Source organism: Lachnospiraceae bacterium oral taxon 500 (genome assembly GCA_002999035.1).
Taxonomy (GTDB): Bacteria; Bacillota; Clostridia; order Lachnospirales; family Vallitaleaceae; genus W11650.
In genome coordinates, this window is record CP027241.1 from 3,085,564 (window position 1) to 3,143,234 (window position 57,671).

Annotated in this window: 54 protein-coding genes and 3 pseudogenes (1 of these 57 running past the window's edge); 11 read left to right on the top strand and 46 right to left on the bottom strand. The window is 46.0% G+C overall.

Features of this window, described 5'->3' with window-relative positions; translation table 11 throughout:
* The 19 genes from dnaJ to C3V36_14155 form a co-directional block, all read right to left on the bottom strand.
* Positions 1-838 carry the 5' portion of a molecular chaperone DnaJ gene (dnaJ, locus tag C3V36_14065; protein AVM70275.1) on the bottom strand. 365 nt of this gene lie to the left of the window's left edge, so the window shows 838 of its 1,203 coding nt (coding positions 1-838); the start codon lies at positions 836-838; its stop codon lies off the left edge, out of view.
* Between the two features lie 40 nt (positions 839-878).
* Positions 879-1,079: a hypothetical protein gene (locus tag C3V36_14070; protein AVM70276.1), complete on the bottom strand. Its 201-nt coding sequence runs from the start codon at positions 1,077-1,079 to the stop codon at positions 879-881.
* Positions 1,080-1,096: 17 nt separating this feature from the next.
* Positions 1,097-2,956 carry a molecular chaperone DnaK gene (locus tag C3V36_14075; protein ID AVM70277.1) on the bottom strand — a complete coding sequence of 620 codons (1,860 nt, stop codon included), beginning with the start codon at positions 2,954-2,956 and terminating at the stop codon, positions 1,097-1,099.
* A gap of 166 nt (positions 2,957-3,122) precedes the next feature.
* Positions 3,123-3,713 (bottom strand): nucleotide exchange factor GrpE, encoded by a 591-nt coding sequence (gene grpE, locus C3V36_14080; protein AVM70278.1) that lies wholly within the window; start codon positions 3,711-3,713, stop codon positions 3,123-3,125.
* A gap of 131 nt (positions 3,714-3,844) precedes the next feature.
* Positions 3,845-4,885, bottom strand: coding sequence for a heat-inducible transcription repressor HrcA (gene hrcA / locus C3V36_14085; protein ID AVM70279.1), 1,041 nt, complete (start codon positions 4,883-4,885; stop codon positions 3,845-3,847).
* 420 nt (positions 4,886-5,305) lie between these two features.
* Positions 5,306-6,400, bottom strand: coding sequence for a hypothetical protein (locus C3V36_14090; protein ID AVM70280.1), 1,095 nt, complete (start codon positions 6,398-6,400; stop codon positions 5,306-5,308).
* Positions 6,401-6,512: 112 nt separating this feature from the next.
* Entirely contained in the window at positions 6,513-7,649 is a 1,137-nt protein-coding gene (locus C3V36_14095; protein AVM70281.1) for a coproporphyrinogen III oxidase, read from the bottom strand.
* Entirely contained in the window at positions 7,650-8,453 is an 804-nt protein-coding gene (locus tag C3V36_14100) for a gluconate 5-dehydrogenase (GenBank protein ID AVM70282.1), read from the bottom strand.
* A 63-nt stretch (positions 8,454-8,516) separates the two neighbouring features.
* A complete protein-coding gene (locus C3V36_14105; protein ID AVM70573.1) occupies positions 8,517-9,152 on the bottom strand; it encodes a hypothetical protein in 636 nt (211 codons plus the stop codon).
* Positions 9,153-9,441: 289 nt separating this feature from the next.
* A complete protein-coding gene (locus tag C3V36_14110) occupies positions 9,442-10,302 on the bottom strand; it encodes a rhamnulose-1-phosphate aldolase (protein ID AVM70283.1) in 861 nt (286 codons plus the stop codon).
* A 25-nt stretch (positions 10,303-10,327) separates the two neighbouring features.
* On the bottom strand, positions 10,328-11,584 hold the full coding sequence (locus tag C3V36_14115) for an L-rhamnose isomerase (protein ID AVM70284.1): 1,257 nt from the start codon (positions 11,582-11,584) through the stop codon (positions 10,328-10,330).
* A 175-nt stretch (positions 11,585-11,759) separates the two neighbouring features.
* Positions 11,760-13,109, bottom strand: a complete 1,350-nt coding sequence (locus C3V36_14120; GenBank protein ID AVM70285.1) for a rhamnulokinase — start codon at positions 13,107-13,109, stop codon at positions 11,760-11,762.
* 344 nt (positions 13,110-13,453) lie between these two features.
* Entirely contained in the window at positions 13,454-14,422 is a 969-nt protein-coding gene (locus tag C3V36_14125) for an AraC family transcriptional regulator (protein ID AVM70286.1), read from the bottom strand.
* Positions 14,423-14,581: 159 nt separating this feature from the next.
* Positions 14,582-15,289 carry a 50S ribosomal protein L1 gene (locus C3V36_14130; GenBank protein ID AVM70287.1) on the bottom strand — a complete coding sequence of 236 codons (708 nt, stop codon included), beginning with the start codon at positions 15,287-15,289 and terminating at the stop codon, positions 14,582-14,584.
* 68 nt (positions 15,290-15,357) lie between these two features.
* A complete protein-coding gene (gene rplK / locus C3V36_14135; protein AVM70288.1) occupies positions 15,358-15,783 on the bottom strand; it encodes a 50S ribosomal protein L11 in 426 nt (141 codons plus the stop codon).
* Between the two features lie 108 nt (positions 15,784-15,891).
* Positions 15,892-16,410 (bottom strand): transcription termination/antitermination factor NusG, encoded by a 519-nt coding sequence (gene nusG, locus C3V36_14140; GenBank protein ID AVM70289.1) that lies wholly within the window; start codon positions 16,408-16,410, stop codon positions 15,892-15,894.
* 9 nt (positions 16,411-16,419) lie between these two features.
* Entirely contained in the window at positions 16,420-16,638 is a 219-nt protein-coding gene (secE, locus tag C3V36_14145) for a preprotein translocase subunit SecE (protein AVM70290.1), read from the bottom strand.
* A gap of 5 nt (positions 16,639-16,643) precedes the next feature.
* A complete protein-coding gene (gene rpmG / locus C3V36_14150) occupies positions 16,644-16,793 on the bottom strand; it encodes a 50S ribosomal protein L33 (protein AVM70574.1) in 150 nt (49 codons plus the stop codon).
* A gap of 146 nt (positions 16,794-16,939) precedes the next feature.
* Positions 16,940-17,134, bottom strand: coding sequence for a hypothetical protein (locus tag C3V36_14155; GenBank protein AVM70291.1), 195 nt, complete (start codon positions 17,132-17,134; stop codon positions 16,940-16,942).
* A 148-nt stretch (positions 17,135-17,282) separates the two neighbouring features.
* Between C3V36_14155 and C3V36_14160 the strand changes: the two are divergent.
* Both C3V36_14160 and C3V36_14165 read left to right on the top strand, forming a co-directional pair.
* Positions 17,283-17,658: pseudogene (locus tag C3V36_14160) on the top strand (hypothetical protein).
* Between the two features lie 475 nt (positions 17,659-18,133).
* A pseudogene (locus tag C3V36_14165) lies at positions 18,134-18,265 on the top strand (transposase).
* Positions 18,266-18,808: 543 nt separating this feature from the next.
* On the opposite strand, the gene C3V36_14170 reads toward C3V36_14165, so the two are convergent.
* The 3 genes from C3V36_14170 to C3V36_14180 are packed head-to-tail and all read right to left on the bottom strand — an operon-like array spanning position 18,809 to position 21,536.
* Positions 18,809-20,260: an ABC transporter gene (locus C3V36_14170; GenBank protein AVM70292.1), complete on the bottom strand. Its 1,452-nt coding sequence runs from the start codon at positions 20,258-20,260 to the stop codon at positions 18,809-18,811.
* Positions 20,239-20,931 carry an ABC transporter permease gene (locus C3V36_14175; protein ID AVM70293.1) on the bottom strand — a complete coding sequence of 231 codons (693 nt, stop codon included), beginning with the start codon at positions 20,929-20,931 and terminating at the stop codon, positions 20,239-20,241. Before C3V36_14175 ends, C3V36_14170 begins: the two co-directional genes overlap by 22 nt.
* A complete protein-coding gene (locus C3V36_14180; protein AVM70294.1) occupies positions 20,931-21,536 on the bottom strand; it encodes a hypothetical protein in 606 nt (201 codons plus the stop codon). The genes C3V36_14175 and C3V36_14180 overlap by 1 nt, the downstream gene beginning before the upstream one ends.
* 147 nt (positions 21,537-21,683) lie before the next feature.
* On the opposite strand from C3V36_14180, the gene C3V36_14185 reads away from it, so the two are divergent.
* Positions 21,684-23,228 (top strand): hypothetical protein, encoded by a 1,545-nt coding sequence (locus C3V36_14185; protein AVM70295.1) that lies wholly within the window; start codon positions 21,684-21,686, stop codon positions 23,226-23,228.
* A 69-nt stretch (positions 23,229-23,297) separates the two neighbouring features.
* On the opposite strand, the gene C3V36_14190 is transcribed toward C3V36_14185, so the two are convergent.
* From C3V36_14190 to C3V36_14210, 5 genes and pseudogenes are all read right to left on the bottom strand, one after another.
* Positions 23,298-24,680: an MATE family efflux transporter gene (locus C3V36_14190; GenBank protein ID AVM70296.1), complete on the bottom strand. Its 1,383-nt coding sequence runs from the start codon at positions 24,678-24,680 to the stop codon at positions 23,298-23,300.
* Positions 24,664-27,152: pseudogene (locus C3V36_14195) on the bottom strand (phosphoenolpyruvate synthase). Before C3V36_14195 ends, C3V36_14190 begins: the two are co-directional and overlap by 17 nt.
* A 24-nt stretch (positions 27,153-27,176) precedes the next feature.
* A complete protein-coding gene (locus tag C3V36_14200) occupies positions 27,177-27,773 on the bottom strand; it encodes a TetR/AcrR family transcriptional regulator (protein ID AVM70297.1) in 597 nt (198 codons plus the stop codon).
* Positions 27,774-28,052: 279 nt separating this feature from the next.
* The gene (locus C3V36_14205; protein ID AVM70298.1) at positions 28,053-28,265 is read right to left on the bottom strand and encodes a hypothetical protein; all 213 of its coding nucleotides are present in this window, start codon (positions 28,263-28,265) and stop codon (positions 28,053-28,055) included.
* Positions 28,262-29,167 (bottom strand): hypothetical protein, encoded by a 906-nt coding sequence (locus tag C3V36_14210; GenBank protein AVM70299.1) that lies wholly within the window; start codon positions 29,165-29,167, stop codon positions 28,262-28,264. Before C3V36_14210 ends, C3V36_14205 begins: the two co-directional genes overlap by 4 nt.
* A 234-nt stretch (positions 29,168-29,401) precedes the next feature.
* On the opposite strand from C3V36_14210, the gene C3V36_14215 reads away from it, so the two are divergent.
* The 3 genes from C3V36_14215 to C3V36_14225 are packed head-to-tail and all read left to right on the top strand — an operon-like array spanning position 29,402 to position 32,023.
* Positions 29,402-30,238: a modification methylase gene (locus C3V36_14215; GenBank protein AVM70300.1), complete on the top strand. Its 837-nt coding sequence runs from the start codon at positions 29,402-29,404 to the stop codon at positions 30,236-30,238.
* A 37-nt stretch (positions 30,239-30,275) separates the two neighbouring features.
* The gene (locus tag C3V36_14220) at positions 30,276-31,526 is read left to right on the top strand and encodes a transcriptional regulator (GenBank protein ID AVM70576.1); all 1,251 of its coding nucleotides are present in this window, start codon (positions 30,276-30,278) and stop codon (positions 31,524-31,526) included.
* Positions 31,511-32,023 (top strand): hypothetical protein, encoded by a 513-nt coding sequence (locus C3V36_14225; protein AVM70575.1) that lies wholly within the window; start codon positions 31,511-31,513, stop codon positions 32,021-32,023. Before C3V36_14220 ends, C3V36_14225 begins: the two co-directional genes overlap by 16 nt.
* Before the next feature lie 464 nt (positions 32,024-32,487).
* On the opposite strand, the gene C3V36_14230 is transcribed toward C3V36_14225, so the two are convergent.
* A complete protein-coding gene (locus C3V36_14230) occupies positions 32,488-33,204 on the bottom strand; it encodes a hypothetical protein (protein ID AVM70301.1) in 717 nt (238 codons plus the stop codon).
* 688 nt (positions 33,205-33,892) lie between these two features.
* Here C3V36_14230 and C3V36_14235 point away from each other — a divergent pair.
* The 4 genes from C3V36_14235 to C3V36_14250 all read left to right on the top strand — a co-directional run bounded on the left by C3V36_14235 (position 33,893) and on the right by C3V36_14250 (position 38,117).
* Positions 33,893-34,846 carry a transposase gene (locus tag C3V36_14235; protein AVM70577.1) on the top strand — a complete coding sequence of 318 codons (954 nt, stop codon included), beginning with the start codon at positions 33,893-33,895 and terminating at the stop codon, positions 34,844-34,846.
* Between the two features lie 389 nt (positions 34,847-35,235).
* Positions 35,236-35,439, top strand: coding sequence for a hypothetical protein (locus C3V36_14240; GenBank protein AVM70302.1), 204 nt, complete (start codon positions 35,236-35,238; stop codon positions 35,437-35,439).
* A 106-nt stretch (positions 35,440-35,545) separates the two neighbouring features.
* Positions 35,546-36,100, top strand: a complete 555-nt coding sequence (locus C3V36_14245) for a hypothetical protein (GenBank protein AVM70303.1) — start codon at positions 35,546-35,548, stop codon at positions 36,098-36,100.
* Between the two features lie 199 nt (positions 36,101-36,299).
* On the top strand, positions 36,300-38,117 hold the full coding sequence (locus tag C3V36_14250; protein ID AVM70304.1) for a hypothetical protein: 1,818 nt from the start codon (positions 36,300-36,302) through the stop codon (positions 38,115-38,117).
* Positions 38,118-38,194: 77 nt separating this feature from the next.
* Here the strand turns inward: C3V36_14250 and C3V36_14255 are convergent, their stop codons facing one another.
* The 6 genes from C3V36_14255 to C3V36_14280 form a co-directional block, all read right to left on the bottom strand.
* Entirely contained in the window at positions 38,195-38,944 is a 750-nt protein-coding gene (locus C3V36_14255) for a TIGR02206 family membrane protein (GenBank protein ID AVM70305.1), read from the bottom strand.
* On the bottom strand, positions 38,941-40,083 hold the full coding sequence (locus tag C3V36_14260; protein AVM70306.1) for an anaerobic sulfatase maturase: 1,143 nt from the start codon (positions 40,081-40,083) through the stop codon (positions 38,941-38,943). The genes C3V36_14255 and C3V36_14260 overlap by 4 nt, the downstream gene beginning before the upstream one ends.
* Positions 40,070-40,570 (bottom strand): DNA mismatch repair protein MutT, encoded by a 501-nt coding sequence (locus tag C3V36_14265; protein ID AVM70307.1) that lies wholly within the window; start codon positions 40,568-40,570, stop codon positions 40,070-40,072. Before C3V36_14265 ends, C3V36_14260 begins: the two co-directional genes overlap by 14 nt.
* Before the next feature lie 33 nt (positions 40,571-40,603).
* The gene (locus tag C3V36_14270) at positions 40,604-41,224 is read right to left on the bottom strand and encodes an ECF transporter S component (GenBank protein AVM70308.1); all 621 of its coding nucleotides are present in this window, start codon (positions 41,222-41,224) and stop codon (positions 40,604-40,606) included.
* Between the two features lie 309 nt (positions 41,225-41,533).
* Positions 41,534-41,878, bottom strand: coding sequence for a hypothetical protein (locus tag C3V36_14275; GenBank protein AVM70578.1), 345 nt, complete (start codon positions 41,876-41,878; stop codon positions 41,534-41,536).
* 175 nt (positions 41,879-42,053) lie between these two features.
* Positions 42,054-43,718 (bottom strand): hypothetical protein, encoded by a 1,665-nt coding sequence (locus C3V36_14280; GenBank protein ID AVM70309.1) that lies wholly within the window; start codon positions 43,716-43,718, stop codon positions 42,054-42,056.
* 189 nt (positions 43,719-43,907) lie between these two features.
* Between C3V36_14280 and C3V36_14285 the strand changes: the two genes are divergently transcribed.
* Positions 43,908-44,795, top strand: coding sequence for a hypothetical protein (locus C3V36_14285; protein AVM70310.1), 888 nt, complete (start codon positions 43,908-43,910; stop codon positions 44,793-44,795).
* 194 nt (positions 44,796-44,989) lie between these two features.
* Here C3V36_14285 and C3V36_14290 read toward each other — a convergent pair whose 3' ends face one another.
* From C3V36_14290 to C3V36_14345, 12 genes are all read right to left on the bottom strand, one after another.
* The gene (locus C3V36_14290) at positions 44,990-45,952 is read right to left on the bottom strand and encodes a glucokinase (protein AVM70311.1); all 963 of its coding nucleotides are present in this window, start codon (positions 45,950-45,952) and stop codon (positions 44,990-44,992) included.
* 66 nt (positions 45,953-46,018) lie between these two features.
* Positions 46,019-46,978, bottom strand: coding sequence for an HPr(Ser) kinase/phosphatase (locus C3V36_14295; GenBank protein ID AVM70579.1), 960 nt, complete (start codon positions 46,976-46,978; stop codon positions 46,019-46,021).
* 202 nt (positions 46,979-47,180) lie between these two features.
* The gene (locus C3V36_14300) at positions 47,181-49,091 is read right to left on the bottom strand and encodes an excinuclease ABC subunit C (protein ID AVM70312.1); all 1,911 of its coding nucleotides are present in this window, start codon (positions 49,089-49,091) and stop codon (positions 47,181-47,183) included.
* The gene (gene trxB / locus C3V36_14305) at positions 49,084-49,995 is read right to left on the bottom strand and encodes a thioredoxin-disulfide reductase (protein ID AVM70313.1); all 912 of its coding nucleotides are present in this window, start codon (positions 49,993-49,995) and stop codon (positions 49,084-49,086) included. The genes C3V36_14300 and trxB overlap by 8 nt, the downstream gene beginning before the upstream one ends.
* A gap of 327 nt (positions 49,996-50,322) precedes the next feature.
* A complete protein-coding gene (locus tag C3V36_14310) occupies positions 50,323-51,177 on the bottom strand; it encodes a hypothetical protein (GenBank protein ID AVM70314.1) in 855 nt (284 codons plus the stop codon).
* A gap of 173 nt (positions 51,178-51,350) precedes the next feature.
* Positions 51,351-52,223, bottom strand: coding sequence for a 16S rRNA (cytidine(1402)-2'-O)-methyltransferase (rsmI, locus tag C3V36_14315; protein AVM70315.1), 873 nt, complete (start codon positions 52,221-52,223; stop codon positions 51,351-51,353).
* 120 nt (positions 52,224-52,343) lie between these two features.
* Positions 52,344-53,075, bottom strand: coding sequence for an SAM-dependent methyltransferase (locus C3V36_14320; protein AVM70316.1), 732 nt, complete (start codon positions 53,073-53,075; stop codon positions 52,344-52,346).
* On the bottom strand, positions 53,072-54,010 hold the full coding sequence (locus C3V36_14325) for a stage 0 sporulation protein (GenBank protein AVM70317.1): 939 nt from the start codon (positions 54,008-54,010) through the stop codon (positions 53,072-53,074). Before C3V36_14325 ends, C3V36_14320 begins: the two co-directional genes overlap by 4 nt.
* Positions 54,007-54,948, bottom strand: a complete 942-nt coding sequence (holB, locus tag C3V36_14330; GenBank protein AVM70318.1) for a DNA polymerase III subunit delta' — start codon at positions 54,946-54,948, stop codon at positions 54,007-54,009. The genes C3V36_14325 and holB overlap by 4 nt, the downstream gene beginning before the upstream one ends.
* Before the next feature lie 172 nt (positions 54,949-55,120).
* Positions 55,121-55,558, bottom strand: coding sequence for a DUF327 domain-containing protein (locus C3V36_14335; GenBank protein ID AVM70319.1), 438 nt, complete (start codon positions 55,556-55,558; stop codon positions 55,121-55,123).
* Positions 55,555-56,178 (bottom strand): dTMP kinase, encoded by a 624-nt coding sequence (locus tag C3V36_14340; protein AVM70320.1) that lies wholly within the window; start codon positions 56,176-56,178, stop codon positions 55,555-55,557. Before C3V36_14340 ends, C3V36_14335 begins: the two co-directional genes overlap by 4 nt.
* A gap of 20 nt (positions 56,179-56,198) precedes the next feature.
* Positions 56,199-57,440 (bottom strand): hypothetical protein, encoded by a 1,242-nt coding sequence (locus C3V36_14345; protein AVM70321.1) that lies wholly within the window; start codon positions 57,438-57,440, stop codon positions 56,199-56,201.
* Positions 57,441-57,671: the final 231 nt, after the last annotated feature.

A 57,671-nucleotide genomic window follows, 5' to 3' on the forward strand; every position in this document is an offset into this window, starting at 1 on the left:
TAAAGCTGATCGGCATGGTGTAATAAATATCATTGCCAACCCGCTCAAACTGGGGTGACGGCTTGACATAAAGAGTCAGCAGAATATCGCCGCGCGGCCCGCCGTTCAGCCCCGGCTCGCCCTTGCCCCGCAGGCGGATGGTCTGTCCGTCTTCAATTCCGGCCGGAATGGTAACGCTGATCCGTTTTTTGGTCTTGACATAACCACCGCCGCCGCAGGTAGGACACTTTTCTTTGATAATCTTGCCGCTGCCGCTGCAGGCTGAACATGGCCGGACGCTGGATACCGCTCCGAACATCGTTTGCTGATTATAGCGAACCTGACCCGAACCGCCGCAGGTCGAACAGGTTTCCGGCTTGGTGCCGGGTTTGGCGCCCGATCCGCCGCAATGCGTACATTCTTCCGATACGGTCACATTCAAATCTTTTTCCACGCCAAAAACAGCTTCTTTAAACTCCAACTCCAAGCTGGCCCGTAAAGAAGCTCCCTGCCGGGGGGCATTGGGATTGGAACGCCGGCCGCCGCCAAAAAAATCGCCGAAGATATCACCGAAAATATCACCCATATCCATACCGCCAAAGCCGCCGTATCCTCCGGCTCCGCCTGTCTGCGAAAATGCAGCGTGACCGAATTGATCGTATTGCTTGCGCTTTTCCGGGTCATTCAGCACTTCGTATGCTTCGGTCGCTTCCCGGAACTTTTCTTCCGCCACCTTATCATTTTGATTGGTATCGGGATGATATTGCTTAGCCAGTTTCCGGTATGCCTTTTTTAATTCTTTTTCATCTGCTGTTTTACTTACACCCAGCACTTCATAATAATCTCTTTTATCTGCCATGATATCCTCTATTTCTACGAACACGAAGAGGGCTGCCGGTTTACTTTCCTGTTTCTGCTCCGCCTGTTATGCCAAGCCCGTTTAACCCAACAGTCCTTTTGTGTTTTTCGCTTATCTGTACTTCTTCCTCCGGCGTCTGCCTTTCTGCTGCCGAAGCCTTTTTCCTGCCGCGCCACACGGTTTTTAATCCCTGTTTTGCCTTGTGCGTCCGCCTGGCTTTCACCTGCGGACGCACATTCATACGATAAGTCTTATTCTTTATTTTTCTTTAAAATCTACGTCAACCACATTATCGTCATCGGAACCGCCTGCCTGCTGACCGGCGTCATTTCCCTCCGGCGCTGCTCCGGCTGCCTGTGCCTGCGAATAAAGCTTGGTCGCCGCCTGCTGCATGGTAGCCGCCAGCTTATCCTTAGCCGCTTTCATGCGCGATACTTCTTCTTCCGTCATGCTTTCTGCTTTGGTCTTATCCAGAATTTCCTTCAGCTCCTTCAATTCCGCCTCCAGCTGTGCTTTATCCGAAGCTTCCAGCTTATCGCCCAGCTCGCCGAGCTGCTTTTCGATCTGGAAGGCAATCGAGTCCGCCTCATTGCGGGCATCAATATTTTCCTTCCGCTTCTTATCCTGCGCTTCAAAAGCCTTGGCTTCTTCTACTGCCTTTTCAATCTCGGCGTCGGATAAATTACTGCTGGCCGTAATAGTGATATTCTGTTCCTTGCCGGTGCCTAAATCCTTGGCACTGACTTTAACAATACCGTTAGCATCAATATCAAAGGTGACTTCGATTTGCGGGATGCCTCTCGGTGCCGCCGGAATTCCATCTAAACGGAACCGGCCGAGCGTCTTGTTATCCGCGGCAAACTCTCTTTCGCCCTGAACAATATGAATATCAACAGCCGACTGGTTATTTTCCGCGGTGGAGAAAACCTGACTCTTCTTGGTCGGAATCGTTGTATTTCTCTCAATCAGCTTGGTGGCTACGCCGCCCAAAGTTTCCAGTCCCAGAGACAACGGCGTAACATCTAACAGCAGGATATCGCCCGCACCGGCGTCGCCTGCCAGCTTACCGCCCTGAATAGCCGCGCCGATCGCCACACATTCATCCGGATTGATGCCCTTAAACGGTTCCTTGCCGATCAGCTTATAAACCGCGTCCTGCACGGCCGGGATCCGGGTCGAACCGCCGACTAAAAGCACCTTATCAATGTCACCGGCCTTTAAATCAGCGTCCTTTAAGGCCTGATTAACCGGGCCCATCGTCTTTTCGACCAAATCGCTGGTTAATTTATCAAACTCCGCCCGGGTCAGGGTCACGTCCAAATGCTTCGGGCCTTCCTGAGTAGCGGTGATAAACGGCAGATTGATATTGGTCGTAGTCGAGGAGGACAGCTCCTTCTTGGCTTTCTCGGCCGCTTCCTTTAATCTCTGCATAGCCATCTTATCGCTTGACAGGTCAATCCCTTCCTTGCCCTTAAAGTCCTGAACCAAATGATCAATGATTCTCTGGTCAAAGTCATCGCCGCCCAGATGGTTGTTGCCGTTGGTGGCCAATACTTCCAGCACGCCGTCGCCGATCTCGATCAGCGAAACGTCAAAGGTACCGCCGCCTAAGTCATAGACCATAATGGTCTGCTCTTTTTCGTTATCCAAGCCATAGGCCAACGCTGCCGCCGTCGGTTCGTTGATGATCCGTTTCACTTCCAGACCGGCAATCTTGCCGGCGTCCTTGGTTGCCTGCCTTTGGCTGTCAGAGAAGTAAGCCGGTACCGTGATAACCGCTTCGGTTACACTCTCGCCCAAATAGCTTTCGGCGTCCGCCTTCATCTTTTGCAGAATCATCGCCGAAATTTCCTGCGGCGAGTAATTTTTGCCGTCGATATTTACTTTTCTGTCCGTACCCATATCTCTTTTAATCGATGCAATCGTTTTATCCGGATTGGTCACGGCCTGTCTTTTGGCCGGTTCGCCGACGATCCGCTCGCCGTCCTTTTTAAAAGCAACCACCGACGGAGTGGTTCTGGCTCCCTCGGAATTGGCGATAACCACCGGTTTTCCGCCTTCCATCACTGCTACGCACGAATTTGTCGTTCCCAAGTCAATTCCAATAATTTTTCCCATTTTTATTTCCTCCTAAGTTTTAAAATCATTTTCATTCTGCTCCTGCGGAGCAATCTATCGGATCCGTCCGGCCCTTTTGGGAGTCGGAGAGTCTGACTGCAAATATATCAGATTTTTCAAAGATAATCCTTACCCATACCGCCGCCGAAAAAAATCGTTCAGCGGTCTAATTGGCTACTTTGACCACACTGTGACGGACTACCTTGTCCTTATACAAATAACCCTTTTGATAAACCTCGGAAATAATATTTTCTCCGAACTCCGGGTTTTCCTCATGACTGATGGCACTGTGCAGGTCGTGGTTAAACTCCTGACCCAGGGCTTCAATTTCTTTAACCCCAAGATTTGCCAGCACATCCAGCAATTTTTTATACACCATTTCCATGCCGGTGATAACACCGTCCTTTTGCTCCGGTAAATGAGCAAACGCCCGGTCAAAGTCATCCAGAATCGGCAAAAGCGCTTCAATAACCGCTGCTTCGCCCTTTTCCTGCATCATCGCTTTTTCTTTCAGCGAACGTTTGCGGTAATTATCAAACTCCGCCAGCATTCGGCGATAGGCGTCTTCCTTTTCGCTGTTCTCCTGCATCAGTCTGGCAATTTCAGCCTTGGCCAGTTCTTCGGCTGTCGGTTCTGACTGCTCTGCCGCCGCCGTGCTTTCTGCGGCTTCCGCTTCTGTCGCTTCCGCCGCTGTTTTTTCCTCTGTTTCCGCCGCTTTTATTTCTTCGTTAAGTTCCTGAAATTCCTGCTTTTCCATTCTTACCCGCTCTCGCTTTCCTTTCTTGCCGCTTTCTCACACCCGGATTTTTGAGTTCGCCCCGCCTCGTTTTCCTTCAAGGCACGACCTTTTCCCCGGTCAAAACCCTGCCGCCAAACCATCCTCCACTGCTACCGCCGGGAAAGATGCGTCAGCAACTCGTCAATGTCTTTAATCAGCACCCGCAGATTGGAAATCGTGTTTTCATAATCCATCCGCTTCGGCCCGATAATCGCTATTGCTCCCGCTTTTTCCCCGTTGATATGGTAGCTGGTAGTGATCAAACTCAGGTCTTTTAAGTCCTGAATATTATTTTCTTCGCCGATGACAATCTTAACATTGCCGTCGTCGCTTTCAAAGGTCGTATTGATGATATCCTCTAAAATTTCCTCCTGTTCCAGCGCCCGCATGATCGATGATGCCTTACTGACATCCTGAAACTCCGGCAGCTTCATCATATTCGATGCCCCGTAGGTAAAAATATCCGCTTCGTCCATCTGCTGAATAGCCCGGAAGATAACATCAAGTACTTCCGACATAATTCTTTGCTCCTGACTGTCATTGCCTTTAATCCGATGGATACAGTTTAAATCAATATCCTCCAGACTCATGCCTCGCAGTTCCTGATTAATGCAAACTGACAACCGGGTCAAAAGTTCTTGGTTAACCGGCTGCTCCAAATGAATCAAGTGATCCTTGACCTGATTTCTTTCCGCCACCACAATGACCAGCAAATCCTGACTGCTGACCTCGACCAGCTGAATGTTGCGGATTCGGGTTTTCTTATATTGCGGTGTACTGACCAGAGTAGCGTAATTGGTTTCCTCAGCCAGCCTTTTGGCAATGGATTTGAGCAAATCTTCAATCCGACCGGCACTGGCCTTTAATTCTTCCAGATACACCAATTTCCGATACTCGGATTTTTGCAGCTGCATCACCATGTCAACATACAACCGGTAGCCCTTATCCGAGGGAATCCGCCCGGCCGAAGCATGCGGCTGAATAATAAAACCAAGCTCTTCCAAATCGCTCATTTCATTGCGAATCGTCGCCGGCGAAACACCTAAATTATACTGTTTTGAAATCGTCCTCGAGCCGACCGGCAAAGCAGTTTCAAAGTAATTATTAATAATGGCTTTCAGTATTTCCTGCTTACGCTCATCCAGCTTCATTTTCGATTCCCCCTTTCCGGTTTTGTTAGCACTCGATTAACCAGAGTGCTAACATAGTCATATAATATATAAAAAAAAGAGCTTTGTCAAGCCCTTTTCCAAGATTTTATACTTTGTTAACAGTTCAGGCAAGCGGATAGTTATATATGATACTGCCGGGGAAAGCTTGCTTTCACAAGCAGTATCATATATAACTATCCATTTGCGGAACGCACACACCGATAATTCGCTGCAAGCGAATTATCGGTGGCTTGCCTGAACAAACTTTGCCTATAGCAGAAAGTTATGCTTGATATACCGAGGAGAGCTCACTCTCCAGAGGTATATCAAGTGTAACTTTCTATTTGCGGAACATGCTGATAATTTGCTTACTGCGAATTATCAGCGGCTTGCCCGAACTACTCCGACAAGCCATTAAACTTACCGAATACCGGCTAAAAACTGCGCCCAATAATAACCGCTTCCGTCTTCCGCTTTCGTATAACCGATGCCGAGACTGTTTGCCTCCGGCGCTAAAATATTTTTCCGGTGCCCGTCTGAATTGAGCCAGGCTTCAAGCACTGCCTGCGGTGTAGCATAGCCGGAGGCAATATTCTCACCAACCCAAAAATAGCTGATACCGGCTTCTTTGACTGCACTGAATGATTTCTGACCGTTAGGCCGGGTATGCGAAAATTGCTGGACCAGTTCCTGACTCCTCAGTTGGGCCGCCCCTGTCAGTCCACTGTGAAGGGCAACCGGCGCCAATCCATATTTGGCCCGCTCGGCATTAACCAAACGCAGCATTTCCTCTTTAAAAGCCGCCTCATTCGGGTCGGCAAAAGCACCCTGCGGGATCAGGTCATCCCATATCTCCGGCATTTCTTCCCCGGCTTGCAGCTGCAGCAGCTTTTTCAGCTTATGATAAATAATCGTCGCTTCTGCTCGGGTTGCGTGCTTTTTACCGGCAAAGGTACCGCGGCTATCTATTCCGCTCAAAACTTTTAAGCCAAACAATACTTCCACGTTCTTTCTGAATTCGGCCGGTATCTGCTCATAGTCGGCAATTTTTGACCGCTGCCCGGCCAGTGTTGCCGCCGCCGGCCATTCAACCGGCAGACGCTTCAGCAAATTGCCGAGAATCATCGCCATCTCGTACCGGTTGAGAACTTGATCTGCCGCCTGTCCCGTTCCAAGCCCGGACAGTAACTGATACTTCGCGGTCAGGCGTTCCGCCGGCTCCTGCCAACGGACGGCTGTTTTTGTCCAGGCATCCATTTCATCCTTAAAAAAAGCCCGCCCCAAAATCGTTACAAACTGCTCCTGTGTCAGCACCAAATCCGGCGAAAAATATCTGGCACCGGATACCGGATCGGCGAACGAACCGCTGATCACACCATCCCGATATGCCCGGTCAATGGAGCGGTACGCCCAGTGGTTTGCCGGCACATCAATAAACAGAGGTACTGCCGCATTGCTGCTGACCGCACCCAAAATAATAAATACAAGCAAACAAAAAATAAATGTCCGTCTCATGATGTCCTTCCTTATTATCTTCCAAAAGTTTTTCTTACCGTCAGCTCTTCTTATCCCGCGCCATGCTTAAACCCGGCAGCCGCCGGTTTCGGTTTGCCGCCATTTCGGCTTTTCACTCCGTCCGGATCAATTCGGCAAATACCCGGTTACTGACATCGATTCCCCGCTTTGTCAGCCGCAGGAAGCCATTTTCAATGCAGAGCAAGCCTTGCTCCGTCCAGCTTTTCATTTCCTGGGCATAAAGCCTCTCCAGCGGCCGGTCAAAGCGCCGGTTTAATTCAGCCAGTTCAATCCCCGCCCGCTTGCGCAGACCTAAAAATAAATACTCTTCCAAATGCCTCTGCTCATTTCGTTCTTCGGTAATCTGCCGAATCTGCTGCGGACAGCTGTCCTTTAGATATGCCCCGATATCTTCGGTATTTTGGTAGCGCACGCCCTCCCAATACGAGGCCGCGCCTATCCCTAAGCCGATATAATCCTCATCTGACCAGTAAATCAGATTATGGCGGCATTCTCTGCCCGGCACAGCGTAATTGGAAATCTCATAAGCCCGATAACCATTTGCGGCCAAATACCTGTCCGCCAGCCAATACATTTCCCGCTCGGTTTCTTCATCCGGCAAATTTAGCGTGTCCTGTCGCTCATAAAAAGGCGTGCCTTCTTCCAGGATTAAACTGTAAACCGAAAGATGTTCCGGCCGCAGCGCAGTAACCCGCTCCAAGCTCCGGCACAGGCTCGCCTTGGTCTGACCGGGAATCGCCAACATCAAATCCACATTGATGTTGGCAAATCCGGCCTGTCTGGCTAAGCGGTAATTTTCCGCAAACTGCTCATAGCTGTGAATCCGCCCCAAAGCGCGAAGCTCCACGTTATCCGCTGACTGTAAGCCGATACTGAGCCGGTTGATGCCAGCCTGGCGGTAAGCGGTCAGCGTTTCCGGGCGCAAAACCCCGGGATTGACCTCCATCGAAATCTCGGCTTGCGGCTGAACAGTAAAGTTCGTCCGCAGCGCTTCCAGCAGCGTCCGCATTTGCTCCGCTGTAAGCACGGACGGTGTTCCGCCGCCGAAAAAAATGGTTTTCACCGTTCCTTTCGTTCTTTCCTCGGTCAAACAAATCTCTTTGGTCAGCGCCTGCACATAGCGCTCCCGCACCGCGGCCGGAGCCGGACCGGACAGGAAGTCGCAGTAATTGCACTTTCGCGCGCAAAACGGAATATGAACATAAACACCAAACTCTTTTTCTTTCATTTATTGCGGCTGCTTGCCGATATAAGCCAAGATACCGCCGTCAACATATAAAATATGACCGTTGACAAAATCCGAGGCATTCGATGCCAAAAAGACTGCCGGTCCCATCAAATCTTCCGGATTACCCCAGCGTCCAGCCGGTGTCTTGGACAAAATGAAATTGTCAAACGGATGCCGGGAACCATCCGGCTGCACTTCTCTGAGCGGCGCAGTCTGCGGTGTAGCAATATAGCCGGGTCCAATGCCGTTGCACTGAATGTTGTATGCACCGTATTCCGAGCAGATGTTGCGGGTCAGCATCTTCAAGCCGCCCTTAGCCGCCGCATAAGCCGACACCGTTTCCCGGCCAAGTTCGCTCATCATCGAACAAATATTAATGATTTTGCCGCTGCCTTTTTTAATCATGGCCGGCAAAACCGCCTTGGCCATAATGAACGGCCCGGTCAAATCAATGTCAATCACCTGCCGCCAATCAGCCGCACTCATTTCAGTCATCGGAATCCGCTTAATGATACCGGCATTATTCACCAAAATATCAATGACGCCAACTTCCTGCTCCACGGTTTGGATGAAACGGCCAACCGCTTCTTCGTCAGTAACGTTGCAGACATAGCCATGCGCTTTGATGCCCAGCTCCTGATAAGCCTTCAAACCTTTATCAACCAATTCCTGATTGATATCATTAAAAACAATAGTCGCCCCCGCTTCGGCATAAGCAGTGGCAATCGAAAAACCAATGCCGTAGGATGCGCCGGTAATCAGCGCAATTTTTCCTTCCAATGAAAAACTCTTTAAAATATCCATTTTTTCCTCCTAATCAGTAACTCAACTTTTCTATATTCATCAAAACCATCGTCGTCTGTTTTTTTAAGCCAGCACCGATTTTAAGAAAGCGACAATCTCCGCATCAGGGCAATTGGCAAAGAAAAATTCGGTAAAGGACGGACGATTAACTGCTCCTGTCAGCAATTCCCGGTCAATTCCCTTCAGCACTTCAATCAACGGCCGGTGGCTGACTTTTTTAACTTCATTTAAAATCCGAGCATTACGCTGTTCCGGAATCGCCCGCTCCTTCGGATAACCGCCGCCAAACTCTTCGGCAAACAACTTTTCAAAGGTATAGCGCAAGTTCAGCTCCGCTCCCCAGCCAAAGTTCTGAGCAAACGGCATAGCAATGGCATTGCCGCCGTTGACCTGACCAAATAAGTAAGCATCCAGCGCATCGGTCACATGACCGCAGACTACGCCGGGCATGGCATTACAGGCCAGCATCGCACCTTCGCCGGTGCCGCATCCGGTCACTACAAAGTCAACCGTTTTAGTATCTAAAAGCAGGCTGGCTAAGATTCCGTTCTGGACATAGGTAAGCTGAGCATCCTCGGCATTGAACATACCGATGTTAATGACTTCATGCCCAAGGGGCAAAGCCACCGCTTTTAATTCCTTCTCAATCAGCTCATTTTTTGCCGCCTGCGAGTTTTCATTAATTAATGCAATTTTCATAACGACCTCCTTTTGCCGCGTCTTTATTGGTGTTACTGTTCCGGCATCCCTGATACCGCCGGAAAGCTTGCTCTCACGGGAAGTATCAGGCTGATATCCGCTTAACGTCCGCATAAGCAACTCATCAAAACTCATGCCGGCGAATAGCCTGCCTGAACCGTACTTGTTAATATGGCGGATCGTCACCGGTCCGCCTCAATATCTTCATTATATCAGAGAAAGTCTTTTTGTCAAACAAAATTAAAGTCGGTTTTTCGTCAAACTCGGATTTTAAGCGGGTCTGCCGGTCTTAAATTCTCTGGTCAAAATTAACCGCCGTTCCCGTCTTGTCATACAAAACCTTTTCGTTCAGCACAATCTGAAAATCCCTGGCCAGTGCGCGGAAACCTTCTACCGGAATGGTTTGCCTTTTGCCGGGAAAACCGCTGTGTACTTTAATCCATATTTCGGCGCTCTTTTCAATCGTATGCATCAGGCCAAAGGTCGAATCAAAGTCCTGACCGCTGACAAACAATCCGTGATGCGCCCAGATAACCGCGTTGTAGGTTTCCATTTTCCGGCTGGTCGCAACCGCAATCTCACGTCCACCCGGCACCATCCACTCAACTACCCCTAAGCCCTCCGGGAAAATAACCGGACATTCCGTCATCATCTCCCACAACTCCCGGCTGAAAATCTCATCTTCTAAGGGCAGCAGAAAAGTCAGCGCAATCAAATTGGTGCAGTGAGCGTGATAAATCACTCGGTTCTGACCGCCGGTCCGGCGGCTTCTGACTTCCATATTCATCAAATGGGTCGGCAGCTCGCTGGTCGGCCGGCCGCCGCCGGCAAAGCCCCACACAATCCGATAATTTTCACCCTTATCATCCAGCCGGATAATACCGGTGCAGCCCTCGGGATCCTTGGCTAGATTATGCAGATATTTACCGGTTCCGGTCACTAAGAAATATTCACCCGCCAGATCCGGCACGGCTGTGCCAACAGGCCGCCACTCGCCAGCTTCGTTCCGTTCTGCGCTGACCTCGGCAGCCTCGGCGGCCGTCAGCCAATATGTCATATTGCCGCCGTTCCGTTCATGCCAGCCCATGGCATCGCCATGCAGCCCCATGGCAATATATTCCTGAAAAAATTGAGCATCTACTACTTTCATGGCTTCTCCTTTTTAGAAAATTCAGCTATTGCCGCTTTTGCAGCACTTCTGCTTCATATTGCTTAATTTGCTCATACCAATCAGCCTGCGCAACACCGTGCGTCTGGAGGAAATAATTCCAAACCAAACCAAACGGCATGGTCTTTTGCTCTTCCTGACAAGCCATTAATTCACCCATCCGTCCTTCGTCCTGAAGGGCTTTTAAGCGGCTGTGCGGAACCAGCAGCGCATAAAGCAGCGCCTTTTGGACATTGCGCAGACCCGTTACCCAAGCGCCGACCCGGTTAATGCTGGCATCAAAGAAATCGGTGGCCAGAAACACTCTGCCCAGCGCGTCATTGGCCACGATTTCCTTCAAAATCTCTCTGGTTTCATCATCAAACAGCACCACATGATCGCTGTCCCAGCGAACCGGCCGGGTAATATGCAGTGCCAGATTCTGATGAAACAGCAGCATGCTGCTGACCTTATCCGATACCCATTCGGTCGGATGATAATGACCGTTATCCATCAGCGGCGTAATCCCCGCGGCATTGACATAATTCAGGCAAAACTCAGCCGAACCGGCAGTATAAGACTCCAGCCCGATCCCAAAGACCTTGGACTCCAGCGTGACAAAAACCTTGGACTTATCATAGGGAATCGCCAAAATCTGATCCAGCGATTCTTTATAGCGCCGGCGCGGCCCCAGCCGGTCAGCCGGAACATCCTTTAAGCCGTCCGGAATCCAAATATTCATAACACAGGGCTGGCCGATCTCATTGGCAAAATATTCCGAAATCCGGATACAGGCCTGACAATGCCGAATCCAGAACTGACGGATCTCCTCATCGACCGAGGTTAAAGTGCCGTTGGCCTGTGCTTTGGGGTGTGAAAACAAAGTCGGGTTAAAATCCAGCCCCAGCCCTCTGGCTTTGGCAAACTCAACCCATTTGGCAAAATGCTTCGGTTCCAGCCGATCCCGGTCAACCCATTCGCCCTCGTTAAAAATCGCATAATTGGCATGCAGATTAAGCTTATGCTTACCCGGAATCAATGACAGAGCCTGATCCATATCCTGCATCAGTTCTTCCGGCGTCCGGGGTTTGCCGGGATAATTGCCGGTTGTTTGAATACCGCCGCTGAGCGCTCCCTTCCGATCAAAGCCGGCGACATCATCTCCCTGCCAGCAGTGCATACTGATCTTAACTTCCGCCAGCCGGCGCAATGCCTCGTCGGTATCTACTCCTATCTTCGCGTATTCTTCTTTGGCTCCTTGATAAAATTCCTTTATTCTGTCCATGTTTGCTCCTTTCCGGTTTTGATAGTTTCATTTGTTTCATTCCTGACCGCCGTTTTTCATACCACACTAACAAAAACTCTACGAAATAACCGCCTCTTTTTGTCTGCCAATAAAACTTCTACCGGCATCAGACCGGTTCCGCTTTTCCGCCCGCCTGCCGCCGCCAAACTCGTTCTCAGTTCTCCTCCTGCGCTTTGATCTGCAAAAGGATATTCCCGGCCACGGTCGCTTCGTCCGGCCCGGTAACAATCTCCTTACCGGTACACTGTGCCGTCAGCCGGTTCAGATATTCGTTGCGGCAGCCGCCGCCGACGATATTGATCGCCGCATATGTTTCGCCGGTAATGCTCTCTAACTCCCCGACTGCTTTTTTATAGGAAAAAGCGAGCGAGTGATAAACCGTGTTCGCTATCTCGGCTGCCGTCTCCGGTACTGTCTGCCCGCTTTCCCGGCAATACTGACGGATTGCTTCAATCATACTGTCCGGATGCAGAAAACGGTCATCATTGACATCCACCAGCGGCGGCTTTTGTTTGCATTGACCGGCCATTTCTGCCAGCTGTGCAAAGCTGTACCGGTTTTCATAGCCGCGCCGCACCTCCTGAATCATCCATAAGCCCATAATATTTTTCAAAAGGCGATAGCGGCCGCCGGGATAACCTTCGTTGGTAAAGTTGTATTTTTGCGCCATCTCGGTCACGACCGGCGTGTTGACAATTTTTCCCAAAAGGCTCCAGGTACCGCTTGATAAGATTAAACCCTCTTTCTTCCTCGCCCCGGCAAAAGCACTGGCCGTGTCATGCGTTGCTCCCTCAAGCACCAAAATATCCTGCCCCGGCTCCAGTCCGGCTGCTTTTTTCACTTCTTCGGTCAAACCGCCAATGACTTCGCCCACCGGCGTAAAGCCTTTAAAAATCCGGCGCGGCAGACCAAAGGCAGCCAGAATATCCTCGTCCCAGACCTGCCCGGCGGCATTGACCATTTGCGTTGTGGACGCATTGGTATATTCATTGGTAATCCGTCCGGTCAAGCGATAATGCAGATAATCCGGAATCATCAAAAAATGCGCGGCCGCTGCCAACTCCTCCGGCTGCATAGCCTGCAAGGCCAGCAGCTGGTACAGGGTATTAAACTTTTGAAATTGAATGCCGGTTTTTTGATAAACTTTTTCTTTGGCTAAAATTTGAAATGCTTTTTCCGGCATCCCGTCCACCCGGCTGTCCCGGTAACTGACACAGTCGCCCACGCGCCTCTCCTGTTCATCCAACAGCACAAAGTCACAGCCCCAGGTATCAATCGACAGGGAACACGGCAGCTTTTGCTGCCCGGCGCAGCGCCTGATACCCTCAACCACATGCGCAAACAGTGCTTCTATATCCCAGCAGTCCCGGCCGCCACGGTTTTGGATTTGATTGGGAAAACGGTAAACTTCCTCCATGACCAGTTCTCCATTTTCCTTATACCCCAAAACATGCCGGCCGCTGCTGGCCCCGATATCAATCCCCAAATAATATTTAACCGCCATCCCTTCCTCCTTTTTATCCGTTTTTGCAAGTTCTGACTCTTTCTCCGGTTCTGCCGTTTCTCCGCCAGCTGCTCCACCTAGCAGCTCTGTTTAATAATTCAGATTATATTTTTCCCCAATTTCATTATAACAAACTTTTGGGGGGCTTTAAATAACAGATTTCAATTTATTTTTTATCCTTTTTTGCATATTTCGGCCCAAAATATGCCGGATACTCCATCGGAGAAGTGTCTCTCCCAAGGCGTATCCGGCATTCATCCTTTATTTAATCAATCGCAAGCATCTATGTATTGCAGAAATATTGCGTATCCTTCGCATTTCCCAACTTAGCCAAGCAGACCTGCCTACTTTATCCGATTCTGGCGATAGGCTCTTGGCGTTTGCTGATATTTTTCCTTAAACAGCTTGTAAAAAAAAGTGATATTTTCATAGCCGACCTGCTGCATAATTTCGGCGATTGTTAAATCGGTATGGCGCAAAAGCTCCGCCGCCTGATTCAGCCGGCTTTGCTGCACTAACTGCAAAAAGGTATGCCCCGTATATTTTTTAACAATTCGGCTGATCCGGTAATCCGGCTGGTTCAACTGTCGGCTGACCGCCGCCAAACTTCCGTCCTTATAATGGGCAGCAATGTATTTGAGCACTTCGACGCTTAATTTTTTTTCATAATTATCAGCCGAATAAACCTCAATGTTCTCGGAATGCCGAATCAGCTTAATCAGCAGGAGTCCGACCAAAAACTGAAGGGATATGCCACTGGCGATATCCGGTTGATAAAGCTCGGTAATGATTTTATCCATATCCGTTTTCACCGCGCCCTGACCGGAAACTTTGTAGTACAGATATTCTCCCCTGGCTCCGCCGGTATACATGGCATTCATGATAAAGCGAAAGATGGCGTTGTCTTCCATTTCCGCCAAAGAGAAAAGATAGCGGAAAAACTCCGGCCGGATAATAAAATTGATAACGATATCCTCTTCACCCGCCGCCTTGATTTCATGGGAAATGGCCTGATCCAGTACCATCAGTTCGCCTTCCTTCATGGTAATTTCCCGGCCGGCAATCACCTGTGTCATGCTGCCGTGGTAAACATAAAGGAGCTCAACATAATTATGAGTATGCAGCGGAAAATCAATAAAGCGGGTGTGCTTGCGGACACTGATCAGCTGCCCGGGCAGCAAAAACTTATCCAGGTCAATCACAAAAGCCGCATCATCGGTATAAAGCCGCCGGTCAATGACTGTCCGCCCCTGCAGGATTTCGGTTTCTTCTTCGGTGTGAGCATATATTTTTTTTAAGATTTCTTTTTTCATAAAAAACTCCTACTCTGATAGAAAGAGTATAACATCTTTGAGCAGTGAGGGCAATTGGGATTTGCACAAGGAAATTTGACAATCAAAAAGCGCCGCCGAAAACCGATTCCCGGTCTCCGGCGGCGCTTTTGCGCACGTTTTATTTCCTATTTAATACAATCATTTCTTGCTTTGCGCATCAAACTTGTCCGGGTTTACCCTGACGCCGGGGCCCATCGTCGAAGCGACGGTGACGGACCGCAGGTATTTTCCTTTGGCTGCCGCCGGTTTTGCCTTAATAATGGCCTGCACTAAAGCGCGGAAGTTGTCTTCCAGTTTTTCCGGGCCAAACGAAGCTTTGCCCATCGGAACATGAATAATATTGGTTTTATCCAAGCGATATTCAATCTTACCAGCTTTGATTTCTTCAATTGCTCTAACAACATCATTGGTAACCGTACCGGCCTTCGGATTCGGCATGAGACCCTTCGGGCCAAGCACCCGGCCAAGACGGCCAACTACCGCCATCATATCGGGAGTAGCCACGACGATATCAAAATCCAACCAGCCCTCTTTTTCAATCTTCGGCACTAATTCCTCTGCGCCGACATGATCGGCTCCGGCCTCCTCTGCCTTTTTGGCATTATCGCCCTTGGCAAAGACCAGAACACGAACCGTTTTACCGGTTCCGTGCGGCAGAACAACCGCACCGCGCACCTGCTGATCGGCGTGACGACCGTCAACACCCAGTTTAATATGGGCTTCGACTGTTTCATCGAACTTTGCGCTGGCTGTTTCGGTTACTAACTTTACAGCTTCAAATGGATCATACAGATTGGCTCTATCAACTTTTTTCAACGCCTCTGCATATCTTTTTCCTTGTTTCATTTAATTCCTCCTTGTGGTCAATGGGATTTCTCCCGGTCGGAGCAAGCTCCTCCCACATGTGTAAGCGATTAGTCTTCTACAACAATTCCCATACTGCGAGCGGTTCCGGCAATCATGCTGGCTGCCGATTCAACCGTTGCCGCATTCAGGTCAGGCATCTTGAGTTCGGCAATCTTTTGCACTTCCGCTCTCTTGATCTTAGCGACCTTGTCTTTCTGCGGAACTGCCGAACCGGATTCGATCTTACATGCTTTCTTCAATAATACTGCAGCCGGCGGGGTTTTGGTGATAAAGCTGAAGCTTCTGTCGCCATAGACCGTGATGACAACCGGAATAATCATTCCGGCCTGGTCTGCCGTTTTCGCATTAAATTCTTTTGTGAATTGCATAATGTTTACACCATGTTGACCAAGTGCCGGGCCAACTGGCGGTGCCGGGGTTGCTTTACCGGCTGGGATCTGCAATTTAATCATACCCGTAACTTTTTTTGCCATTTTCTGTTTCCTCCATTTAAATCTCTGCACTCTTCCTGTTTCTGCGTAACAGCTCCCGCTGTTTCTCAGTTTTTCTTCCCGAATTAATTCTGCGCAGAAAAAGGATTGTTAGATAATATTGATTTTTTCGTATTCCAATTCAACCGGTGTTTCTCTACCAAAAATGGATAAATTGACAATAACCGTATGCTTATGCTCGTTAATCTCGCTAACTACGCCGACATAACCCTCAAACGGCCCGGCTGCCACGGAAATCGTGTCACCGGCTTTGACATTCCATTCCACCACGGTCAAATCAATGCCCATCGCGTGAATTTCTTTTTCCGTCAGCGGAACCGGCTTGCTGCCCGGCCCGACAAAGCCCGTTACTCCACGGGTATTGCGGATAATATACCAGGTTTCATCGTTCATGAACATTTTAACAAGGACATATCCCGGAAAAAGTTTTTTTTCAACATCTTTCTTAATTCCGTTCTTTGACTCCAAAACATGATGCATCGGCACGATTACTTCCTGAATTTGATCATTCAGCTTACGATTTTCGATCATCTTTTCAATATTGGCCTTGACCTTGTTTTCATATCCCGAATACGTATGAATAACATACCACTTTGCCTCTTCAACCATTGATACCACCTATTTTCCTAAAAGTAAATTTAAAATCAGATATTGGAATCCTGCGTCCAGCCCCGCCAAAATAGCGCCCAAAATGGCCGTCACGCCCAAAACCGTCAATACGCTTTTAACCGTGGTTTGCCGGCTTGGCCAAACTATCTTGCCGAACTCGCCTTTCATCTCTTTGAAAAAACCGATTTTTGGTGTTTCTGACATCTCTTGTCCTCCTGCCCATCCCATACCAATTATTTTGTTTCTTTGTGCATGGTGTGCTTCCGGCAAAATCTGCAATACTTCTTCGTTTCCATCCGCTCAGGATGTTCTTTTTTGTCCTTGGTCATGTTGTAATTGCGATTTTTGCATTCCGTACATTCCAATGTTATCTTTGTCCGCACAACTTTTACCTCCGTTAAAATTTCCGTGTTGACCGCCCAAACGGCATTTTCACCTATTGAACCGTCAGGTTTTTGACCATAAAAAAAAGGCCCTAAAACGTGCTCAATTATATTAGCATGAATAGAGCTTTTTGTCAATTATGTTTTTACGAATTTTCGCGATTTTTCCGGATGTAAATCCTCAGCGCAATCACCAGCAAAACCAAGGCATAAATCAAACCGCACTTCAATATAATATCCAGTACCGGCAGCACATAACCAAACATAAAATCAATATTCGACTCCCGCCTGACATAAGTTTCCACCACGCCGCTCAAAAGAAATAAACTATCGCCCAGCATAAATCACCCATTCTTTCGTCGAATCCTGTTTGCCTGAACTTCTTTATCGTCTGCTTCCTTCGTCCTGAAAATCATCCCTGCCCAGTCCTCAGTTTTCCCTTTTTATTATAACTCTTTTTTGAAAATTATCAATATTTTTCTTCTTTTCTTGAGTTTCCGCAGATTTATCCACAGGTCATCATTTTTAAGGTTCCTTCATCAACAAATTTCAAAAAATCTCTCTAAGCCCGAAAGAAAGTTTATCGCTGACATTACTTATGGCATGTTAGCTTCTGGAAGTTGTCTGCTCACCGACGTTTGCGACCAGCTTCATGAGCCATCTAAAAAGATAAATGTGGTTGACCGTTTATCCCGACATCTGGAAAAAGGAACTCCGATCCCTTCTCTTTCTGCCTATCTACAGCAGATTAAAAAATGGGTACCGGCTCATCCTGTCATTCCCATCGATGACACTGATGTGGTTAAGCCTGACGGCTACAAATTCGAGGCTCTCAATTGTCCGCGATGGCTCGGAAAGCACTTCCGCAAAAAATGTGTATAAAAAAGGCTATCATGTTACAGAAGCCTGCGTTCTCACTTCTTCGAATCATCCGGTCAGCCTTTTTTCTCAAATACATTCTTCTCACGAAAAAGATTATAAATCTGCCAATACCATTACTTTTCAAGCCATAGAACGGGGAGCTGCCCTCTTTGGAAACGCAACCTTTGCCATGGACAGAGGCTACGATGATAATAAGATGTTTTTAAAACTGGATGACCTTAACCAGCACTACGTAATCCGTTTGAAATCCAATCGCAAACTTTTCTACCATCGCAAATGGACAACCGCTACGCAACTTTGTAACCGCAGAAAAGGCAAAGTCAAAACAAGTGTGTTTTACAAAGGCAAAAACCAACAAGCTTACCTTTCTCATGTCAAAGTACAGATTACGGCATCCAAAAACGATATCTATCTAGTGCTTATTTATGGCATTACCGAACATCCGATGATGCTTGCCACTAATCTTCTTCTATTACCGATTAGCAAAAGGCATCTTGGGCATACTTTCTTATGCCAAAGAGGGCGTCAGGCTCTGGTTCCGGACAAAGCGTCCGGCATACCGTCAACTCTGCCTTCCGCTGGTCGCTTAAATAGATAATGGAATCTTCTCCCAAAGTCCGGTTCCGGCGGGGCTTATTTAAGTGCCTCTATTTTCAGCACTGCCATTCTTAAACTCTCAAAAAAACGGCAGATTGGCACTTCGGAACAGTATATTCTTTTTGAAATTACATTTTGCGGAAACTCAAGAAAACATTAAACTGCTCTCATTCTATCTTCCCTTAGATCCCACGGCTTTACCGCTCTGTATAAGCCCGTTTTACCACGGCGCGTCTTTTTTGCAAGTTCCCGGCCGACCGCGCACCCAACTGCCGGCCTTCCGGCGGCCGGCGCAGGGCATTTCCCCATATTTTTGGACAGAAAAAAAGACGGTTTAATAAATAAACCGCCCATATAATCATGTTATCTGTTACTATTTTGTATTTGTTGATAATGCCGCCGTCCGATCAGCAGGGCTTTTTTCCTCGAATCCGTCAGGTTTTTTCCTTATAAGGCCTAATGCCATCTGCGCTTAACCGATCAGACTTTTTAGCAATCTGTCAGCTCTAACCGGCACATGCGCTAACTCTCTTAAGTCAGGTGCGGATAATATTTTTCTCAAAAAATCCCCTGATTTCATCTTCATTGCCGCCGACACTGATTTTTCTATGACCGCTTTCGGTCATCAGATATGCTGTATTGCAAACCTTAAACAGCAGCTCCAAATCATGAGTGATCAGTATAACCGGCGCTTCTTTCGTCTTTTCCTCGATCACCGCTGAAACCATGGCCATCCTTTTATAATCCAGTCCGGCCGTCGGTTCGTCCAGAACAACCAGCTTTGAGTCCTTTAAAATCGTAACGATCAGCGCCAGTCTTTGCTTTTCGCCCCCGGACAGATCATGGGGATTTCTCATCCTTTTATCCCACAATTCCAGCTTCATCAAATATTCCTTTACCTTGTCCAGATACGCTTCATCGGACTCCTTTTTCGGCGGAATCAGTTCTCTTTCGACCGTTTCATAAAAAAACATACTTCTGCAGTTTTGCAAACTGGCGGCGGTATTTTTCAGTCGTTCCCGCTGATATCTGCCAAAAGATACTTCACCTGACTTTATCGGCAAAAGTCCAATCAGCTCCTTGGCCATGGTGGTTTTTCCGATTCCGTTTACGCCGATGACCGCCATGCATTCTCCCCGGCTCAGGGAGAAATTAACCGCGGCTTTAAGCCGGTATTCTTTATTCTTAATCAGCACATCGTCTGCCTTAATCCGCACATCCCCGCCGATTCCCGGCGCTTCGCTTTTCAGATTCGCATAGTCAAAGCAGCGGAGCTTATTTTCTGTTCTGACCTTTTCATTTAATTCGTCAGGCCTCAATATTTTTTCCAGGCGCCCGGCCTTAAGAATGAGCAAGCGATCCATGATCTCCTTCAGATAAGACAGTCTGTGCTCGGCGATCACAATTGTTTTTCCCTGCTCTTTCAGTTTTTTCAGGGCGGTTTTCATTTCTTGAATTGAGGAAAAATCCAGATTGGCGGTCGGCTCATCTAAAATAATGATATCGCTGTCATAAACCAGGGTGGAGGCGATGGCTACCTTTTGTTTCTGACCGCCGGAAAGCGTTCTGATCTTTCTGCCTTTAAGGGCTGAAAGTCCAAGCTCAGCCATGGCATACTCTACCCGCTTGATCAGGCAGGATCGCTCCATCCCCGTGTTTTCCCCCACTAGGGCAATTTCATTTTCCACTTCATTGGCAAAAAACTGGTCATCCGGATTTTGAAATACATTGCCTACATATTTGGCCAGCTCTCCGGTTTGGTAGTCGCTGACTGATTTTCCCAATATTTTTATATCGCCTGTCAAAGTACCTTCATAAATTTGCGGGATCAGACCGTTGATCAGCCGGATTAAGGTTGTCTTACCCGAGCCGGACAGTCCGGTTATAACGATCGTCTCCCCTTTATCAACCGTAAAATTAACATCCTGAAGAATGGCCTGATCGGTGTAAGAAAATTGGTTGATATTTATTTCCAAAGCTTTTCCCATATTGTTATCCCTATAAATCCCACGCCGGCCGCGATAGCCGCATAATCTCTCCATGTTAATGTCAGATCCACATAGGACGACTTTTCGCAGTCAAACTCGATCCCCTTGGTTATCAGGGCGCAGCTTAAAATATTGCCTGTTTCAAACGCCTTATAGATCATCGGTACTAAATACATTTCAAAACTGCTTACCGGCTTGAGGATATTAAAAGAAATATTTCTGACCTTTAAGCCTTCTTTGATTTCCTTTAAATAATTTCTGTATTCCGGTATGAAGCGAATGAAAATGGAAGCCCCGACACAAATATTATTTGGCAATTTAAGCTTTCGGAGCGAAGCAATAATTTCCGACGTATTAAAATCCATGGCTATTCCCGCCAATATCCAAAGCGGAAACAGCTTAATTACTATCAGCGCCATCGTATAAAAGGAACCTACCCATCCATTTATGGCAAAAAACCTTGACAGAACTTGGATAAAGGCATAAGAAAAAATATATACCGGTACAAAGATATACGCTTTCTTTTTGTTGCTGAAAAAAAGCAGGCAAAAACTAAAAAATATCATGCACCAATATACAAGCATTTCACTAAAAAGTAAAATGCTTGTATAAATTATCATCAGTATTCCAATTGTAATCGGCTTCAATATGAGCCGGTCGGCGGCGCTCATTAGGATAAAACGCTCCTTTTTTTATCGGTTTTATCAAAAAATTTTTTATAAACATATTTCCCGAACAGGGTTCCGAGAACAGCCGCCGCAATTTCTATCGCCAGTATAATCACCATATTTCTCCCGTTAAAGAAGGTATTTTCTACCATCTGCGCGGCTTCTTTGGTGAATAAATTAGGAAAAGTTTTTACCAGACCGTCTACGCCCAGGAACAAAATAAAGAAAAATCCATGCAGCGAGTAAATTACCTGCGATACGACATACGCTATACTTATTTTCATGGAATTGCCATAATTTTCCGCTTTCCCCACGCACAACTCGCCGGCAAGACCTGCCGCCGCCATAACCGCAAGCATCGGAATAAATCCCATAACAGAGTAAATGATTCCCGACAATAGGTAGTAAATAAAAATTGCCCCTCTTTTCGGTATTTTATGGCACATCACAAAATAGACCGGCGCGCATAATAAGCTGCCGATCGAAACATGAACAAAGACTCCATACGTGCCGAACAGCTGCGTGGCCATTCCAGATACCATACTGATAACAAAAGCCACTACTCCAAGTAAGCTGACAATAATTACATCCTTTAGCTTTAAGCTCATTTCTTTTTCCTCCTAACATATCATTTGCATAAAAATATGTTAGTCCTAACTAACTATATTGTCAAGCAAAAATTTTCTTGACTTTATTAATTTTTTTGTTTAAAGTTAAGCTTGTAAAATCGTTAGCCTAAAAAAACGCCCTCAAAGATGGCAGAAGCCCTGCCAAAAGGAAATATTATGGCACAGTTAAAACAGCTAGCGCTTGGTAATTTTATTTATGAAAATGAAAGCGTAGACCATAGGATGATTCAAAGCTTTCTGGGAATCCCTTATGCCAAAGCCGAACGTTTTGGTCTGCCCGAAATGATAGACACTTATCAAAACTCGCCGGCTAATTCCGCTGTAGGTCTTCGTTTTCCGCAAAATGACGTTCCGCCGCTGCTAAATTTTTTTCTTAAAAATCCAATGATGCGTAAGGAAATCTTAACCGCCAAAGACAAAACGGCTGAAAACGCTTTTGTCTTAAATATATGGACAAGCGGAACCGATCGGAAAAAACCTGTTCTGGTCTTTATCCATGGCGGCGGTTTTACCTACGGCTCCGGAACAACGCCTCTTTACAACGGCAAATACCTGGCCGCCAAAGATATCGTTGTGGTTACCATCAACTACCGCCTGTCCGAGCCGGGCTTTATTTGCGTCAAAACAAACGGAGAGCTCTCGGTTAACCGCGGCTTTTTCGATCAGCAATGCGCTCTCAAATGGGTGCGTAAGAATATTGAATTTTTTGGCGGCGACAGTTCCAATATCACACTCATGGGGCAATCCGCCGGCGGTCTTTCCGTATCTACCCATATGATGAGCGAGGAGAGTTCCCGCTACTTTGATAAGCTGATCGTCTGCTCCGCCGGCGCCAACGACTGCATGACCTTGGAACAGGCGGAAAAGACCGCTGATCATTTTCTGAAGCAGAATCGCCTTTCTTCATCCGCCGATCTGCTCTCCCTGCCGTGGAAAAAGCTGATTCGCTTGAAAATGCCGCTGGCCGTATTATCAACCCCAGTAATAGACGGCGTGCTGCTTAAAGATGACGCCAAGCACATCATGAAAGAAGGCAATTTCTCGCCGAAGCCTGTTTTACTGGGGACTACCGGGGATGAGTTGAAAATGGTTGACAACAAGTCCTGGTATAAAGGTCTTGGCATTGCCGCCAAGGATACGGACTTTAGGGAAAAATGCCGTCAGGACTACGGCGAGGAAGGGATCCAACTTTCCGCAAAGCTTAGTAAGCAGTACCCATCTCTTACGGAAATGCAGTTTAAAATGATGGAAATGCCTTTCCATGTTACCGCTCTCAGGGAGTTAAAGCTATATTCCGCGAAAGCTTCCTGCTACGGCTACCGCATGAACTTTGTACCGAATGCCTGGAACGGACTGCGCGGGGCATATCACTGTGCCGAGCTTCCGTATATTTTCGGCACCATTCAGGATATGGATTATCCGGTGACGCCCGAAAATATTAAACAAATGGAAATTATACAGCAGGATTGGGCAGCCTTTATCAAAGACGGCGTAATCCCGGGCCGTGAAGTATTCGCTGACGGCGGGAAAATTACTCTGTACGAAAATACAGAAGCGACCGCCATTCGCTTTCCGCAGCGAGAAATAATAGAAGCCCTGCAGGATACAGGGCTGTTTACCAAAATATCAAAAAACTTTATGCGGGGAAGAGATGATAATTTTATCGCTTAGGCATTTGGGGACTATTTCGGCAATCTGCATTGAACTTTTCTCCTTTCGTTCCTATTGATCACCGCAGCCTTAAGCTCTTTGCATTTTCTTACGGTTATTTATTTGTTCCTTATTGATTCTATACACCACAATAACCGCTAAAACAAAGGACAGCGCATCCGCCGCCGGCTGGAGCAAATATATGCCAAACTGCCCAAGCAGATTGGATAAAAGATATAACAACGGGATATAAAACAGCCCTTGCCGGGAAACGGAAAGAACGGACGCCCAAAAATACTGCCCGATATTCTGCAAAAGCATACTGCTGACCGCAAAGTAGCCTAAAAGCGGCATGGTAATGCACTGCATCCGCAATATCCGAACGCTGATCAAAATAACCTCCTTGTCCTTGGCCATTGTCTTAATCAGCGGCTCAGAAAAAATATACAGCATAACCGCCGATAGCATTAAAAATACGGTTCCCACTGCCACGGTCAGCTGAAACGCCTTTTTTACCCGGTCATGCTGCCTGGCACCGTAATTCATGGCACAGATCGGCTGAAAGCCCTGTCCCCAGCCGATCATTATCATATACGCGAGCGCGGCTATTCTTGAACTTATCGTTAGGGCTGCGATCAGGCCCTCTCCGTATTTGGCCGCGGCCGCATTAAGCAAAATCAAAGCAATGCTCGTAATAGACTGCCTTGAGAAATTAGGCATTCCACCGGCCAGAATATGATATACCCGCTCCTTATTCCACTTTGCCTTTTTTAAATCAACCGCGATATTGCCATTTCTCCTTGATAAGCTTGTCAAGATGATACAGCCGGCAATTTGCCCCAGCAGCGTTACATATCCGGCTCCGATAAATCCCATTTTAAAGCCAAACATCAATACCGGATCCAGCACCATATTAACAACCATACCCGCCAGCAATCCTATCATCCCGTCTTTTACATTGCCGCAAAGCCTTAGTTGATTATAAAGCGTAATCGAATATAGACCAAACGGAATGCTGATAATAATGACCTGTAAGTATTCCATGGTAAAAGTCAACAAATTATCCGAAGCACTTCCGCCTATAAACCTTGATAACGGCACGAGAAAAATCCATGATAAAACAGCTGCCAAAATACCAATCACAATGGCCAAGAGTATGCCGACAGACGATAGGATTTCCGCTTCCTGCTCCTCGTCTTCCCCAATCTTTTTTGACATTCTGTTGCCGCTGCCATAGCCAAACCAAAAGCCAATCGCCTGCATAAAGCTCATAAAGCTAAAAACGACGCCAATGGCCGCTGTCATGGATTTATTATTTAACATTCCGACAAAAAAGGTATCTGTCAAATTGTAAATTACCATGGCCATCATTCCTATAATGGTCGGGACAGATGTTTTTACTAACAGCGGCAGAATAGGCTCATTTAAAATAGCCGTTCTTCTCGATCCTTTTTTATCATTCTTTGCGTTCATGCTGCAAACCTCTAACGATACCTTTATCGCCATCTACTTGGATCGTATCGCCATCTTTAAACTTGGCCGTGGCAAATCCCACTCCCAGCACTGCCGGGATGTTAAACTCTCTGGCTACAATGGCTGCATGGCTTAATGCCGCTCCCGTATCGGCCACAACCGCACCGGCTAATTTAAATAACGGCGTCCATTCCGGATCGGTAAAATGGCAAACCAAGATATCGCCTTTTTGCATTTTATAAAATTCCTGCGGACTGCGAATAATACGAGCTTTCCCAACGGCAATCCCCGTGCTTCCACTCACGCCGGTAAGCACATCGCCTGTGGCCTCAAAACAAGCGCTTTCAACGCTTCCCATACTTTTATTGCCAACGGAAATTTTTCATTTCTTGTCCTGATCTTTTCCTGATCCAAATCGTTTAAATAACCTCTTTTCAGCGCTTCCATCAGCTCCCGGTAAAAAAGATTCGCTATCCCGTTTTGATAATTATCATTACCCAGAAAAATTTTGTTTATTCTGGCCACACATTTTCTGACATAATAAAATAAGCTTTCCCATAAATATTGACTTTCTTCCCGAACCATGTGAAAATACCGAAAATGCTTTATATTTTTCGCAAAAGACTTATACTTATTTCCATAAATAGCTTTCAGCTCTTGCATTAACTTGTTAAAGTCTTTCGCCTCTCCCTTTAATTCCTCTTTCCCATCCAGATTTAACATCGGCTTTATGATATTGACGATTCTGTCCGGATCTTCAAGAAAGGTTTTTGCTTCTAAGCAATAGCAATTATAATCAGATTTAAATCCATTGTTTTTCAGAAATTCAGCTGTCATATTTTTAAACTCAGCGAATTGCTCACACAATGACTCAAAAGTTGCGCCGGACAAAACCGCTGCTTTCAATTCTTGATCCGCTGCTATTTTCGCCGCCATTTGAGATATATCGTCGCTCACCACTGTCGTTTTGTTATTTAATCCCCAGTAAAAGTCAAAGGCGGTATAATCCGCATTGATTTTTTGGATGATTCTGCTGTACTTATTAAATACAAGCATGGTCGGGAATAAGGCATATTTAAATCGGTCGTAAGCCAAATTCTCCGTCAGCTTATAACTGGATTCCATAAATTCCCTGCACTCACCCAAACTCATATCCTCAAAGTTTCTGCTTTTCATGGCTTCTAAGGCCTGTTCATATTGGTTCATGAATTCTTTACACTGATCCGCGCAATAGTCAAAATCTTTCATTTGTTTTAAGATTTTAAAGATATGAAAAATATTTTTATTGATACGCTTCTGATCCTTCGGCAGGGCCTGAATCCCATCTTCATCCATTTGCGGATTTGAATTGACGATAAGGCCGCCTTCGGCAAATATTTTGGCTTTTTGCCCATTGATGGCGATCATAAAGTCAAAATCCAGCGCTCTGTATGCAAACGGCATTTTTTCAAGCTGAAAGGCCATATTCTGACGCATCGTTCGATTTAGCTTTCTGCCTTTTAGATAGCTTTTAATAATCTCTTCTTCTTGTTCCCCGTTTTTCAGGGTGGTAACCGCTCTTGCCTGTAAAATATAGACAGCCTCATCCTTAATCGCCCACTCAATGTCCATCGGCCTTTCGTAATGTTCTTCAATCTGTAATCCGGCTCTTACAAGTTCGGATATTTCCCGGTCGTTTAATGCTCTTTTCTTTCTTTCATCATCGCCGACCGGCACTTCAACCGTGCTTTTCTCTCCATATATAATTTGTGTTTCCTTGCTGCCAATGGTTACACTGAGAATCGTTCCGTTTTTATCCGCCACATAACTATCGGCTGTTACCCTTCCACTGACAACGCTCTCCCCCAGACCATAGCTTGCATTTATTTGCATTTCATTTTCTTTTTGGCTTACCGGATTGACCGTAAACAAAACGCCGGCTTTTTCACTTTCCACCATTTCCTGAATAACGACGGCAATGGCCACGCAGCTTTGATCATAGCCCTGATGAAATCGGTAGCTTACCGCTCGATTCCCCCATAAGGAAGCATAACAATTACGCACTTGAGCCAATACTTCATCTATCCCCCGGACATTTAAATAGCTTTCCTGTTGTCCGGCAAAACTTGCGTCCGGCAAGTCCTCCGCCGTTGCCGATGAGCGCACGGCCACCCTGACACTTTCTCCCAGATTTTTATATTTATCTGCTATCTGTTTTTCCGTTTCTTTGGAAAATTTTCCTTGTTTTATTATTTCCCGAAAATAATCGGCAGCCTCTAACAGCCTATTTTCATCTTTTCCCGCTTCCAGGAGTTTTTTTTCTATAATTTCTGCTATTCCGTTTTCTTGCAAAAATTCCAGGTAGGCATCGGCAATAATGACAAAGCCTCTCGGCACATTTATTTTGGCCGCTGTCATCTCTCCCAGATTGGCGCCTTTCCCGCCGGCGACTGATACATCCTCTTTTTTTATATCCGTAAAATCAAGTACCATTTTCTCACTCCTTAACAAAACGATTTAAAGTTCTATATACTTGGCTGCCGTTCCTGATACATATGTTTTCAGGATGTCTTCAAAATATTCTTCATCAAAGCGGTAATACTCCGAACACAGCAAAAGACAGCCGATCAAAGCATTATCCAAGCCTTTTTTATCTACATTTTTTACCGCCGAATTCTCCTGCCAATAATTTATTAACTTGGTTAAAAACTCCCGGTAAGGCTTTTCGATTCCATTTACTTCATCCCGCTTTTTGGCCTTAAATATCTTAAATGCATCTTCATAAATCGGTTTTCGCCTGACTTTAATCACCAGATCTAAGTAATATCGGCATACCATCTCCGCCAGAAAGCCGATCGGATCGGTCAGCGAGTTTGAAAATTCTTTTTCCATCCCCTTTAATTTCTGGGCGGATCGGTATGCAATTAAATCAATAATGAGTGAGTCCTTATCGCTCCAAAAATTGTAAAAGCTCCCCTGAGCAATCCCTACTCTCCTTGTTAACTCGGCAATATTTAAGGATTTTGTTCCCTTATCATGAAATAAGTCAAGCGCGGTCTCCATAATATCCGCTTTAATTTTTACCTTCTCTTCTTCTGTAAATGCTCTGCCCATGATCTTCCTCCCAATTGCAATCGCAAGACCTATGAATATATTCTTTATTATTCATAGGTAGTGTAGTGCATGTTTTCGGCAAAGTCAATGAATATTTTTCAATATATTCATAGCTTGCAAATTTTAAGCCCTCAAAAAAGGGGTTGTTGTATTTTAAGATTTTTACACAAGATTTAGGAAAAATCTTTGCGCTTTATCGCAATATTTTGTGTAAAATCTGTATTTTGCAACAGCCCCTGGGCATTGGTTATAAAGTTTTCCTCTTGCCGGCAGAAATCTCTAATCCGCATAACGTCTGTTTTCTTCCGTTGCCTCGGCGTGCAGCATCGAGTCGCTCTCCATAAATGCTTTCTGATTATCCGACATATTTCCCGAATCAAGTCGAATCCACTCATCACCATGCTTAAAGCGGATGATGAAATCTCCGCCGCACAGCGGAAAGCCGCGTTGAGCCTTCCATGACGCCAGATCATGTTCTTGGATATAGTTCATAACTCTGGCCGCCAGTTCCGGCGCAGCTGCGTAGGAGGCGTGGGTCTTCTCCTAACTTCTTTACCGTATTTCAAATTCTGCTTCGCAACCAAACTCTCTAGGCGGTATTTACTGGGAAGAAGCCTCTCGTTAAGCGTCACGGTATCTTCGTTGTGGCTGTGCGCATAAAGCGTTACGTCATACTTGGAGCTTTCTTCGAGAATAGGAACGCTTTCCCCATCTTTGTACAGGCAGATAGCGCTGTCAGGCTTCTTGTTTTCATCCGTGCCGTTTACTATGCGATAGCAGAGACTCTTCTGATAATACGAGTAAACCGATAGTTCCAGCTTCCCGCTGTTTCTATCATACGATAGCGTATAATCACCTTTATTTGCTGCCTCCTCCCTAACCAGACCGGGCAAAGGCTCTGCATCCTTAAGGTACTGAGCCACTATCTCGCTGAGATTTTCAAGTTTGACGGAATACTTCTCGGGATAAATCTGGGACGAAAATGACACGCTGTCTGTTTCAAAGTCGAAGCTGTAGCTATGGCTTGCACCGTCGGCAATAAACATGTTCGTAAACTTCTTATTGTCCCAGTTTTTCATGTGGTATTTGACAAACACCGCCTTTAATTCATTCAGAATTTCCCCATTAACAAGATACTCTTTTACGGCGCCGTCATCGCCGTGCCATTCGCTGCTCCGGATAGTGATTAGAGCGCTGTCACTGCTGTATTCCTGCACGGATTCTGAATATGAGTCGCCCAGCATACCACCACCGCAACTGTATTTATACTTTTTAAGTCCTTCTTTGTCTATTCCGAAAAACCGACCAAACAAATTGCTAAACATAAACACTCCCCCTATTAGAACCAGTACAGCAAGTATAACTACACATACGATTTTTACATTTCTTTTCATCTTCTGTGCCTCCTCTGCATTATTAAGCCCATCAACCGCCTGCAGGCCAATATGCACAACATCTGCCAGCAGCCGTAACGCTCGCCTTCAAGGCGAACGATTCTTTTGTTGGCGGAACAGGAAGATGCCACATACCTAAAAGTTTTGGAGCAGATGGCTTTTTGATTGAAGTCGTTTGAAAATTATGATAAAATGTATTTGTGAGATTCTACCTAGAAAGAGAGTGTGCAAATTATGCAAAAAAATCGTCTCGTTGCGCCTGTTGTAAAATGGGTTGGCGGTAAACGACAACTTTTAGATGATTTAATACCATTATTTCCAAAACGTGTTATCTCCTATTGTGAACCATTTTTAGGCGGGGGTGCCGTTTTATTTAAGTCACAGCCTAATATTGCATATGTTAATGATATTAATTCTGAACTCATTCAAATGTATGAGGTTATCCGAGATAATGTTGATGAACTAATTATCGCTTTAGGTGAACATCCAAATGAGGAAAATCATTTTTATAGTGTTCGAGATTGGGATAGAAATAAGGAACAGTATGGACAATTGACCAAAGTGCAGAAAGCTGCACGTATTATTTACTTGAACAAAACGTGCTATAATGGCCTTTTCAGAGTAAATAATGCTGGAGAGTTTAACGCTCCCTTTGGGCACTATAAAAATCCCAATATTGTAAATGCTCCTACGTTAAAAGCCGTTAGTTCCTACTTTCAGAAAGCACAATTGACTTTTAGCAGTGTTGATTATGCCGAAGTACTCGCCAATGTAGCAAAAGGAACTTTTGTCTATTTGGATCCGCCATATGATCCGGTTTCTGATACAGCTAATTTTACGGGCTATGCAAAGGGCGGCTTTGACCGCTCAGAACAAATCCGTCTGAGACAATGTTGTGACGAACTTGATCGGCGTGGAATCAAATTTATGCTTTCAAATTCTGCAACGGATTTTATTAGAGAACAATATGCTGCTTATAATGTTACCATAGTAAAAGCGAAACGTGCTATTAACTCAAATGCTGCAAAGCGGAGTCAAGTGGATGAAGTGGTGGTAAGAAATTATGAGTGAACAAACAAAAAGCCAAAATGACAAAGCATGGGAATCTTTGTTTGAAAAGTATGATATTCTGTCGCATATTGAATCAGAGGGAAAATTTATTATCTCTGCGTCCCAAATAAAAAAGTATCGTGAACCTCGGTTGATGGCAAAGTTTGATCACAATATCAATCTGCCGCAAATTTTTGCTAAGAATAACCTTGCTATCTTGCCAATTTCCCGTGGAGATTACATTATTTCTCATTTTGAGGCTTATCAACCATTTGAAGTATTGGATAAATCTATTACTCAGGCTTCTTTACCGACTAATCTTCAAAGCCTTGATGCAAATAACATTCCAAGTGAAACTATCGCCATAAATTGTGCTTTGGCTTCAGGTATGCTCTCGGATTTTTTAGAGGAAGATATCCTTTATTCTACTGTATCAGGCCGTATGGGATCAGGACGATTTGATTTTAGTATTCAGAACTCTTGTACAAAAGCTCCGACATCAGTTTCAGTGAACAATTCTCAAATTGAAATAGATGCCGCTTTTGAAGGTGTTCATAGTCTTTCGTTGCTCGAAGCCAAACGAGATTTATCGGAAGATTTTCTTGTGCGGCAGTTATATTATCCGTATCGAGTATGGAGCAATCGTGTGACAAAGAAAGTTAAACCAATTTTTCTTGTTTATTCAAACGGAATATTTAGCTTGTATGAGTACGAATTTCAAAATCCTGATTCCTATAATTCACTGGTGCTTGTAAAACACAAAAATTATTCTATTGAAGATACAGCAATAGAGCTTTCGGAGATACAAGATGTTGCTTTACGTACAAAAATTGTTTCTGAACCTAATATCTCTTTTCCTCAAGCAAATAGTTTTGAGCGAGTTATCAATATATGCGAATTACTAAATGCTCAGGAATTGAGTCGTGAACAAGTTACAGAAGAATATGCTTTTGATATTCGACAAACAAATTATTATACAGATGCTGCAAGATATTTAGGATTACTTGAAAAACATTATGAAGATGGTCGCAAATCAATATATTCCTTAAGCACATCGGGCAAGCGTATAATGAATTTAAATTATAAACAACGGCAATTGGCACTTTGCGAAGTCATTTTGCAGCATCGTGCTTTTAAAGAAACATTCAATCATTGTATGGAAATAGGCTCAATGCCCGATACGTCAGCAATTGTTTCTATTATGCAGGAATCTAATCTTTATAAGGTTGGAAGCATGAGCACATATGTACGACGTTCCTCTACAATCAGTGGTTGGATAAATTGGATGCTCGGATTAATAGAGGGGTAAGATTGCAGAATATTAAATTGGAACCTGATAACTTTGAGTTACAAACAACAAGTGTTTGGGATTTTCCGGATAGAGGAAAATGGGCAACTCATGATGCGTCATATCGTGGGAATTGGTCACCGTACATCCCTAGAAATATTATCCTTCGTTATTCAAGTGAACAAGAGTTAATTTTAGACCAATTTACTGGCAGTGGAACAACATTGGTGGAAGCCAAACTCTTGAATAGAAATGCTATTGGCGTGGATATCAATTCAAGCGCTTTGGCTATTGCGACTAAGAAGTGTGATTTTACTCTCAGAAAAGGAGGAAACGTATATTTTAAGGCTGGCGATGCAAGAGATTTATCATTTATTCCGGATAAAAGTATCGATCTAATCTGTACGCATCCTCCTTATGCAAACATAATTAAATACAGTGCCAATATAAATGAAGATATTTCGAGAATTCCAGTTGGACAGTTTTTGTCAGAAATGAGGTGGATTTATGCTATGTAAGCATTGTGGATTACCATTAGAAAATGCCCAAGAACGTGGAGGTTATAAATCATGCCCCCATTGTTCCCAGAATTGCGAGGAACATATTTTCTATTCCAAAGCCATGTTTGGATGGACAGAAAAACGGGTAACTTCCAATAATCCAACCGGCATTCAAAGTTGGTGCACTCGTTGTCGTGGGAATGATAATGGTGGACCATATGCTGACGGTATAAAATGTAGTGACATGCAAACAATCGAGTAGGAGGGGGTGATTAGCCCCCGTCCTCTCACACCACCGTACATACCGTCCATTTGGCTCTAAAGGATAATCCAAGACTATTTAAAACCCGCCAAGAAGCAGTAAAGAATGGAAACAGCAATACAATGCAAGAACATCCGTGGAGCGTTCAAACAAACGTCAGAAATTAGACTTTGAGAAACTGGCATCATCTCTCCATTTCAAATAATCTAACGGCACCATTTTATTTTTTCCATTTTGAATCACGCATTGCCTTAATTATCTTAGCTGCAATCATATTCTGCGATTCCTTCATCTTAAAAGAAGCAATCCTGCTTAATGTTCTGCCATATAATTTACTATGTCTTTCAAAAAGTTTATCAACTTCCTCCGTCATTTTACTTTGGAAAGCCTTTTCCATTTCGTCAATGTTCCTTTGAAAATCAGTTAAGTGAGAAACGGTAAGTGTAAAATCCGAAGAATGTAATGCCACCAAAATAACGCAAAGAACAGCGATAATAATATCCGGTATCATGACTAAAGTTTGTTCATAAAATGGCAGCAAACACTTCATAATGATAATTGCCCCTATGCCAAAGCCTATAGAAGTAATCACGCTTGTCCTTCCGTTTATATTAAGCGGCAAATTACTATAATCCCACCATCTTGCATGAAATTTCTTTTCAAGTATATATGATGTCGGATATTCCAATATCATACTAAAGAAAAAACCTATAATTAATATCATCCACCATGAAAGCTGATGGATCATACCAAGCGAAATAAGATCATAAACCGACAGCGCGGCAATTGAGCCAAAACCATATATAGGACACAAGGGACCGTATAAAAAGCCACGATTTTTCCATTTCCTTTCTTTAACGGTACAATATATACTTTCCCATATCCAGCCTAAAACGCTAAAAGCAAAGTATGCCACTAAGTATCTGTTTAACTCCATTAACTATCCTTTCCCAAATTCAAGCAAACTATAACAAATGTCTCTGATATAAAATCCAATTCATTATGCCATAAATGTTTGATGAAAAAGTCTTATCTTTTATTGAAATTTTAATGAAAAAGCACCTGTCTCGGGTATATATGTGTAAACAAAAAACATATATTTCTTATCAGAAAGGTGCTTATGCATATGATATCAAATATTTTCGATTTTGAAAAGACTAAATTCCTTGAGTTTCCGCAGATTTATCCACATATCCTCATTTTCAAGGTTCTCTTATCAACAAATTTCAAAAAATGACCAAAATATAAGGAATCTCATTCCTTTTTGATGTAAAATTAAGCTGTCAACCAAAAATCTCACTAAACAAAAAGAAAGGGGATTCCTTATGTCTCATTTTACATCAAATACCTACACTTTGAAAAGAAAAATTTTAGCCTTTACAAATAAAATTTCAAAAGACCTCTTAAGGCCCGAAAAAAAGTTTACCGCTGACATTACCTATGGGATGTTAGCTTCCGGAAGTTGCCTGCTTACCGACGTTTGCGACCAGCTTCATGAGCCTTCTAAAAAGATAAATGTTGTAGATCGCTTATCCCGGCATCTGGATAAAGGAACTCCGCTACCTTCTGTTTCCGCCTATCTGCAGCAGGTTAAAAAATGGGTGCCGGATCACCCCGTAATTCACATCGATGACAGTGATGTTGTTAAGCCGGCCGGCTATAAATTTGAAGCTCTCGTAATTGTCCGGGATGGCTCGGAAAGTACTTCCACGAAAAATGTTTATAAAAAAGGCTATCATGTAACGGAAGCCTGTGTTCTTACTCGCGTCAATCATCCTGTTAGCATTTTTTCTCAAATCCATTCTTCTCAGAAAAAAGATTATAAATCTGCCAATACGATTACTTTTCAAGCCATAGAACGGGGAGCCGACCTCTTTGGAAAAGCAACGTTTGCCATGGATAGAGGCTATGATGATAATAAGATGTTTCTGAAACTGGATGACCTTAACCAGGATTACGTGATCCGCTTGAAATCCAATCGTAAGCTTTTCTACCACAACCAATGGACAACCACCACAGAACTTTGCAACCGCAGAAAAGGCAAAATTAAAACAAATGTCTTTTACAAAGGCAAAGATCATCATGCTTATCTTTCCCATATCAAAGTACAGATCACGGCATCCAGAAAAGATATTTATCTGGTGCTTGTTTATGGCATTACCGAACATCCAATGATGCTTGCCACTAATAAAGAAATCAAATCCAAAGACGATGTCATCCGGGTGGCCAGAACTTACTTCTCCCGTTGGAAAATCGAAGAATATTTCCGCTGCAAAAAACAGATGTTCCAGTTTGAGAACTTTCGTGTGCGCAAGCTCAAAGCAATCAATGCTCTTAACTTTTATATCACCTTATGCATGGCCTTTCTGGCAATGATTTCCATGCAATCCGAGACTAGTGCTCTTAAGGTTTCTATCATAAAAGCTGCAAATCCTGTAAAGAAAAAGGTTTTCTTCTTCTATTACCGATTAGCAAAAGGCATCTTGGGCATACTTTCTTATGCCAAAGAGGGCGTCAGGCTCTGGTTCCGGACAAATCGTCCGGTATACCGTCAACTCTGCCTTAAGTTGGTCGCTTAAATAGATAACTGAATCGTTTTCCCAAAGTCCGGTTCCGGCGGGGCTTATTCAAGTGTCTCTATTTTCAGCACTGCCATTCTTAAACTCTCAAAAAAACGGCAGATTGGCACTTCGGAACAGTATATTCTTTTTGAAATTACATTTTGCGGAAACTCAAGTTTTCTTCTTTTTGATGTTTTGGTAAAGTGAAAAAGAAGTGTTAAAAGAAATAACACAATAAAAAACGATAGGCATTGTACTTCGTGCTGATAAGAGTGATTCTATTGTTAAATATACTCTTCCAAAAGATGAAAAACAAATAGCTGCACAAAATGTAAACTGTATTTACCAAGTGCAGAGAAACGGGTTAGACCTATACAGCTAAGCGAAAAAATGGTACAATACTATAAATGTTGAGCGAAAAAATCGAAGTTGTGGAGGAAGCTTTCCGCTGTAACTGCTGTTATTTGATGTTGGATTTTGACCCGGATGCAGCCGGGAAGAAAGGGCAGATAATTTGCTATATCCATGATCCTGACAGAATATTTTATGTAACATCGAGCATATCAGATTTGATTTCTAAAGTTATCAGGGATTTATATTCGATAGACTAGCATAGGGAATATTGAAAAATTTGATGAGGATTTTATGTTCCGATTAACGGACGAGGAAGTATCTGAACTTTCAAGGTTACAAATAAAGTTTTAGGAGATCTGTCTTATGAACGAATTTAATAAGTACAAACTACTAAGTGCGGGAAAGGCATTTGGACATAGGGCTAAAATTGCCTTATTATTGCTCGATAGCAGCACAGCTTATGAAGAACTTAAAGAGGAAGCGACACAAACTTCCGTTGCCGGAAGTTATGATTGTGTCGGTGGTTTTCCGGCCGAAATACTTGAAAGAATAATAATGGAATTGATATGCCGTGATACATGGTATTTGCCTGACAATGTAAAATTTTGGGACAGGCGTTTTGGCAGTCTGTTTGAGACAAAGTTTTTTTGTTATGATGATGATGTAGAAACTTGGCGTAAGATACTGGATAAATTCTTTGTCAAGCTGCAGTGGATGCCGAAAAGAGAAGATTATAGTTCAACAAAAAGCTTCAATAATGCCTGGGGATATTTTGCAGAACTTTTAGCAGTTGTAAAAGAAAATAATCATCCTGAATTCAATGATTATTATGAGATTGCAATTAAAAATGGCATGAATGAAGCGGTATTTGAAAAAAAGCTAAAAAAGTTGTTCGAAATAAAACAGTCATTTACTTAACTTCCATGTTCTGCCAAACTAGAACCGTCTTTTTTAGGCAGACCACCCACTCGGGCAGAAGTGCGCAGCGCTTCGATCAGGGGAAAGTTGAATAAATTATTTGGCCGTATAGAATGAATCGCTTGTTTTAGAATGAAACGATGAAAATTGAAAAAAGTACTTGACATAAGTGTGAAATCTAAATGGAAAGGAGGATTTTATGTTTACAGAAAGACTAAACCTTATCATGAATGCTATTGAGGTAAAATCGCCGGATCTGGCCCGGGTCATCGGCTGCGACCGTTCCAATACAGACCGGATCTGTAAAGGCGGCCGGATTCCCCAAAAAGCAGGAAAAAGTGCTTTAAGAATTGTTAATGCCATTTATACTCTAGCCGATGACCATGGCAAAATGAATGAGCTGGTTCTGCGTCTTAACTGCGAACAGGCAGAAAGTGCCGAGCAAATAAAGACAGCCCTGATAAACTGGCTGTATGAAGGCGAAAACAATACTGCCATTAAACCCAAGCCAATGAAGGAACTTCACCCCTACCGCTCATTCGGGCAAAAGCTCAATGCCATTATGCAGCTGGCCGAATTGTCCAATATTCGTTTAGGGAAATTACTGAATGTCGATGCTTCCTATATCAGCCGCTTCCGCAATGGTTTTTGTTCTCCGGCCGCCAATCCGGAGCTGATGAAAAACATCTGTCAAACTTTACTGAAAAGACTGCATGAGCAAAAGAAATTGTCACAGCTGGCAGCACTTATCCATGTGTCAAAAGCCGAGCTGACAAACGGAGAACAAAGCTTGGCTCTGTTTGGCAACTGGCTGTTTGATTTAGAAGGTGAAGATAGTTCCCCTTTTGTCGTTGAAATGATCGATCAATTCGGTTCTGTTTCCGCCGGCATCATAAAGCCGCCTCTTGCCTTTGAAGCCGCCGCCGGTAAAGAAATATTAAGTGACATGGCATCAATCTATTATGGCACGGAAGGGCTTAAACGTGCGGTTATCCGTTTTCTGGGAAATGTAGTGGCGCATAAGGAAAAGGAACTGTTTTTATATTCTGACCAGAATATGGACTGGATGCTATCAGATCCTGTATTTCTGGCTAAATGGACGACACTGATGATCCTATGCGTCAGCGGTGAAACAAAAATCAACATCATTCACAACATTAATCGTGACCTTTCAGAAATGGCAAATGCCATCAAAAGCTGGATGCCCCTGTATCCATCGGGAATGATCCGCTCCTATTACTGTAAAACCACCAACAAATCACGATTTTCAACAACTCTATTCTTTTGTCCCGGCTATGCCTGTATTTCCGGAGTCAATGTGATCGGGACAGAAAGTGAAAATGGGATATACCGCTATGATACAGAACCGGTTCAGCTTGATAAGCATATGGCCGCCTATCAGGCACTATTGGCACAATCCGGAGAATTGATCCATATTTATAAATCCTTTGATCTCAGCCGACTCGGTATCACCGGTTCAGCGCCCTTTTCTTTTCTGGGCAATACCCTGTCACTGGCAACAATGCCGCCAGCCACACTCTCATCTGTCCTTACGAGAGCAGGCGTGGACAAAAAAACAAAGCAGCATCTGCTGGCTGTCCGGCAGGAACAGGCTAAACTGCTGGAGCTGGTTGCCGAAAAAGGCTTTTGGCATGAATACTTGCCGCTTCCCAGCGATGAAGCTTTGTTTGCCGGCCAAGTATTGATGGATCTGCCGGGACTGAGCCTGGCCTACACCCCCGGGGAATATGCCGAACATATCCGCAATATCATTGCCCTGTCCGACAAGCTCACCAACTATCGGCTTTTTCCTCTGACGGAAGCAGTTTTTGAGAATATCAAACTGCTGATTTCTGAAAATGCGGTTGCCGCTACCCGACTAAAATCACCCTATATTACCTTTTTACTTGAATATCCGATTTTCTGCCGTATCTTTGTTGCCTATGCCGAACGCATCAAAGGACAATATAAGCAGGATCGGCTGACGATCCGGCAGATGCTGGAGAAATACTTATAAAAAAGACCGCCATATCTTTCTTCACTCAAAGATATGACGGTTTTTGACTATAGTTCTCAATCCGGGGTTATGTTTTGTTAATCCATTTTGATTGGCGATTCTTCTTCCTCGGTTTCGCTCTCCTTACCCTTAGCAAACGGCAAATACTCCAGGCCAAACACCAGCAGGAAAACGGCGAAAACCATAACCTTATAGCCGAGGCTGCCGTCAAAACCACCCATGTTTAAAGTCGGCGGTGCCGCTTCTAAATAATTATAATTTCCCTTTAAAAAGAAGTTGGCCAGCGCCGCCGCGCCGAAATACACGACCAGCGCCTGCACCGCTTTGCGTAAATCATTCCGCCCCGGATAATACTGATAAACCGCCAAAAAATAAATATTAACCAGCAAAATTATACCGTGCCCGACGAAAAACGAAAAATACATGGCATGGGGAAAGGTATAACCGGAGGTATCAACCACGATCAGCGGCAGTACGCCGAAAATAATGCCAAAGTAATAAAAAAAGAAAACCCACCTCCGGCGGCCGGTAAATAAAGTATATAAAATCGCTAAAATCACCAATCGGCAGGCATAGAGCGGCAAAACCTCTTTGACCCCGATTCCGTAGGTAAAGTAATACAGATACATCCCGCTTCTGGCTAAAAGAAGCAAAACTCCCGTCCCGATTTCCAGCCGCCGCCTTGTCCGCTCCGGCAGGGCTTGCAGCCGCTCCCGAAAAACAATCACCAGCACCGCCAATACCGCAATCAGACACAGCGCCGTGATATGCTCCGGTGAAAACAAGCGAAACTCAGCCGCATTTGGATTATAGTACAAATATCTCATTTTTCCCCTCTCATTTGTCCTCTGATCATTCTTTGCAGAATCGCTGCTGCCTGCTCCAATTCTTTTTCCCGACCGGCAAAAAAGCCCTTGACTGCCGGACAATAGTAGAGCTTAGCCGCTCCTTCGCCGGTCATCACCCGCTCCCGTTTACAGCCGTTGCGGCAAAGCTGGACATAGCGGCAGGTCCGGCACTCCTCCGGCAGAGGAATCGACTCGGCAATAAAGCGCTTGGCCTTGTCTGAGCCCTGCATTTCCGCCAGAGAAACTTCACCGATTTTACCCAGCAGCCATTCATCCAGCACATAAAAATCGCAGGGGTAAACCTCGCCATTGCCCTCAACCACAAACTGCACGCTGCACCGGCCCTGCATACTGCAAGCCTCCGGCGGCCGTCCCAAAAAGATACCCAGCCAGTTATCCAAATGCCGAATACTGATGTATTCGCCTTTTTTTAAATCCATGAACCACAAATCAAATATCTTGGTTAAAAAATGCTCATAATCACTGTTGGTCAGAGCATAGCCGGCCATGCCCTTTTCCTCGGCAAACGGCTCCAGACAAGGGATAAACTGCAAATACCGAAAACCCTGTTTACGGAAAAAGCGATAGCTGCTTTCAATATGCTTGGCATTTTGACCGGTCACCACCGACAGAATGTTATATTCTACTTTTTCCCGGTCAAACAGCCGCGCGGCCGCCATCACCCGCTGAAAGGTACCGCCGCCGCTTTTATCGTGGCGGTTGCGGTCATGCAGCTCTCTGGTTCCGTCCAAGGACAGCCCAACCAAAAAATGATGGCGATGCAAAAACTCCGCCCATTCCTGATTGATCGCAAAGCCGTTCGTCTGGATGGCGTTGTTAATCCGCAGCTTTTTATGATTGTACTTTTGCTGAAACTCAATCAGCTTTCGGTAAAAATCCAATCCCACCAAAGTCGGCTCACCGCCCTGAAAAGCAAAGCCGCACATACCGTCGGCATACTCCAGTGCCTCTTTCACCAGCTGCTCCAGCATCTCTACCTGCATAAAGCCCTTAAAGCCGCAGAGGCGGCTGGCTGCCACGTCATTGTAAAAACAGTATTCGCAGACCATATTGCAGGCGGCCGAAGCAGGCTTAATCAATAAATTAATCGGCGGCATAGCCCAGTTCCTCCGCTTTCCGGCCGTCAATGATACATTCTGTCAGCTGATCGCCCTGATATACCATTTTCATGGAAAAGAAATCCTGCCGGCTTTCCAGCAAACGGTGAAAAATCCGATCACCCTGCCATAGCTCCAGTGCTTCCAGCTCGGCCTTGGGAATCCACTGCAAATCACCCTCATTGCACTCAATCTGCTCGCCGCTGAACCGATCGGCCGTAAAAAGAAACAAATACATAGCCGGTTCCTCATTATAGCAAAAAGTTAAAATCGCCCGGTAACGGTAGTTTTCCAAGGTATAGCCGGTTTCTTCCCTAACCTCTCTAATCACGCATTCTTCCGGTGACTCGCCGGCTTCGACATGACCACCGACACCGATCCATTTGCCGTGATTGACATCATTTTCTTTCTTGGTACGATGCAGCATCAAGATTTTATCATCTTTTTCCAGATAGCAAACTACCGTTACATTTCTCGGATCTTCCATTTCCGCCTCCCAAACACAAAACCGATTCCGGCTTTACAGCCGGGTCGAATCCGCCGGCAACCCTTTTTTTAAGCCCAGACCAATTCCGCAGGTAATGACCGCCGCTAAAAGCGCCTCCATTACACCGTTACTGGCAACTACACCCAAAAGCAAATAAATCAGCGCCTGCCGGTTCGACAGCTGCAAAGCCTGAAAGGCCGGCGAGTTTAAAAGCTCATTTCCATATAAAAAATAAAGCATTGACAGCACCAGGACGGTATTGGTTAAACTCCCGGCAATTCCGCCGATAATCAACGCCGGTGTCTGTTTGTGAAATAATTTTTTAATCAGCTGATACGCCCAAAACGACACTACACCGATAAAGGTACGCGGCAGCACCGACAGCAGCGGGTTGACAAATAAAGGGTCTAAAATCGTTACCGGCCGCATCAGGGCATGCAGCAAACTGACCACACCCATCGCTGTCCCCAAAGCCGCCCCGTAAACCGGCCCCAGCAGAATACCGCCTAAAATGACGGGCAGCATCGTAATCGTGGCGGACACACCGCCGATTGGTATGGCCCCCAGCGGGGTGACATCCAAAATAATGCCGATTGCCAACAGCACGCCTAAAATAACAAGATTTCTGGTTTTTTGATTTACTCTTACGTCCATTTTTTCCTCCGTTCTCGTTCCCTATGGATACAAGACTGTGCTACCGTTCAAACACGCGAGTAATTCACTTTCACCGAATTACGAGTGCCTTGTCTGAACGGTAACGTTTCTGTTTACCACTCATCAGTATATCATAAAATATTTCAACTGCCCAGAAAAATATTTTATAAGCCACTTATATTTTTCTTATATTTTCCTGAGAAAGTCTTTTCCGCCCCTGCCTGCCAAAGGCAAATTCTCCCGTCAAAAACACAATTTTGCGGCGTATGGGACAAACCGGCAAGCAGTCGCCTATCCTCTTTATTTTTCCTATCTGCCGCCGTTTGCTCCCTCTCCGTAAAGCGCAGCAAAATAAAGCTTCAACTTGGCAAAAAGTTCTTCCTTTTCTCTTTGATATTCTTTAATTAAAAGCTCCGCTCCGATTTCATCAAACAGGACATCATCCTCGGCGGTATGCACCTTTAGCTGCAAGCTGCCCTCAGGGGAAAAGCCCATCTCCAAAATACCGCCGGCTTCTTCGGCAAAGCGGACACACATCAAGCGCAGCTCACTTTTGATATCAGCCGGTAGGTTTTGATAGCGCGGATTAAAATAGTATTTTTGCTGATAGGAATTGGCCGCCGCTAAAATTAGATTTTCTGCATTTTTTTTCATAACTTCTCTTTCCTTTATTAATTTCTTTTTTTCGATGCTGCTCGCATACCATTCATATAAACTGCTAAAAAGCAAAATCATCAACTCTTGATAAAAGCCGATGCCGGCAAATTGCTGATATCGACAGACAAAAAACAAGCCTTTTTACCGCAAAAAGGCTTAAAAGCGTTTTGAATTAATAATTCGTAGTAAAGGCTTTCAGACAAACATTGGCTTCTAAGTACTCCTCTGCCCGCTTCCAGCTTTTCCCGTCATAGCTGATATAGCCCTCACCGTCGGTCAAATCAACTCCGTCAGCCCATTTGGCCGCTCCCTTGGCTTCCGTCGCAATCGGATGCTTGGTTGCCGGCGAATTAATCCGAACAACCACCGCAAACTTTTTATCGACCGGAATTCCCTGCCCCAGCTTGACCGTATAATAGCCGGCATAACTGAAGTTTCCTTTGGTCAGGCTCTCCATTCGCTGAAAATCCTGAACCCCGCTAAAATCGGTGACCACATAAATCTCATAACTGGTATTCGGCTCCAAAGCATAAAAAGAAACCGCTTTCAGCATTTCCGATCCGCCCGGCTCATAGCAATTGGCAAAATAAGCCGTTCCCTCACCGTAACCGGCCCGCAGCAAATACCCCAGCTTATCGCTTTGATAAATATGCTGATAATTATTAACCGCTTCTATTTTGGTATAGGCAATCACATTCTGGCCGATATATTTATCCTCATAGGAAACATAAAAATAGCCGTCCTGACCGAACGCACTGCCAAAACTGTTTTTGCAGAGAAATGCGCCGTCCCGCTTGGGTTTTTTCTTAAAATTATCACGGGCATAATGATCGTCCCAACCGATAATCACCACATCATGATTAATCGGTCGGCTGCCGTCATAATAATACGACGCTGTTTGTTCATTATAATACTCACTGTTACCCCACTGCTGAACCTGATCCAGATACAGAGAGGACTGTACACCGCCATACAGCAAAATTGCCCGCTTGATTCCCAACTCGCCTTCCTTCGGTAAAAAAATCGCCTCCTGCAAATGCTTGATTACTTTGGCATTGGGATTGACGGTATTATCCCCGAAAGGATCCTCCTGCTCCAGCACCGGCCCGGCCCAGCGGGTCAGATAGCTGAGAGCAATCATATAATCGCCGCCCTGCGCCTGCGAGAGATTATAGCCATGTCCCAGACTCATGTTATCTTCACTGAAATCATAATCCTCCCATGGCATCAGCGCGCTTTCCATCGCCCCCAAAGAAGCAAATGCCCAGCACGCGCCGGACTGCTGCTGATCCTTAACCGGCGTGACCCGGTTATATTCCCGCAGGTCAAAAGCCTTGGGAATCCGCTTGACCGAAGTATCCTGCTTTTGATAGGTAATCCGGACGCTATCACCTGTCCAAACGCCCTTAGCCCCGATAGCTTCTATAATCGCCCGTACCGGAATATAGGTTTTGTTGTTAATCAGCCGTGCCGCCGAATCGTGATTCAAGACCTGTCCATTGCGGATAAAATAATATTTTTCCAACGGAATTTCAATCGTATTGCCGTCAAACTTAATCCGCACTGTCCGCGTTGCTCCCTCCCAGATCACCTTTGCTCCCATCGCCGTCATCGTCTGCCGCAAAGGAGCCAGAATCTGACTGTCCTCCAAAAAAGGCTCACCGGTTTCCGGTGAGTATTGAACTTTTTTATCATTAAAATAAATCGTCGCCTTGGGCAGCAATTCTTCCGCCGCCGGAGCAGTCGCCTGCACCGGCAGGCTGCTCAGCCAAATCCCCGCTGCCATCAGCAGATAAATCAAATAGTATTTCTTTCCGTTCCGCTTCATCTTTTTCATCCTTATCTATCCCGATCCCACGTCGGGAAGTCTTTGCCTGATTGAATTCATTTTTATTATAGACCAAAAGACCGGCAAACTCAAGAATGGAGTTGTTACAGTTCCGTTACAAATCAGGCAGGCTTTTTCGGCTTGGCCGGCACTTACTTTAAGAAATCTTAATTGACAAATCCGGGGAAAGCACTTAGAATGGGGATAAATATTAAAAGAAAGGAACGGCTAAACAATATGCAGACTAACTCAGCTTTTCGCAATAATTTTTTTCAGCGTTTCTTTGCCAGTTTTTCATCGCCGGATTTCTACATTCAGGCTATCCGCGAGCCGCTGAGCAAAGCCATCCGCTATACTCTGATGCTGGCCGCGATTCTCAGTATTTTGGGCGGAATTTATTTGTCCCTGCAAGTCAAACAGACTTTTTCCTATATGAATGCTTTTATCAGCGATTCACACTTTCCGGATTTAGCCATTGCTGACGGCAGGCTGCAGCTGACCGCCGAAAATGACATGGAACTGACCATCGGCAAAGACCGTGACTTTATTGCTATTATTGACTCCGGCGAGCAGAAAAATTACACTCACCTGAGCGGTTATGCTTACGGGGTTTTTATGAACTCGGACTATATCGCTTTGAAAAGGCTAAACGCCGCGCCCATGGTTATTAAGTTTGAGCAGGTCGGGAACTTTCGCCTGCCCAAAGCCTCGCTTCAGGATATTTTAAAAACCTCGGAAATCGTCAGCTATGTTTTTACTTTTTTGTTTTACTATATCCGGATGCTGTCGCAGTACTTTTTTAAGGCCATGATTGTTTACGCCATTTTGGCACTGACCTTTCCCCTGCTTCGGGTCAATGAATTAAAACTCAAGGGCAGTCAGGTTTTTTCCATTATTTTGTACTCTATGTCCTTTGCCACCATTGCCTCGGAAGCGTTTAACTTTATCAATCCCAATCAGTGGATTGTATCCCTATTGATTATCTTGTTTTACATGATTACCCTGAAAATCGCCCGCACCGGCATTGTTGCCATTCTCCTGGACAAGGTCGGCGATAAGTTTCACAACCAAGACAGATATTTGTAAACTCAAGCCGACTTTCGTCCAAGCAACGTACATCAGTTATAAAAAATGCTTTGTAATATTCTGATATAGGATATTACAAAGCATTTTGAGTTATGGCGCAATCTTTTCCCTCTTCATCCCACCAACATTTTTAGGTAGGTCGCCCACCCGGGCAGACCGCAAAACTCCGAACAAAGAAAAGTTAAATCACTATTCTATTTTTCATACTGCCGGTACAACTCGGCTGCCCCGACAATCCCGGCATCATTGCCCAGCTCAGCAATTCGAACCTCGGTTTGCAGCGCTTCCCCGCCGCCGAATATCTCGTTTTTCATTTTCTCAATCAAAGGCTTCAGCAGATGATCTCCCTGCGCACTGACACCACCGCCGATTACAATAATCTCCGGCTGTAGAACATTAATAATATTGCCAATTCCGACCGCTAAATAATAAATATAGCTGTCAATCACCGCCTGCGCAATCAAATCCCCCTGCTCGGCAGCGTCAAACGGAACTTTGGCGTTCATTTTATCCAGGTCATGATCGACCAGCACATTCAGCAGCGAATTGGGATTTTCCTCCGCCGCCGCTCTGGCCTGCTGAATCAAAGCATTGGCCGCCGAATAGCGTTCCCAGCAGCCTTTGCGGCCGCAGTTGCACTGCTCGCCGCCCACCACTATCACCATATGCCCCAGCTCAGCGCCGCCGTTAAAAGAGCCGCAAATCAGCTTACCACCCAAGACAACCCCGCCGCCCAGGCCCGTCCCCAGGGTAATTGCCACCAAATCCTGATACCGGCCGTGACCCGCACCGTAAACATACTCGCCATAAGCCGCTACATTGGCATCATTACCGATATACACCGGCAAACCCAAATGCTTGATAAACTCTTCCCGAATCGGAGCATGATTGAAATTTAAATTGTAGGCATGAACAATTTCGCCTTTTTCCTGATCAATCGTTCCGGGGCTGCCGATACCGACCGAATGGATATCGCCCGGAGTCAGACCCGCTTCTTTGATTAAATCTCTGGACAGCTCGGCCATTGCCTTCACAATCGCCTGAAAGCCCCGTTCCACTCTGGTTGGCGTGCTGCCCTTGCACACAATCCGGCCGCTGCCGTCAACAACAGCCGCCGCAATATTTGTTCCGCCCAAATCAATTCCGATGTTATACATGCTTTTTCTCCTTTTCGTCTCTTGTTTATGGATGCAGCGGCCGCGCCGCCAGTTTTTTTAAACCGCTTATTTTTCTTCCCTTTTCTTATTCTTTTCCAGATTGCCCATTACCCGCTTATTGATTTCTTCGGCCGCGTTATAACCCATTTTCTTCTGCCGGTAATTGATAGCCGCCGATTCGACAATAATCGCCAGATTCCGGCCCGGCCGAATCGGCAGGGTATGGCTGGGCACTTCGATGTCCAAAATATTGGTATACTCCTCGATCAGCCCCAAACGGTCAAACTCGGTGTCCGCCTCCCATTCCTGGAGTTGAATCACCATATCAATCTCGTTTTCATCCTTAACTGACTGCACACCGAACAGCATCTTGCAGTCAATAATGCCGATCCCCCGCAGTTCAATAAAATGCCGGATAATATCAGGCGAAGAACCGATCAACGTATCATCGGAAACTTTTTTAATTTCCACCACATCATCCGCCACCAGCCGGTGCCCCCGCCGGATTAACTCCAGCGCTGTTTCGCTTTTACCGATTCCGCTTTCCCCGGTAATCAGCACGCCTTCGCCGTAAACATCCACCAGCACTCCGTGAATGGAAGTCCGCGGCGCCAGCTCTGATTTTAAGAAGCGGTTCAAATCCGAATTAAAGGCCGATGTCGTCATATTGGTTTGAAAAACCGGCACCTGATATTCATACGCACATTCTAAGACCATCGGCGAAACTTCCAGCCCCCGGGTAAAAATCACGCAGGGGATGCCGGCCGAAAAAAGCTTTCTCAAAATTTCTTTTAATTCCGACGGAAACATATTTTGCATATAAGTATACTCAATCTTACCGATAATCTGTACCCGCTCGGCATCAAAATAGTCGAAAAAGCCGGCCAGCTGCAGTGCCGGACGATTTACGTCCGACTGATAAATCTTAATATGACCGGACGGAATATCCGGAGTCATATTTTTTAATTTCATGCGCCTGATAATTGCCCATAATTCCACATAATAATCATGCTGATGACTATCCATTTCTGCCCTCTTTCTTTCTAAAACCATAACTGTTTACCTGCGCCAAAAACTCCGCTTGTCGTGCGGCACCGGTATAAATCCCATTTTTTGCCGTCAGGGTTTTCTTCCCGCTCGCTTAAAAAGTTATTCCTCCGGGCAATTTCCCCGGCCGCCAGTTCCGCCAACCGCCTGCACATGGGTATTTATTTGAAGCCGCTTCCTGTCAGACTTTTTGCACTACCGCAGAATCCCCCGCCGGCTGCCCGGCATGAAAAAAATCATAGACTGTCTGCGCCAGTTTCCGATTCATTGCCGGAACCGCTGCAATTTCCTCGGCCGAAGCTGCTCCGACCTGCTCGGCTGAACCGAAATGCCGAAGCAGTGCTTTGCGTCTGGCCTCACCGATTCCCGGAATATCGTCCAGTACCGACCGCACCTGATCCTTTTGCCGGAGCTTGCGGTGATAGCTGATGGCAAACCGATGTGCCTCGTCCTGAATCCGGGTCACCAGTCGAAAGGCCTCCGGATTTTTTTCAAATTGATACTCTTTTTCCTCAAAAAACAGTCCTCTGGTGCTGTGGGTATCATCCTTGACCATGCCGCAGACCGGAATATTCAGCCCAAACTCCGCCAGCACCTTTTCGGCAGCATGAACCTGACCCTTGCCACCGTCCATTAAGATCAAATCCGGCAGATTGATAAACTTTCCTTCCGGCCGCTCTTCCTGCAAAAAGAACTGCTTTTGTTCTTCCAGCGCCCGGTGAAAGCGGCGACGCAAAATTTCCTCCAGCTGTGCATAATCATCCACCCCTCTGACCTGTTTGATTCGAAACTTGCGATAATCCGAGTTTTTGGCCCGGCCATCCACAAACACCACCATTGAACCGACACTGTATGCGCCGGAAATATGACTGATATCATAGGCCTCAATCCGGTGAATTTCGCTTTTGCTTAAACCAATCGTCTGCAGCAGAGCGTTCATTGCCCCTCTGGCCGCTTCCTCCTGTTTACGGATGGTTGCTCCCATTTGCAGCAAAGCAATCTTCGCATTCTCCTTGGCCAGCTCCGCCAGCTTCTTTTTTTCACCCTTCTGCGGCAGAATTAACTGCACCTTCTGCCCCTTTTTCAGACTAAGCCATTCTTCCAATACCTCTTGGTCAGCCGTTTCTTCAGCCACCACAATCTCTTTGGCAATAAAGGCCGCACCCAAATAAAACTGCTTGATAAAGACCGCGTACAGCTCCGGCAGCGGCAGGTTTTCCGGATTGCCGATATGAAAATGCTCCCGGCCGGTCAGCCTGCCCTCCCGGACAAAGAAAATCTGAGCCAGTGCCCGGTCGGACGTTTCTTCCAGCGCAATCACATCCCTGTCCTGCTTACCTTCCCGGGTAATAATCTGCTCCTCAAACGTCCGCTTCATCAACGCCAGCCGGTCGCGGATTTGGGCAGCCTTCTCAAACTCCATTCGGGCGGCTGCCTCTCTCATTTCCCGCTCCATTTCTTTAAACAGCTCCGCCCGGTCGCCATTTAAAAAAGCAATAATTTCATTAATCTTCTGACGGTGCTGAGCCGCATCAATCTTATCAATACACAAACCGTCACATAGCTTCAAATGATAGGAAAAGCAGGCCCGGTTCCCGTGCTTATGCAGATTTTTATTCAAGCGGCACAGTTTCCAATGCTTTTGAATGAACGCAATCAGCTCCTGCGCTCCGTAAGCGGCTGTATAAGGACCGAAATACTTAGACTTATCCCGCCGCAGCTCCCGGGTGTAAATCACCCGCGGATATTCCTCTTCCACCGTAATCTTAATATAGGGATAGGACTTATCATCCTTGAGCATGGTATTGTATTTCGGCCGATGCTTTTTAATCAGATTCATTTCCAGAATCAGCGCCTCGACCTCGGTATCGGTAACAATCCACTCAAACGCCGCCACCAGCTCCACCATTTTCCGAATTTTGGGCATTAAACCCTCCGGACTGCGAAAATACTGACGAACCCGATTTTTTAAAACCTTGGCCTTACCGACGTAAAGGATTTGCTCCTGCGCATCCTTCATCAGGTAGACGCCCGGTTTATCCGGCAGTTTTTTCAGATTTTCTTCCAAATCAAATGCGGAATCTTTAAGCATTTTTATCCAAATCCATCACGGCCGTGACCGCGTCAGCGCAGGCCGCCATAATCTGCCGGACCGAACCGCTGCGCAAATCGCCCGCCGCGTAAATCCCCGGAACGCTGGTTCGGCAATACCGGTCGGTTATAACCGCCCCCTGGGCATCCTTTTCCACCAAATCGCCCAAAAATTCCGTGTTGGGCTTGGTGCCGACGGCTATAAACACGCCGTCAATCGCTAATTCCCGCGTTTCTCCGGTTTGATTGTGCACCAATGTAACGGCATTCACAAAATCGCCGCCCTTAATCTCCTGAACTTCGGTAAACCACAGAACTTCGACATTGGGCAGAGCCATCAGTCTGGTTTGCAGGGTTTTAGCCGCCCGGAATTGATCCCGGCGATGCACGATATAAACTTTCCGGCACATCCTTGCCAGATAAATCGCATCCTCGACTGCCACATCGCCGCCGCCGGCCACCAGTACGGTTTTATCCCGGTAAAAAGCACCATCGCAGGTCGCGCAGTAAGATACCCCCCGGCCGGCAAACTCCTCTTCCCCCGGCTTGCCTAAAAGCCTCGGCGCCGCGCCGGTCGCCACGATAATATTTCGGGTCAGCAAAACACCGCTGTCCGTAACCACTTCTTTGCAGTCGTCCGCTGTCAGACGAATTTCCCTGACTTCGCCGGTTGTAATCTGTCCGCCCAAATACTGCAAATGTTCCTGCATTTTCTGAGCCAGGTCAAAACCGGAAATACTGCTGTAACCGGTATAATTTTCCACTTCATAGGTATTGATAATCTGTCCGCCGGGAAACGCTTTTTCCAGCAAAACATAATCAAGCTGCGCCCGGGTCGCATAAATCCCGGCCGTAATCCCGGCCGGCCCTGCGCCGATAATAACCGCATCATATATTTTTTCCATCTGTCTATCCTTTTTCGTCGGTTTTCCTTGATTTTTAACTCAACTTTCCCCTGATCGAAGTGCTTCGCACTTCTGCCCGGGTGGGCGACCTACCATAGTCTTTTTTGACTCTATCCCGCTCGGAGAGCGGGTGCCCCTGATCGAAGCGCTACGCACTTCTGCCCGGGCGGGCAGTCTGCCTGATCGAAAACTTCGCTTTCTGCCCGGGCGAGCAGTCTGCATGGACTCACTCTCGCGATTTGCTTTGCAAATCGCATTCCGTTCCTGTCCATGCAACGAGTCTAAAAAAGACTGTTCTGGCGAACATGGGAAAGTTGAGTTTTTAAGTTACAGTTCAGACTCGCCCTCTTTATTCGCTTTTCGTTTTTCCTCTGTCCGGCCAAAGGGCGGCAGGCCCTTCTTGACCAGAAACGGTTCCAGCAAAATTACGATAAAAAGAACCACAAATACATTGTAATAGCTTTCCAAAAGCTGTACCGCGCTCCGCATCAGACCGAACAAAAACATATCCTTATTCTTGTCCTTAAAGAAAATTTCCATCAGGATATAGGTATTAACCCAATTAAAAACCAGCCCCGGAATGGTAACCGCCAAAAACATTTGAAAGAAATATTCGCCAAAGCGCTTCATCTTCTGGCGCCGAACAATCGCGCTGTTAATAAAGTAAAGAATCACTCCCACCAGCCCGGAAACAATAATCACAATACTGCCGCCAACCTGCTTCGCTGCTTCCGGCCGGCCATAGGTCAGACCAAAGCTGACTATACCATATACCAGTAAAACCGCCATCGCTCCCAAATATTGAAGCTGAACCGTGCGCATGGTTTTAGTCTTAAAATACCGCCACAAAAGCCCTACGCCGATTCCGCTTAAAATCGCCGTAATCGTCAGCTGATACAAATAAAAATTACCGGATTTATCCATCAGCACATATCCCAAAAAGTCCGACAGCCCCGCCGCCAGTCCCCCGTAAAGCGGGCCGAACAACACGCCGACTATCTTCAGCGGCGGTCCGTTAAAGCCAATCCGCAAAATCGGAATCCCGACCGGCATAAACATATTAAAGGCTTTGAGCATCAGACTGAGCGCCAGACACAAAGCTGAAAAGACCAGCATAAAAATGGAATTGCTGTTTTTATTATTTAAGTTGCTTTCATCCTTTATTTTGTTTTCATGATTCATTCTTTTCCTATTTGTTCCTTTTTCTTGTCAATACTCTAACTTATAGATTTCCCGTCTGAGCAAAAATACGCAGCACTTCAATCAGACAGACCGCCCGGGCAGAAGTGCGTAACGCTTCGATCAGGGAAAAATTGAGTTAATTTAAAAACTCGGCCTTACTTTCCCATTTCCGGCTATATCCCGCCGGTTTCAGCGCCTTCGCTTCGGCCGTGAAAATACCGGTATAATTCGCGTTTAGCCGTTCCCCTGTCTTTGGCCATTTGCTTAAGCGCCTGTTTCGGCTCGATCCCCTGCCGGACATAAAAATCCAAATGTTCCTCTAAACTCATTTCCGTCCATTGCTGCTTCTCCCGCGCCTGCAGCTCCCGGCGGTCTTTGCCGGCTACGATCAAAACATACTCGCCCTTAGGCGGAGTGCCTTGATAATAAGCCGCCGCTTCATCCAGAGAAAAATGCCGAACTTCTTCATATTTTTTAGTCAGCTCTCTGGCCAGACTGATCCGGCGCTCCCCGCCAAAGGCCGCTGCCATTGCCGTCAGGGTCTTAACCAGACGATGCGGCGCTTCGTAAAAAATGAGGGAATAGGGCAGTTCCGCCACTTCCTTCAGCTTTTCTTCCCTTTCCTTTTTCTCGGCCGGTAAGAAGCCAAAAAATGCAAACTCCTGTAAAGCGTGTTCCGACAGAACCAGCGCGCTGACAAAGGCCGTCGGCCCGGGCACAGTCGTCACCGGAATTCCTCTTTCAATACAGGCCTTAACCAAATCTCCGCCGGGATCGGATATACCCGGCATACCGGCATCGGTGACCAGCGCAATCTTCTTGCCCTCAGCCAAAAGCCGCAAAAAATATTCCTGTTTTTCCCGCTTATTATGTTCATGATAACTGCTCAGCTTATTTTTAATCTGATAGTGCTGCAACAGCTTCTGCGTCTGCCGGGTATCCTCCGCCGCAATCAAATCGGCTTCCGTCAATATCCGAACACAGCGGTAACTGATATCTTCCAAATTGCCGATCGGCGTTCCGGTCAAATACAAACCTCCGTCCATCTGCTCACTCCTTCAACTTTCCGGCCGCCAAAATCAATCCTGCTGTCGCCAGCAGCACCGTTCACCGCCGCTAAGCGCAGGAAACATCTGCGCCGCCATTCCCCATATCCGGCCCGGCTTTTAATACCGGTAAATTTCGAACACTTCCGGCATATAGCTGCCGTCCGGTCGGTAAATCACCAGTGTCGGCTCAATCCGCAGGTAGGGTTTGGCCCCCCGCACCGCTTCCAGCAAAAACAAGTTCGGCTCCTCCTCCGCCTTGGGCTGCACCAGCCGCAGGCGTTTCGGCTCCAGGCCGTATTTTTTCAACAAACAAATAACCTCCGGCAGACGGTTTGGCCGATGCACCATGCAAAGACTTCCCCGCGACTTTAAATGCTGAGCGGCCTTTTGGATAATCGTTTCCAAATCACAGCAAATTTCATGCCGGGCAATCGCCTTATCTTCCTGAGCCGGAACCAGTCCGGCGTTCATATACGGCGGATTGACCGTAATCCGGTCAAAAAAGGACAACGGAAAGATTTTTTCCATTTCCCGCAAATCGCCCTGCCGAACCTCAATCCGCTCCTGCAAATGATTATAGCGGACGGAACGTCCGGCCATGTCAGCATATTTCGCCTGCAACTCAATCGCCCGGTAAGTCGTGTCCGGATAATAGGCCGCCATCAGAATCGGAATAATCCCCGTGCCCGTACCGATATCCAAAATCATTTCCTCGGGCCTGGCCTTGGCAAAATGCACCAGCAAAACCGCGTCCAATCCGAAACAAAAACCGGCCGGATCCTGTATCAAATAATAGCCTTTCACATTTAAGTCGTCCAGCCGCTCCCCGGCTCTGATTAAATCTTTCATCCTTTTTTATTCGGCTGCCTTTTAAAGCCTTTAGCCCTGTCACGTTCCGACTTATCCGCTTCTTTGGCTGCGGACGGATCCGCTTTTTCCGGTTTGGCCTGCTTGTCCGCTGCCTTATGGTTTTTGGGCAAACGTTCCAGCTCTGCCACCGCATATTGAACAATTTCCACATCTTCGCCCTGTTTGATTACGACTTTGACCTGCTGGCGCAAAAGATTAATATACTGAACTTCACCAATTACTCCGGTCGGCGTTTTCACCAGATCGCCAACCTTCGGCGAAATTTTATTCAGCTCCTCATAAGTTTCCTGTTCATATTGCAGACAGCACAAGAGCCGGCCGCAAATGCCGGAAATCTTGCTGGGACTAAGCGATAGACTCTGATCCTTGGCCATCTTAATCGAAACCGGATGAAAATTACTTAAAAAACTGCCGCAGCAGAGCGGCCGGCCGCAGCCGCCGATACTGGGAATCATTTTAGATTCGTCACGCACACCGATTTGGCGCAACTCAATCCGAGTGCGGAAGATAGTCGCCAAATCCTTGACTAACTCCCGAAAATCGACCCGGTCATCCGACGTAAAATAAAACAACAGCTTATTGCGGTCAAAAGTATATTCCGCATCAACCAGCTTCATATCCAGTTCGCGCTCGACAATCTTGGCTTTGCAAACCTGAAAGGCCTCCTTGCTTTTCTCTAAATTTTCCTGATAGATGGCCTCATCTTCCGGCGTCGCACAGCGAATTACCGGCTTCAGATCCTGAACAATTTCTTCCTCGGGTACTTCCTTATCGGCATAAACAACATGGCCGTATTCAATTCCCCTGGCCGTTTCCACGATCACATGGCGGCAGCCTTCATAATTTAGACCATTATCCGCAAAATAATAAATCTTTCCCGCTTTCCGGAAGCGGACACCGACGACCTTTATCATATGTTCTCCTTTAACAAGAATAAACTCCAAATAATTAAACTTTTATTAACATTAGCCTTTAACTGCCTTTTCGCCGCCAGCAGATTATGCGCCAAAAAATAGTATCGGTTCAGGCTCTGAGCAGAAGCTGCTCCCGCCGGCCGCCGGCAAATTCCCCGCAGCCGCTCTGTTAAAGCAATTTGCAGCGTGGTCAAGGCTTCTTCCAAGTTTTCGGCATATTTTTCCAAAACAGAAGTCAATTCTATTATATCATGTTCCGGCGTTTTTATAAACCTGTCCAGCAAATTTTCTATATCCCTTTTCATATCCCGGAACGCTTCCGAATCGGTCAACTGCAAAAGCCGGCCGGGGCTGCCCTCGGCAAAGGCAATCAAATCTTCCCGTTCCGCTCGTCCGTGCCGCTTCAGGAACTCGCGCATTTCAGCCGGCGATAAAGGCTGCAGCTGCAGCCGGATGCAGCGGGAAAGCACTGTTTCCAGGAGCCGGTCTTTATTTTCTGTCAATAAAAAAAAGAGAGCATAGGCCGGCGGCTCCTCGATTGTTTTGAGCAGCACATTTTGGGCCGGTACCGTCATCGACTCGGCCGCTTCGATAATATATATTTTATACCGGCTTTGATAAGGCCGGATTTCCAACTCCCGCAAAACCATCTCCCGGATATCATCCACACCGTATCCGGTTTTCTTTGACGGCTGTACATAAATGACATCCGGATGATTGCCGGAAGCAAACTGAAGGCAGTCCCGGCACCGGCCGCAGCTTTCTCCGCCGGTCGCTTCCCGGCACAGCAAAAAATTAGCCGCCGCTTCCGCCAGCATCCGCTTACCGCTCCCCCGGCTGCCCTCTACAATATAGGCATGAGCCAGTCTTTCGCCGGCATCCGCCCTGCGAAAATATTCTTTTAATTCCTGCTGTCCGATAATTTCCGCAAACTTCATTAGCTGCTCCTTTATCTCATCTTGCGCTCTTTCACGCCTCAAGCCGTCAGTATCGACGGGCACGCCCCAAACCCGAACCGGCAAAACTCTCCCGCCGGCCAGAGCCTAAGCCGCTTTATTTTATCTGACCGTGAAAAAAGCGATCCCTCTTAACAGGCACCGCCTTCTCTCTTCAAACAATCATATCTAACAGCAAGCCTTTAATTTCATCGACCTTCGCCAAAATATTCAGCCCGCTTTTTTCTTCCTTCATCAACTCCTGCGCCAAATCATCCAGCTTTTTATCGACCAGTTTAACCAAGCCGTAAACCCGATGCCGACCGCGCCGATCCAAAAAGTTTTCCCGGGAAAATTGATGCGAATTGGTGACCACCTCATTGACAAAATCCTTAATCAATTCGCGGTAACGCTTCATGTCCTTGATATCGACATGCTTGGCCAGTCTGTCTCCCTGCGCGGCGATATCCTCCATCATTTGCTTCAGTCTGTCATACAACTCCGCATTTTCCAGTTTGGAGGAAAGCACAAACTTAAAATCCGCTTCCGGTGCCTGTGTTTTTACCTGAACCGTCCCCAATGCCGATGTCTGCTCTGTTCTTTCTACTTTCATTGTCTTTCCTTCCCAAACTCCTGCTCCAGCCGCTGCCGGATTTCAGCATGCACCTGTGCCGGAGCCGCGTCTGCATCTATAATCATCCGGGGATAGGGATAGCTTTCCGCCAACTGCCGGAAACCCTGATTAACCTTAGCATGAAACGCCATGGATTCGGCCTCCAGCCGATCCAACTCTTTCTGTGCTTTTTTCCGGCGCAGTGCCTGTTCCTGACTGACAAACAAGAAAATAGTCAAATCCGGCACCCTGCCGTTTATCGCAAACTGATTGATCCGCTCGACCGCTTCCAGTCCCAGCCCCCGGGCAATTCCCTGATAGACATAGGATGACACCACATAGCGGTCGGAAATCACAATCTTACCGGCTGCCAAAGCCGGTTCAATCAACTCAGCCACATGCTGCGCCCGGCTGGCCGCATATAGCAAAGCCTCTGTCCGGGCTGCCATCGCCTGGTTTTCCGGCCGCAGTAAAATTTCTCTGATTTGCTCGCCGATGTCCGTTCCGCCCGGCTCCCGGGTAATGACCGCTTCCTGATGCCGCTGTTCAAAATATTGGCGCAGCAATTCAATCTGCGTCGACTTGCCGGAACCGTCCATCCCTTCAATCGCAATAAACATTTTTCACCTCATCTGCGCAGTTAGCTGAGAATAATCATCTTCTCCGACCATTCGACTGCCTGGAAATAAATTTCTGGCAAATCGTACTCGGCCAATTCATGAACTTCCTTCTTGTCAAAATCGCCTTTTTCATAGGCTAAAAGCGCTTTGTAATCCTCCAGATACGGGCTCTCTTTTTCCATGAGCAGGGTGCTGATGATATTGCTGCTTAGCGGCAGCTCCTTCACAACCTCTTCCATCGGCTTGCCCAAAATTACATCCATCGTTGACAGTACGCCAACCAGCATCATCTCATTTTTATCCTTGAGTGGGTAAGCCTGTTTATCATGGCTCTTTTCCCGAAGAAACTCATTTTTCTCACCCAACAGTTCAAAGAACTTGGCTCTTTGCATACTGACCTTAATCAATTCCTTAGGCTGATCCTTGGCCAGCTTATGCACCATGATTAATGTAAACCACTTACGCAGGGTATCAACGCCCAAAAGCGCCAGCGCCTGCAAAATAGAAGAAATCTGATAGGATTTGGTAAAGTTGGCATTGACCAGCTTGAGCAGCTTATAGGCCGTAATCGGCTCTCTTTCAATAATCAGTGCAATCTTCTTAAAGTCCGGATCTTTGGCTGACATTTCCTTTAAGATGGCAATGTCCTGCGGGCTGATATACTTAACTGCATGAGATTTCATCAGACTGGGCCGGCTGAAGAAATAACCCTGAAAATAATCAAAGCCCATATCCCTGGCCCATTCATAAACTTCCTGACTTTCGATTTTTTCGGCCAGCAGCACTTTTCCCGACTGGCGCATGGTATTATAAATATCCCGAATTTCCTGCTTGGTATTTTGCATAAAATCTACTTTAATAATATCGACCATGTGAACCAGCCGCGGATATTTATAATCAACACAAAAATCATCCAACGCCAGGGTATAGTGATGCTGCTTCAGCTTTATCAGTACCTCGTACAACGCTTCATCCGGCTCGATTGTCTCCAAAAGTTCGACCACTACTTTTCTGGGATCCAGCAACAATGGCATCTCCTGTGTCAGCAGCGACTTATTAAAATTAATAAAAGCTCTGCCTTTGCCAATCAGCTTTTCCATGCCAAAAGAAAAATAACTGTTGATCAATAATTCCGATGTCGCCTGTTCATCCGAAACACTGGGATCAAATGCATTCGTTTCGGAATTTCGATATAACAGCTCATATCCATAAACCTTGCTCTCCCGATCGAATATCGGCTGCCTTGCAACATAAATTTCCATAATCTCCTCTTATTCTTCCAACTATCCATTTGCGTACATACTTGAATTCAACTTATCGCTTCCTTAATATTATCGGAAATTAACCAAAAAATCAATAGTCAAATTTATTTATTATTTCTTTTCGTCCAGATAATCAGATATTTATGTTTGCTGCGACCGGAAGGTTTGATTCCCGCTCAAACTTATAATTCGTCAAATATCAGCAAATTACGGGCGGTTTACCTGACTGTT

Coding starts and splice junctions, on each gene's coding strand:
- C3V36_14070 (AVM70276.1), bottom strand. CDS start 1,079: ATGAATGTGCGTCCGCAGGTGAAAGCCAGGCGGACGCACAAGGCAAAA.
- C3V36_14075 (AVM70277.1), bottom strand. CDS start 2,956: ATGGGAAAAATTATTGGAATTGACTTGGGAACGACAAATTCGTGCGTA.
- grpE (AVM70278.1), bottom strand. CDS start 3,713: ATGGAAAAGCAGGAATTTCAGGAACTTAACGAAGAAATAAAAGCGGCG.
- hrcA (AVM70279.1), bottom strand. CDS start 4,885: ATGAAGCTGGATGAGCGTAAGCAGGAAATACTGAAAGCCATTATTAAT.
- C3V36_14090 (AVM70280.1), bottom strand. CDS start 6,400: ATGAGACGGACATTTATTTTTTGTTTGCTTGTATTTATTATTTTGGGT.
- C3V36_14095 (AVM70281.1), bottom strand. CDS start 7,649: ATGAAAGAAAAAGAGTTTGGTGTTTATGTTCATATTCCGTTTTGCGCG.
- C3V36_14100 (AVM70282.1), bottom strand. CDS start 8,453: ATGGATATTTTAAAGAGTTTTTCATTGGAAGGAAAAATTGCGCTGATT.
- C3V36_14105 (AVM70573.1), bottom strand. CDS start 9,152: ATGAAAATTGCATTAATTAATGAAAACTCGCAGGCGGCAAAAAATGAG.
- C3V36_14110 (AVM70283.1), bottom strand. CDS start 10,302: ATGAAAGTAGTAGATGCTCAATTTTTTCAGGAATATATTGCCATGGGG.
- C3V36_14115 (AVM70284.1), bottom strand. CDS start 11,584: ATGGACAGAATAAAGGAATTTTATCAAGGAGCCAAAGAAGAATACGCG.
- C3V36_14120 (AVM70285.1), bottom strand. CDS start 13,109: ATGGCGGTTAAATATTATTTGGGGATTGATATCGGGGCCAGCAGCGGC.
- C3V36_14125 (AVM70286.1), bottom strand. CDS start 14,422: ATGAAAAAAGAAATCTTAAAAAAAATATATGCTCACACCGAAGAAGAA.
- C3V36_14130 (AVM70287.1), bottom strand. CDS start 15,289: ATGAAACAAGGAAAAAGATATGCAGAGGCGTTGAAAAAAGTTGATAGA.
- rplK (AVM70288.1), bottom strand. CDS start 15,783: ATGGCAAAAAAAGTTACGGGTATGATTAAATTGCAGATCCCAGCCGGT.
- nusG (AVM70289.1), bottom strand. CDS start 16,410: ATGGTTGAAGAGGCAAAGTGGTATGTTATTCATACGTATTCGGGATAT.
- secE (AVM70290.1), bottom strand. CDS start 16,638: ATGGGATGGGCAGGAGGACAAGAGATGTCAGAAACACCAAAAATCGGT.
- C3V36_14155 (AVM70291.1), bottom strand. CDS start 17,134: ATGCTGGGCGATAGTTTATTTCTTTTGAGCGGCGTGGTGGAAACTTAT.
- C3V36_14170 (AVM70292.1), bottom strand. CDS start 20,260: ATGGGAAAAGCTTTGGAAATAAATATCAACCAATTTTCTTACACCGAT.
- C3V36_14175 (AVM70293.1), bottom strand. CDS start 20,931: ATGAGCGCCGCCGACCGGCTCATATTGAAGCCGATTACAATTGGAATA.
- C3V36_14180 (AVM70294.1), bottom strand. CDS start 21,536: ATGAGCTTAAAGCTAAAGGATGTAATTATTGTCAGCTTACTTGGAGTA.
- C3V36_14185 (AVM70295.1), top strand. CDS start 21,684: ATGGCAGAAGCCCTGCCAAAAGGAAATATTATGGCACAGTTAAAACAG.
- C3V36_14190 (AVM70296.1), bottom strand. CDS start 24,680: ATGAACGCAAAGAATGATAAAAAAGGATCGAGAAGAACGGCTATTTTA.
- C3V36_14200 (AVM70297.1), bottom strand. CDS start 27,773: ATGGGCAGAGCATTTACAGAAGAAGAGAAGGTAAAAATTAAAGCGGAT.
- C3V36_14205 (AVM70298.1), bottom strand. CDS start 28,265: ATGAACTATATCCAAGAACATGATCTGGCGTCATGGAAGGCTCAACGC.
- C3V36_14210 (AVM70299.1), bottom strand. CDS start 29,167: ATGAAAAGAAATGTAAAAATCGTATGTGTAGTTATACTTGCTGTACTG.
- C3V36_14215 (AVM70300.1), top strand. CDS start 29,402: ATGCAAAAAAATCGTCTCGTTGCGCCTGTTGTAAAATGGGTTGGCGGT.
- C3V36_14230 (AVM70301.1), bottom strand. CDS start 33,204: ATGGAGTTAAACAGATACTTAGTGGCATACTTTGCTTTTAGCGTTTTA.
- C3V36_14240 (AVM70302.1), top strand. CDS start 35,236: ATGTTGAGCGAAAAAATCGAAGTTGTGGAGGAAGCTTTCCGCTGTAAC.
- C3V36_14245 (AVM70303.1), top strand. CDS start 35,546: ATGAACGAATTTAATAAGTACAAACTACTAAGTGCGGGAAAGGCATTT.
- C3V36_14250 (AVM70304.1), top strand. CDS start 36,300: ATGTTTACAGAAAGACTAAACCTTATCATGAATGCTATTGAGGTAAAA.
- C3V36_14255 (AVM70305.1), bottom strand. CDS start 38,944: ATGAGATATTTGTACTATAATCCAAATGCGGCTGAGTTTCGCTTGTTT.
- C3V36_14260 (AVM70306.1), bottom strand. CDS start 40,083: ATGCCGCCGATTAATTTATTGATTAAGCCTGCTTCGGCCGCCTGCAAT.
- C3V36_14265 (AVM70307.1), bottom strand. CDS start 40,570: ATGGAAGATCCGAGAAATGTAACGGTAGTTTGCTATCTGGAAAAAGAT.
- C3V36_14270 (AVM70308.1), bottom strand. CDS start 41,224: ATGGACGTAAGAGTAAATCAAAAAACCAGAAATCTTGTTATTTTAGGC.
- C3V36_14275 (AVM70578.1), bottom strand. CDS start 41,878: ATGAAAAAAAATGCAGAAAATCTAATTTTAGCGGCGGCCAATTCCTAT.
- C3V36_14280 (AVM70309.1), bottom strand. CDS start 43,718: ATGAAAAAGATGAAGCGGAACGGAAAGAAATACTATTTGATTTATCTG.
- C3V36_14285 (AVM70310.1), top strand. CDS start 43,908: ATGGGGATAAATATTAAAAGAAAGGAACGGCTAAACAATATGCAGACT.
- C3V36_14290 (AVM70311.1), bottom strand. CDS start 45,952: ATGTATAACATCGGAATTGATTTGGGCGGAACAAATATTGCGGCGGCT.
- C3V36_14295 (AVM70579.1), bottom strand. CDS start 46,978: ATGGATAGTCATCAGCATGATTATTATGTGGAATTATGGGCAATTATC.
- C3V36_14300 (AVM70312.1), bottom strand. CDS start 49,091: ATGCTTAAAGATTCCGCATTTGATTTGGAAGAAAATCTGAAAAAACTG.
- trxB (AVM70313.1), bottom strand. CDS start 49,995: ATGGAAAAAATATATGATGCGGTTATTATCGGCGCAGGGCCGGCCGGG.
- C3V36_14310 (AVM70314.1), bottom strand. CDS start 51,177: ATGAATCATGAAAACAAAATAAAGGATGAAAGCAACTTAAATAATAAA.
- rsmI (AVM70315.1), bottom strand. CDS start 52,223: ATGGACGGAGGTTTGTATTTGACCGGAACGCCGATCGGCAATTTGGAA.
- C3V36_14320 (AVM70316.1), bottom strand. CDS start 53,075: ATGAAAGATTTAATCAGAGCCGGGGAGCGGCTGGACGACTTAAATGTG.
- C3V36_14325 (AVM70317.1), bottom strand. CDS start 54,010: ATGATAAAGGTCGTCGGTGTCCGCTTCCGGAAAGCGGGAAAGATTTAT.
- holB (AVM70318.1), bottom strand. CDS start 54,948: ATGAAGTTTGCGGAAATTATCGGACAGCAGGAATTAAAAGAATATTTT.
- C3V36_14335 (AVM70319.1), bottom strand. CDS start 55,558: ATGAAAGTAGAAAGAACAGAGCAGACATCGGCATTGGGGACGGTTCAG.
- C3V36_14340 (AVM70320.1), bottom strand. CDS start 56,178: ATGTTTATTGCGATTGAAGGGATGGACGGTTCCGGCAAGTCGACGCAG.
- C3V36_14345 (AVM70321.1), bottom strand. CDS start 57,440: ATGGAAATTTATGTTGCAAGGCAGCCGATATTCGATCGGGAGAGCAAG.